Genomic DNA, 43,520 nt, shown 5'->3' with positions numbered 1-43,520 from the left:
ACCAGTGCGATGAACTCGACGTGGTCGTCGTCGCGGGCCCCCGCGGGCACGACGACCAGGCCGTCGCGGTCGATGAGACCGCCGAGGTGGGCGGTGCGGATCGCCGGATCGCCCACCCAGCCGCCGCCGGGCTGTGTCGCGTACCGGGCGGGCACGATCCGCGCCACCGGCCCGGAGATCTCGCCCGCGTTGCGCAGCGGTCCGCGGGCCCGGCGGGGCGCGGGTGCGCCGGTACGGCCGCCGATGATCGCGGGTACCAGGGCGAGCAGGGTGGCGATGGCCGCGTAGGGGTTGCCGGGAAGTCCGAGAACTGTGGTGGTGGAGGAGAGTTCGGCGACCACAGTCGACCCGCCCGGACGCAGGGCGAGCCGGGACACCAGGAGGCGGGCCCCGCAGCGGTCGAGGGCGCCGCGCAGCTGATCGGCGGCGCCCCCACCGGTGGCACCGACCACGACCAGGAGATCGCAGTCGGCCGTGGTGGCCAGGACCTGGTCGAAACCGTGGGCGGTATCGCGCAGATGCACCCGGTCGAGCACCGCGACGCCGTGGGCGGCGAGCAGATCGGGCAGGATCGGGCCGATCGAATCGCGGGTCTGGCCTGCCTGCAGGGGCCCGCTGCTGCGGATCTCGTCGCCGGTCATCACGATACGAGCGCGCACCGGGCCACGGACCGTGGCGGTGGTGACCTCGACGGCCGCGGCGGCCGAGACGAGCGCGGGCGTCACCGCGGTGCCGGCCGGTGCGATCTCGTCGCCGGGAGTGCGGTCCTCGCCGCGCCGGCGGATATCGGAGCGCAGCGGGGTCTCCGGGAGCCGGTGCAAGGCGCGGTCGCCGCTGATCCGGGCGAATTCGTCGCGCAGTACCCGGGTGGTGCCCTCCGGGACCTGGGCGCCGGTGGCGATCCGCACCGCTTCGCCCGGACGCAGCCCGTCGGGTCGCTGCCCGCCGGCGAAACCGATATCGGCGCGCAGCTCCCACGGGCCGTCCCCGGCGACGGCGTACCCGTCCATGGCCGAGACATCGAAGCGGGGCAGGGCCTCGGCGGCGGTGAGCGGTGCGGCCAGGGCGGCACCACGCACCGCGTGCAGATCCGCCTGTCGTTCCGGGAGCCGGGACAGGCCGGTACACAGCAGCTCCCGGGCCCGGTCGAGTGATACCGCCGCGGTGTCGGCCCGGGGCGTGGCGGGCGCGGACGCGCCGGTGCCCCGGTCGCCGAGCGCGGTCCGGGCCGCGGCGATCTCACCCGGCGTATCGCAGTCGTCGACCCCGGGCAGTGCCACGATATTCGTGCGGAGCGGGACCAGGGCTTTCATCGGCTGGTTGATCACGCTGTCGAGTTCACCGAGCCGGGCCGCGAGCTGTTCGGTCCGCCACACACCGATCAGGTACTGCGGGCGCCCGGCCGCGTCGGCGGCGAACACCGCATCGAAATCGTCGCTGCGCCGCACCAGTTCGTCGATCGCCGCGTCGGTGAGGAACGGCAGGTCCGCGGCGAGCACGACGACCCTGGGCGCGGGTTCGGCACCGAGCGCCGCCAGGCCGGCGGCGACGGCCGCGACCGGCCCCGAGCCCGGCTCCGGTTCCCGGGTCTGCACGATATGCGGGGCGAGTTCCGGGCGCGGCGGCCCCACCACGACCGTGCGCCCGAGGGAGGCCACCGCGGTCAGTGCCGTCTGCAGCATGGACCGCCCGCCGACCACGAGGCCCGGTTTGTCGACGCCGCCCATACGGCTGGCCCGCCCCCCGGCGAGCACGATCACGTCCGGGGCCAGCGGAGAATTCGGCATACGGTCATGCTATTCGCCGTCTGGGACGATGGTCGGCCCGGAGGTGCCGACCGCCGGTATTTCCGACCGGTGGGGCGGCTGCGGGCCGCCGGTCCGCGCGGCGCGGGGCCCCGGAGCGCACTACTCTCCCTCCGGAGGGCCGGATTCCGGGTCCGGCCGAAATGAGGGGGTCGCCGATGCGACAAATGCTCAGGGGAATGGTGCTGTCCCTGCTGCTGGTGCTCGCCGGGGCCACGCAGCCGGGCGTGGCGACGGCGCAGGAGCCCGACCGGCCGGTGGTCCGGGTCGGCACCGAGGGCACCTATCCGCCGTTCTCGTTCCACGATCCGCGCAGCCGGCAGCTGACCGGTTACGACATCGAGGTGATCGAGGCGATCGCCGACCGGGCCGGCTGGGATCTCGAATTCGTCGAGACCCAGTGGGACGCGATCTTTCCCGCGCTGGACTCCGGCCGGATCGACGTCATCGCCAACCAGGTCTCGGTCAACGACGAGCGCCGGGCGAAATACGGTCTGTCCGATACCTACACCTACTCCCACGGTGTGGTCGTCCGGCGCACGGGCGACGAGCGCATCCGGACCCTGGACGATCTGGCCGGCCGGACCACCGCGCAGTCGAGCACCAGCAACTGGGCTCGGGTGGCGCGCGACGCCGGTGCCGACGTCGAAGCGGTCGAAGGATTCGCGCAGGCGGCCGCGCTGCTCACCCAGGGCCGGGTCGATGCGATCGTCAACGACAACATCGCCGTGCTCGATTATCTGGCCGGCACCGGGTCCACGGATATCGAGATCGCCGGTGACGCCGGCTCGGAGACCAGCGAACAGGTCCTCGCCTTCCGCAAGGACGACCCGGCCCTGCTCGACCAGGCGAACCGGGCGATCGCCGCGCTGGCCGCCGACGGGACGCTCACCGCCATCTCACAGAAATACTTCCGGGCCGATGTGTCGGTACCCGACGGCGGCAGCGCCGACCTGTCCGAGGGGCGCGGTCACCGCGACACCTGGGAGGTGCTGCGCGGGGCGGCGTGGCCGATGTTCGTCGGGCTGGTGAAGGTGACGATCCCGCTGACCGCGCTGAGTTTCGCGATCGGGCTCGTGCTCGCGCTGCTGGTCGCGCTCGCGCGGATCTCCTCCTACCGGGTCCTGGCCGGACCGGCCCGTGCGTTCATCTCGATCATTCGCGGTACACCGCTACTGGTCCAGCTGTTCATCGTCTTCTACGGGCTACCCCAGATCGGGTTGAAGTTCGATCCGTTCCTCGCGGCCGTGATCGCGTTCAGCCTCAATGTGGCCGGCTATGCGGCCGAGGTGATCCGGTCGGCGATTCTGTCCGTGCCGAAGGGACAGTTCGAGGCGGCGGCCACCGTCGGCCTCGGCTACGCGCAGACACTGCGCCGCATCATCCTTCCGCAGGCGACCAGGACCGCGGTACCGCCGCTGTCCAACACCTTGCTCTCACTGCTCAAGGACACCTCCCTGGGCTCGGTGGTCCTGCTGACCGAACTGTTCCGGGAAGCTCAGCTCGCGGCGGCCGAGAGCAACGAATTCCTCGCGCTGTACACATTCGCCGCGCTGTACTACTGGGTGATCTGCGTGGCTCTCTCCGCCGGTCAGAAACGACTGGAGACCCGACTCGACAGGTATGTGGCGAAATGACCGACACCACCGACCAGAACACCGAGCCCGCCCGGATCCGGGTGCGCGGCCTGGAGAAGTCCTTCGGCGACCGGCAGGTGCTGCGCGGTATCGACTTCGAGTCCCGGCGGGGGACCGCGACCGTCCTGCTGGGCCCCTCGGGATCGGGCAAGACCACGGTGCTGCGCTCACTGAACGTGCTGGACACGCCGGAGCGGGGGGTGGTCGGCATCGGCGATGTGGAGATCGACTTCGCCCGGCTGCCCCGCGGCCGGGCAGGGCGCCGGGAGGCGAGCCGGTTGCGCGCCCAGAGCGGAATGGTTTTCCAGTCGCACAACCTCTTCCCGCACCGCACGGTGCTGGAGAACATCGTCGAAGGTCCGGTCGTCGCCCAGCGGCGGCCCCGGGAGGAAGCGGTCGCCGAGGCACGGACCCTGTTGGCGCAGGTAGGTCTGGCCGACCGTGCGGACGCCTACCCGTTCCAGCTCTCGGGAGGCCAGCAGCAGCGGGTCGGGATCGCTCGGGCCCTGGCGTTGAAACCGCGGGTGGTGCTGTTCGACGAGCCGACCTCGGCGCTGGACCCCGAACTGGTCGGTGAGGTGCTGGCGGTGATCAAGGACCTGGCCACCCAGGACTGGACGATGGTGATCGTCACCCACGAGATCCGGTTCGCGCGGCAGGTGGCCGATCAGGTCCTGTTCCTCGACGAGGGCGCCATCGTCGAGCGGGGCCCGGCGGACCAGGTGATCGGCGAGCCGCGGGAAGAGCGGACACGGCGCTTCCTGCAACGTGTGCTCGAACCCGGCTGACCGGACCGGCCGGGCGCAGTTCAGTCGAACCGGTGACGTGCGGTACGCAGCGTGACCCGGCCGTCGGTGACGGGCACGCCCTCGGCCGCGAGCAGCCGCAGCTGCCGGTCGGCGAGGTGAGCGGCCGGTCTGCCCGAGGCGCCCAGCACCCGGTGCCAGGGCAGGTCGGCGGCATCGGTGCGCATGATCCAGCCCACGGTCCGCGGGGTCGACAGTCCGGCCGCCGCGGCGATATCGCCGTAGGTCGCGACCCGGCCCGGCGGAATCGCCGCGACCAGTTCGCGGACGCGTTCGATCTGTGCGTCGCTGGTGACCATCAGAACGCCGCCCGGATCAGCGCCGCGGTCTCGCGCGGCAGGATTTGGGCGACCATATGCTCGCAATCCCATTCGTGCACGGTCAATGCCGCGCCGAGCCGGTCGGCCAGTGCGGCGCGGAGTCCGGGCGTGACGAACGGCGGATCGACCTTTGTGGCCCGGACCAGCGCGGTGCGCAGACCGGGCTCGGGAAGTACCAGGTCACGCGCGAGCTGACCCCAATACGCGATGAGTGCCGCCGTATCCACCCGCCAGCGCATCCGGCCGCCCGCGGCGGGCACCAGGTGCTCGTCGAGTTCGGCGCGCAGCAGCTCCGGTGCGACCGCGCCCCAGCCCGTCGCCAGTTTGTCCATCCGCGCTTCGTCCGTATCGGTGTAATCCGGCGAGCCGAGGGTGGCCTCGGCGATCTCGTGTAACCACGTCGGGTCCAATGCGACGGCCGGATCGAGCAGCACCAGACCGCGGACCAGCTCCGGGTGCCGCCGCGCCAGATGCAATGCGCACGCCCCGCCGAAGGAGTGGGCGGCCACCACCACCGGCTCCGCCGTTTCGGCGGTGATCAGCGCCACCAGATCGGTGACGATCGTTTCGAGGTCCCAGGGCGGCAGTGCGGTGGAACGGCCGTGTCCGCGCAGGTCGGGGGCGATCACCCGGAGATCGGGCAGGAACTCGGTGGCCAGCGCCTCCCAGCGTTTCCCGTGGCCGGTCAGGCCGTGCAGGGCCAGCAGCACCGGGCCGGTCGCCGGGCCGAAACGGTGAACATGCAGTGTGGACACAATGACATTCTTAGCCGAGCGCTCCGACACCATGGCGGGTGCGGTTCCGACGTGGTACCCGCGGTGTCGGCGCCGTCTGTTGCAATAGCCGTCGTGGTGCGTTCGGATAAGCCGGTGCGGCTGGTGCGCCGGAAAACGGCGGCTCCCCGGGCTCGGACCTGGGGAGCCGATATCGGCGCGCTGTTCGCCGCCCCGCCGTCCGCTACCGCCACGCAACCGGGCCCGAACCGGATCTGGCGAGTTCTCGGGGGGCCCGGGACCGGGAAGACCGCTCTGCTGATCGATGTGGCCGCGACGCGGCTCGCGGCGGGTGCGGATCCCGAGTCGGTGCTACTGCTCACCCATTCCAAACAGGCGGCGGCGACCGCCCGGGACGCGCTCACCGAACGGCTGGACAACTGGACAGTGTGCGCCCCCGTAGTCGCGGCCGCTGTGTCCGCCGAGCCGGCGGCCGACCCGCTGTTCGCGCTCGCCGAGCCGATCGGTCCGCCGTCCGCGGTGCCCGGCGTCGCCGGCGCGACCCGGGAGCCGCTGGCCCGCACGATCCACTCCTACGCCTTCGGGATCCTGCGCCGGCAGGCCGCCCGGCACGGGAATCCGCCGCCGCGGCTGCTCACCGGTGCCGAGCAGGATGCCGTGCTGCGCGAGATGTTGCGCGGCGATATGGCCGATATCGCCGCCGGAGCCGGTGACCTGTGGCCGCGGCGGTTACAGCCCGCCCTGGGGCTCACCGGGTTCGCCGACGAACTGCGCGATCTCATGCTGCGTGCCACCGAACGCGGTCTGGGCCCGGAGGATCTGATCGATCTCGGCCGGCGCCGGGACCGTCCCGACTGGATCGCGGCCGGAGATTTCGCGTCCCGCTATGAACAGGCGATGCTGCTGCGCTGGTCGGTCGGAGTGGCGGCGCCCGAGGCATCGGCGCCCGCCCTGAACGCGGCCGAACTCGTGGGCGCCGCGCTGGACGCATTGGCCGGCGATCCCGAACTGCTGGCGGCCGAACGGGCCCGGCTGCGCTGTCTGCTGGTCGACGACGCCCAGCATCTGGACCCGCAGGCGGCGCTGCTGGTGCGGGTGCTGGCGGCCGGGGCCGGGACCACGGTGATCGCCGGTGATCCCGACCAGGCCGTGTACACCTTCCGCGGCGCCGATTCGCGGTTCCTCACCGAGGACTCCCCGCCGGGGCGGCGCATCGTCCTCTACGACAACCACCGGTCCGGTCCGGCCATCACCACCGCCACCGCCCGGATCGCGTCGCGGCTGCCCGGGCTCGTCCCGCATCGCACCACCCGGGCCGACCTCGGTCCCGCGGAACGCGGTGAGCTGCCCTCGGATACCGGCGCCGAACCGCCGGTCCCGGCCGAGGTACGGGTGCGGGTACTCGGCAGCCCCGCCAAGGAAGCGTCACTGATCGCCGACCATCTGCGCCGCGCACATCTGACCGAGGGCGTGCCCTGGTCACAGATGGCGGTGATCGTGCGCTCGGTGCCACTGCTGCTGCCGCCGCTGCGCCGGGCCCTGCTGGCGGCCGGGGTCCCGATCGCGCAACCCGCGAACGATATCCCGCTGGCCCGCCGCCGCGGCGCCGCCTGGATGCTGCTGGCGCTGCGGGCCGTGCTCGCCGGGGAAGCCACGCGACGTGGCGCGGGGTCCACCGAATCCCTGTTCGGTCCCGACGAGGCGCTCGACCTCCTGGCCGGACCGCTCGGCGGGGCCGATGCGATCAGCCTGCGGCGCCTGCGTCGCGGTATCCGCCGCGCCGCGGTGGAACTCGCCCGCACCCCGAACCCCGCCGGTGCCCAGGGACCGGACGTCGCCGGTGCGCCGGATCCGGACCTCGACGCCGCGCCGAGCCCGAACCTTGCCGGTGCCCCTGGCCCGGGCCTTGCCCGTACCCCGGGCTCCGACCCTGCCCGCATCCCCGGCCCGGACTTCGCCGCGCCATCGGACTTCCCGCCCGAGCCGGTGCGCGAACCGCCCGCCTTCGACACCTACCGGGCCGAGGATTCCCTCGACGAGCTCCCACCCCGAGATCTGTTCGCCGATGTCAGCCGGCATCGCGCCGACGCGGACTGGTACGGGATCGACGAGGAGAGCGTCGGTGACGACCCGTGGGACGGCCTCCCACCGGAACCTCCGGTGGACGAAGAGGATTTTCCGCCGGAGCCGTACCCCGGTGAGGGCGAGGATTCCGAGGTGGCCATCGGGGCGGAAGCGGCTCGATTCGAGTCGCGGAGCCCCGTGGGCCGGCCGGGTACCGGCACCGACAGCGGAGAACCGGTCGACTCCGGCCGTATGTCCGACCAGCGACCGGGCCCTCGCGGCTCCGCCCCGGACCGGCCTTCGGTGGAGGTGCTGCGGGATCTGCTGCTCGGCTCGGGCGATGACCGGATCGTGGCCGGCCTCACCCAGGTCGAGATCGCCCCGCTCGAACGGGCGGCCCGCGCATTGGACCGCGCCCGCCGGGTCCGGCGCGAGGGCGGCGGCCTCGAGGACGTGCTGTGGGCGCTGTGGACCGGGTCGCGGCTGGAGCGGCGCTGGCTGGCGCAGTCCCGGCGTGGGGGAGCGGCGGGTATGCAGGCCGATCGTGATCTCGACGCCGCCGTCGCGCTGTTCGACGCCGCGGCCGCCTACACCGACCGTCTACCGGGTGCGACCATCGAGGGCTTCGTCGAATACCTGCTCCAGCAGCAGATCCCACAGGACCGGGCGGTGCGGACGCAGCGGGAGGAGGCGGTGGATCTGCTGAGCGCCCACGCGGCGGCCGGCCGGGAGTGGGAGGTCGTCGCGGTCGCGGGAGTGCAGGAGGGGATCTGGCCGGACCCGCGCCCGCGGGGGACGCTGCTGCACACCGAGGATCTGGTGGACGAGGTCGCCGGTATCACCGAACGGGTCAGCCGCGCCGCGCCGATCCTGGCCGAGGAGCGCCGGCTGCTATTCGTCGCGTGCAGCCGGGCCCGCAGGTCGCTGCTGGTGACGGCGGTGGAATCGGTGACCGGCGAACGTGATCTGGTGCCTTCCCGGTTCCTGACCGAATTGCTCGGCGGTGATACCGGCGGGGAGCCCGGTGCGATTCCGGTCGCCGAACCCGGCCGGGTACTCGCCCTGCACGCGTTGATCGCCGAACTACGCGCGGCGGTCTGCGATCCCGGCGCCGGGGACGAACGCCGCCGCCGTGCCGCCCGGCAACTGGCCCGGCTCGCGCTGGCCGGGATTCCCGGCACCGCGCCCGACGACTGGTACGGGGTCCCCGGACTCAGCTCGACGGAGACCCTGTGGGACGACGACGCACCGATCGCGCTGTCGCCCTCCACGGTGGAGCTGCTGCGGACCTGCCCGCTGCGGTGGGCGTTGGAACGTCACGGCGGATCCGACGGCGAAAACCCCCACGCGGTCAAGGGAACCCTGGTGCACACCCTGGTCCAGGCGCTGGCCGGCCGGGTACCGCTGGATCAGGTGCGCGCCGAACTCGCCCGGAGCTGGTCCAGTATCGACCCCGAGACCAGCTGGTACTCCCGGCAGGAACTGCGCCGCACCGAGGCCATGCTGGACGCGTTCGTCGCCTGGGTGCGTACCACCCGCGGTGAACTCACCCAGGCCGGGATCGAGGTGCCGGTCGACTGTGTGCTGCCCGCTCCCGGCGACGAGACGCCCGAGGTCCGCATCCGCGGCCGCATCGACCGGCTGGAACGGGACGCCGCCGGCCGGTTCGTCATCGTCGATGTGAAGACGGGGAAGAATCCGGTCAGCGAAGCCGACGCCGCCCAGCACGCCCAGTTGGCGACCTACCAGGTCGCCGCCGCCGCGGGCGCCCTGGAGGAGAGCGCCGGTGATCCCGAACCCGGCGGCGCACGACTGGTGTACGTCGGATTGCCGGCGGCCGGCGGGGTGGCGAAGGAGCGGGTCCAGCCCGCACTGGACGCCGAAGCACTGGAGACCTGGCGCGACACCATCCACGCCGCGGCCGCGAGCACCGCGGGCCCCGGTTTCCTGGCTATCCGCAACGAGGGCTGCCGGCACTGCGCCGTGAAGAACAGCTGCCCGGTGCAGGATGCCGGGCGCCAGGTGACCGACGAGTGAGCGCCCGGGTCTCGCCGGGACAGCTGGCCGACGCACTCGGGCTCCCGGCGCCGACCGCGGAACAGGCCGCGGTGATCGCCGCACCGCCCGGTCCGGCGCTGGTGGTGGCCGGAGCGGGTGCGGGCAAAACCGAAACCATGGCGGCCCGGGTGGTCTGGATGGTGGCCAACCGCCTGGTCACGCCGGAGGCGGTGCTCGGGCTGACCTTCACCCGCAAGGCCGCCCAGCAGCTCACCGCCCGGATTCGCACCCGGCTGGCCCGGCTGGCCGGGTCCCGGTTGCTGCGCGATCTCGACCCCTCCGGCGAACTGCGCGCCACCCTGGCCGGTGCCGAACCCGAGATCAGTACCTACCACTCCTATGCCGGCCGGCTGCTGAGCGAACACGGCCTGCTGCTGCCGGTGGAGCCGTCGGCGGCGCTGCTCACCGAAACCCAGCTGTGGCAGCTCGCCCATCAGGTGGTGCGCGGCTGGGACGGCGACCTCGACACCGACCGTTCGCCGCTGACGGTCACCGAGGCGGTACTCGCGCTGTCCGGGCAGCTGGCCGAACATCTGGTGGAACCGGAGGAACTCGCCGAGGCGCACACCGAACTCGAGAAACTCGTACACACGCTGCCGCCCGGTCCGCGGCAGCGCGGCGGGCCGAACAAGGACCTGCTGTCGATCCTGCGCGCACAGCGCGAGCGGGTGGCGCTGCTGCCGCTGGTCCAGCAGTTGCGGGAGACCCTGCACCAGCGCGGCGCCCTGGATTTCGGGGCCCAGATGTCGCTGGCGGCGCGCTTGGCCGCCGAGCACCCCGATGTCGCCACCGCCGAACGTGCCCGTTTCCGGCTGGTGCTGCTGGACGAATACCAGGACACCGGCCATGCCCAGCGCATCCTCCTTTCCGCGCTGTTCGGCGCCGGTTACCCGGAACAGCGCGGCCCGCGGTCCGGCGGTGCGCGGCGGCGCGAGCTCGCGGTGACGGCGGTCGGTGACCCCATGCAGTCCATCTACGGCTGGCGCGGCGCCTCGGCTGCCAATCTCCCGCGCTTCACCACCGACTTCCCGGTCGCCCCCGGTGTCCCGGCGCCGGTGTTGCCGCTGCTGACCAGCTGGCGCAACCCGCCCGAGGCGCTCGATCTGGCGAATATGGTTGTGGAACCACTGCGTGCGGCGGCCCGGGACAGCGGCGGCGTCACCGTCGACCCATTGCGCCCGAAACCCGGTGCGGAACCGGGTGTCGTCGCGCTCGCGCTCACCGATACCGTCGCGAGCGAACGCCGGTGGATCGCCGAACGGATCGCCGCGCACTGGGCCGAGGCCCGGGCGGCCGACCGGCCACCGCCCACCTCCGCGGTCCTGATCCGCCGCAACGCCGACGCCGCCGAACTCGCCGAAGAGTTGCGGGCGCAGGGGTTACCGGTCGAGATCGTCGGTCTGGGCGGCTTGCTGTCGACCCCGGAGGTCGCCGATATCGTCGCCACCCTGCGTCTCGTCGCCGACCCCGCCGCCGGCAGCGCCGCGGTCCGGATCCTCACCGGTGCCCGCTGGCGGATCGGGAGCGCCGATCTGGCCGCGCTGGCCCGGCGGGCCCGGGAACTGTCCATCACCCGCGACCCCGGCGGCGATATCACCGACTCCACCACCCTGGCGGCGGCCCTGCACGACGTGGCCCCCGAACCCGCCGAACGGGCCGGCCTGGCCGACGCCATCGCCGATCCCGGTCCGCCGGACCGCTATTCGGCGGCCGGATACCGGCGGGTGACCGCGCTGGGGCGGGAACTGGCGATGCTGCGCGAACGGGCGGCACAGCCGCTCACCGAACTGGTCGCCGATGTGGAACGCACCATCGGTGTCGGCGTCGAGAGCCAGGCCCGGCGCGCGCTCGCGGGTTCCGGCGCCGGCCGCGAACATCTGGACGCCTTCGCCGAAGTGGTCGCCGGTTTCGCGAACGACACCGGAGCCACCCTCGGGGGTCTGCTCGCTTTCCTCACCGCCGCCGAATCGGTCGAGAACGGTCTGGAACCCGGCGAGGTGGAGGTCGCCCCGGACCGGGTCCAGGTGCTCACCGTGCACGCCGCGAAAGGACTGGAATGGGAGGTGGTCGCGGTACCGCACGTCACCCGGGATGTGTTCCCGTCCACCCGCGGCGTGAACACCTGGCTCGGTGCCCTGGCCGAACTACCCACCTCGCTGCGCGGTGACCGGGCCACCGCGGAATCCCCGGACGGTGTCCCGGTTCTCGATCTGTCCGAGGTCACCGACCGCGCGGAGTTGCAGCGCGGCCTCACCGCGCACAAAGAAGCGCTCGCGCGGCGGCGGCTCGACGAGGATCGCCGACTGTTCTATGTCGCGCTCACCCGGACCGAGCGCGTCCTGCTGGTCTCCGCGCACCACTGGCCCGAAACCGGCGACAAGCCGAAGGGCCCGTCGGAATTCCTGCTCGAGGTGAAAACCGCCGCCGAGCAGCCCGGCAGCGGGGTCGAGATCGCCTGCTGGGCCGCCGATCCCGAACCCGGCGAACCGAATCCGCTGGCGGCCACCCCGGTGACCGCGTCCTGGCCCGGCGATCCGCTCGGCGCCCGTCGCGACGATATCGAAGCGGGCGCCGCGCTGGTCCACGCGGCGCTGGCGGAATTCGCCGCCGGCGCGGAGGTGCCCGACTCCGGCGACGATCCCGACGGCTGGATCGCCGATGTGGATGCGCTGCTCGCCGAATACCGGGCCGGTGCCGACGCCGCGGCCGAGGTCGAACTGCCCACCCAGCTCCCGGCGACGGCGCTGGTCGAGATGCGGGCCGATCCAAGCCGGCTCGCCGCCCGGCTGCGCCGCCCGCTGCCCTATCCGCCCAATCCGCTGGCCCGCCGCGGCACCGCCTTCCACGCCTGGGTGCAGCGCTGGTTCGCCACCGACCAGTTGCCCGGCCTCGACGATCTGCCCGGTGCGGCCGACGCGGGGGCGGCCGCCGACGCCGAACTGGCCCGGATGCAGGACGCGTTCCTGTCCTCGCCCTGGTCGGCGCGCCGCCCGGTGGAGATCGAAGTGCCGTTCGAGACCACCATCGCCGGGGTGGTGATCCGCGGCCGGATGGACGCGGTGTTCGCCGAACCCGGCGGCGGCTGGACCGTCGTCGACTGGAAAACCGGCGCCGAACCCGGCCCGGCCGACGAAGCCGCGGTGGCGGTGCAGTTGGCGGTCTACCGGCTGGCGTGGGCGCGGCTGGTGGCGGCGCGTACCGGCGAAACGGAACAGCGGATGCTGGACCGGATCGGCGCCGCCTTCCACTATGTGCGCAGCGGTCGCACGGTGGCGCCCGAGCGTTTACCCGGTCCGGCGGAGCTGGCGGCGCTGCTCACCGATTCGACCCGCCGGGACGGGGACGAGAGCTAGGTTCCGGCAGCCCGCCGCCCGCGGCGTTACGCCCCTCGCCGGTCCCGCGGGGCCCGGCGGCTCACCGCCAACGCGCTGGTGATCATCGGCCACTGCAACGGCAGCCGCAGCACGGAGATCGCTTTCAGAATCGACGGTGCCTTCGGATTACGCACCGCATCAGCGGCGAACTGGATATTCGCCGGGAATACCGCGAGGAACAGCAGTGCGGCCAGCCGGCCACCGAGGCGCCGGGTGCGGGGGACAAGCAGCGCGGTTCCCACGCCGATTTCGGCCACCCCGGACCAATAGGTGTAGGAACGCGCCTTTCCGGGCAACTGCGGAGGGACGATCGAATCGAACGGTGTGGGGGCCACGAAATGCAGGACGCCGGTGCCGAGGAGCAGCGCGGCCAGCCGAAGCGCCGGGGTGCGACCGGAATCCGGTGCGCCCGCCGGGGTGATATCTGCCATGGCACCACCATAGATACCCGCCACGACCGCGTGCCCGACGTGACGGCGGGTGAGCGGGTAGGCTCCCGAGCTGTGTCGGAGGGACTGACAGTGACCGGTGTGCGTGACGACCGGACCGGTGAAAGGTGTCGCCGGTGAGTTTGCGGTTCGCCGATCTCGGGAGCCGGGCCCGAGGCGCGGCCGGACCACCGGATTTCGCGCTGGTCGGGCTGCTCCGTATCCCGGAGGTCCAGAACAGCCCGTGGATCTCGCTGTTCCGACGGGTACTGTTCGCGATCGGGCTGCTGTGCGCCGCCTCGATCGTGGTGTATCTCGGCCGTGACGGCTACCGGGACGGCGCCGACGATTCGGTGACCCTGCTGGACGCGTTCTATTACGCGACCGTTTCGCTGTCCACCACCGGGTACGGCGATATCACCCCGGTCACGCCGTCGGCCCGGCTGGTGAACATCTTCGTCATCACCCCGCTGCGTGTGCTGTTCCTCATCGTCCTGGTCGGCACCACGCTGGCGGTACTCACCGAACGTTCCCGCCAGGCTCTGAAGATCCAGCGTTGGAGGCGCACCGTGCGTAATCACACCGTCGTCGTCGGTTACGGCACCAAGGGCCGCACCGCTATCGACGCCATGCTCGGTGACGGCGTGCAGCCCGCCGATATCGTCGTCGTCGACATGGACGCGGTGAGTCTGGAAGCGGCCTCGACCGCCGGGCTGGTCACCGTGCACGGGTCGGCCACCCAGTCCGATGTGCTGCGGCTGGCGGGTGTCCAGAACGCGTCCTCGGTCATCGTGGCGACCAACCGCGATGACACCGCGGTCCTGGTGACGCTCACCGCACGGGAACTCACGAAAAAGGCCAAGATCGTCGCCTCCATCCGGGAATCGGAGAACACCCATCTGCTGCGGCAGTCGGGCGCCGATTCGGTGGTGGTCTCCTCGGAGACCACCGGCCGGCTCCTCGGGATCGCCACTACCACGCCCAGCGTGGTGGAGATGATGGAGGATCTGCTCACCCCGGAGCACGGTTTCGCGGTCGCCGAACGTGACGTCGAACCCGGTGAGGTCGGCGGGTCGCCGCGGCACCTCAGCGATATCGTGCTCGGGGTGGTGCGGGCCGGCGAGCTGGTGCGCGTCGGTGAGCCGGAGGTCGACGCCCTGGAATCCGGGGACAAACTCCTCTACATCCGTCGCGCCCGCTGACTCCGCCGCGGCCGTTATCGAGCCGCGATAGTCTCGGTATGTGGCCGTTTTCCGACTCAACCAGATTCCCCTGCTGTCCCGTTCGGCGCTGGACCGCGCCGACCATCTGCGTGCCGACGAGCAGTCGCTGAAGGAAGGCTGGCCCACGGCCCGGCTGCTCCGGGTGGGCCCGCGCGGCGCGGTGCGCTACGAGTCGGAGGCGCTGGTCTGGGAAGCGGCGCTCGAGCTGTCCCCCGAGCCGAGCCCCGACGCGGTGTTCCTCGGAGTACAGGACGGTGTGCACCTGTGGGCGGTGCGCGACGAGGCGCTCACCGGCGCCCTGTGGGACCTGCGCCGGCTCGCCGACGCCTCGATCGACGATTTCACGGCCGGGGTCCTGTCCACGGCGCTCGCGCTGATCAACTGGCATGCCGGCGCCGCCTATCACGGCGCGGACGGCACACCGACCATGCCGGCCAAGGGTGGCTGGTCCCGGGTGGCCGAGGACGGCCGCGAGGACTTCCCGCGCACCGACCCCGCCGTGATCTGTCTCATCCACGACGGTGGCGACCGGGTGCTGCTGGCCCGTCAGCACAGCTGGCCCGAGACGATGTTCTCGCTGCTGGCCGGGTTCGTGGAGGCGGGGGAGTCGCTGGAACGGTGTGTCGAGCGGGAGATGCGCGAGGAGGTCGGGCTCGAGGTGCGCGATATCGAATACCTCGGCAGCCAGCCCTGGCCGTTCCCGCGTTCGCTGATGCTGGGGTTCGCCGCCCGGGCCGACCCCGGCCGGCCGCTGGTCTTCACCGACGGTGAGATCGCCGAGGCGCACTGGTTCACCCGCGACGAGGTGCGCGACGCGCTGGCGGCGGGCGGCTGGCGGACTCGGCCGGAGGCGGGCGAGGCCGCTCCGGCCGGCGGAGCGCGGCTGCTGCTGCCCGGCTCGATCTCGATCGCCCGGACGATCGTGGAATCCTGGGTCGCCGCCGGGTAGGGGTTCGGCAGGTAGTGGTCGAACCGATACCCGGCCGCTCCCGGCGCGGCGATGTTCACCCAGCGCGAAGACGGTCCGGGGAGGCGGACCGGGCGGTTCGCCGCGCCTACTATGGACGACATGCAGCTTCACGAAGCGCCCGACAACGGTGCGCGCGCGCTCCCCGGACACCACCCGGACGCTATGCCGGCGGGTGAGGCGGAATGAGTGACCTCCCGTTCGGCTTCTCGCACGGCGACGACGACGATCGCGGCCGCGGCGACAAACCGGGCGGCGGCGGTAACGACCCCTTCGGTTTCGGTGCCGGTGGCGCCGGGTTCGATCCGGCGGCACTGGGCCAGATGCTGTCCTCGCTGGGCCAGATGCTGAGCGGTATGGGCCAGGGTATGTCCGGCGGGGGCGGCGGCCCGGTCAACTACGACGTGGCCAAGCGGCTGGCCCGCCAGCAGCTCGGGAAAACCGTTCCGCCCGTGTCCAGCGGTACCGCCGCCGCGGTCGCCGATGCCGCGCACCTGGCCGAACTGTGGCTCGACGACGCGACCACCTTCCCGGCCGGTGCGACGAGCACCGTCGCCTGGACCGCCAACGACTGGATCGAGAAAACCCTGCCCACCTGGCAGCGGCTGTGTGACCCGGTGGCCCAGCAGATCTCCGGTATGTGGACCGCCGGGTTGCCCGAGGAGGCCCGCGAGATGGCCGGCCCCATGATGGGGATGCTCGGGCAGATGGGCGGGCTGGCCTTCGGCTCACAGCTCGGCCAAGCGCTGGGCCAGCTGGCCAAGGAGGTGCTGACCGGCACCGATATCGGCCTGCCGCTGGGCCCGGCCGGTACCGCCGCCCTGCTGCCCACCGCCATTTCGGAGTTCAGCGAGGGACTCGAGCAGCCGGAGAGCGAGATCATGGTGTTCCTCGCCGCCCGCGAGGTCGCCCACCAGCGGCTGTTCGTTCATGTGCCCTGGTTGCGCCAGCAGGTTCTCGGCGCCGTCGAGGATTACGCGCGCGGAATCACCATGGACTTCTCCGCCCTCGAGGACGCCGCCCGCAATCTCGATCCGTCCGCGCTCACCGATCCGTCCAAACTCGAGGAGATCCTCGCCCAGGGCAGTTTCGAGCCGCAGACCACGCCCGAGCAGAAACAGGCGCTGGACCGGCTGGAAACCCTGCTCGCTCTGATCGAGGGCTGGGTACAGGTGGTGGTGGCCGCGGCCGTGGGCGATCGGCTGCCGGGCGCGGGCGCGCTCGCCGAAACACTGCGCCGTCGCCGGGCCACGGGTGGCCCCGCCGAGCAGACCTTCGCCACGCTGGTCGGGCTGGAATTGCGTCCGCGCAAACTGCGCGAGGCGGCCACTCTCTGGAAGCGCCTCACCGACGACGCCGGTATCGACGCGCGTGACGGGGTGTGGGCGCATCCCGATCTGCTCCCCGACGCCGCCGATCTCGACGCGCCCGCCGGGTTCATCGATTCGGTGATCGGCGGTGGCGCGGGCGCGTTCGACGACCCGCTCGCGCAGTTGGCCGCCACCGAGGCCGCCGAACGCGAGGCGGCGCGGACCGAGGACGAGGGCGACAAGGGCGGCGAGCAGCGTCCCGAATCCGATCCGGAAGATCCGGAATCCGGTAAGAAGTAGCGGATCGACAGGCCCCGGCGGTAAGTGCCGGGGCCTGTTCCGTACGACTTTTCGCGGGCGCCCGCGCAGCTGTCACGGACACCTGCTCACCTCGGGAAACGGAGTTGTCCACAGGGCAAAAGCCTGTGGACAACTCGGCGCGCGGACCCGCTGCGCCGCAACGGCACTCGCATAATTCCGGCATGACGATGCTCCGGCCACGCGGCCCCCTTCTGCATCCCCGGGTGCCGATCCTGGTCCGATCCACCGGGCAGGTCCAATTGGGCTGGGATCCCGATACCGCGGTGCTCTGTGTGGCGCCGGGGCTGGAAACCCAACAGGTGCTGGGTTTCCTCCGGCTGGTCGACGGACTGAACAGCAAACCCGCGATCATTTGGCGCGCCCGCTCGCTCGGATTGGAACCGGCGCAGGCCACGGCCCTGTTCGAGATGATCGATACCGCCGGTCTACTGGTCCACCCACCCCGCCCGGCCGGTCGCGTGCGGTCGATCCGGGTGCACGGCATCGGTCCGCTCACCGACGCGATCACCGCGGGTCTGCGTGTTCTGGGAATCCGCCCACAGCGCTCGCGCGACTACCGCGGTGAGATCGACGGCCGGGTCCGGCCCGCCGATCTCGTGGTGCTCGCCGACGCCCTGATCCCGGATCCCCGGCTGGTGCGCGATCTGTCCCATGCGCGGACCGCCCATCTGGTCGTGCGGCTTCGCGACGGGAAGGGGATCGTCGGGCCGTTGGTCCAGCCCGGCCGGACCAGCTGCCTGCGCTGCGCGGACCTGACCAGGGTCGATCACGACGCGGAATGGCCGCGACTGGCCGCGCAACTGCTCGGACGGACCGGTCACGCCAGCCCCGCCGGGATCGCCGCGGTGGCCGCGCTCGCGCTCGGCGAACTCGAGACGATCATCGCCTGCGAGCCGCGTTTCCCACCGGAAACGCTGAACAGAACCCTCGAGCTCGATCTCGATACCCGGTCTCTCGATCGCCGGTTATGGGCGCCGCACCCCCGCTGCGGTTGTCTCGGAAGCACAGTCGGCGAGAGCGTGTGATGACATTCACATTCGGTGCGGAGGGTAATTCTCTCCGGTTTTCCGTGGCAGTGAAGCGGGGTTGTCGGCCATTATGGGGGAGTGTCTGAGATCGTGCGCCGGCCTATGTCCCGCAATGCGAAGTTGGCAAAGATCCCGCTGGGAGTAGCGGGGCGCGCCGCGGTCGGTTTCGGCAAGAAGCTCGCAGGTGGCGATCGCAAAGAGATCAACACGGAGCTGAACCAGAAGGCGGCCGAACAGCTGTTTGCCGTACTCGGGGAACTCAAGGGCGGCGCGATGAAATTCGGCCAGGCCCTCAGTGTGATGGAGGCCGCGGTACCGGAGGAGTTCGGCGAGCACTATCGCGAGGCGCTCACCAAACTGCAGGCCGCCGCGCCCCCGATGCCCGCCGCCACCGTGCACCGCGTCCTCGACCAGCAACTCGGTACCGATTGGCGTAAGCGGTTCCGGTCGTTCGAGGACACTCCGGCCGCGTCGGCGAGTATCGGCCAGGTGCATCGGGCGGTGTGGTCGGACGGTCGGCCGGTCGCGGTGAAGGTGCAGTACCCGGGGGCCGACGAGGCGCTGCGCGCCGATCTGCGCACCCTGAACCGGATGACCGGCCTGTTCGCGAAGGTCATTCCCGGCGCCGATGTGAAACCGCTGCTCGCCGAGATCACCGAGCGCACCGAAGAAGAACTGGACTATCGCAACGAGGCCGCGAATCAGCGGGCGTTCAGCAAGGCCTATGACGGACATCCCGAATTCGTGGTGCCCAAAGTGGTCGCCAGTGCGCCGAAGGTGATCGTGAGCGAATGGCTCGACGGCACACCGGTTTCCACGATCATCAGCGCCGGCCAGGCCGATCCGGAGGGGACCCGGGCCCTGCGCAACCGGGTGGCCGGGCTGATGGGCCGGTTCCATTTCTCCGCCCCGGAAACGGTGGGTCTGCTGCACGCCGACCCGCATCCGGGCAATTTCATGATCACCCCGGAGGGCAAGCTCGCGGTGATCGACTACGGCGCCTGTGCACCCCTGCCGGGCGGATTCCCGGAGCTGCTGGGCCGGATCCTCGCGCTGGCGGTCGCCGAGGAGTACGGCGAACTCACCGAGCTCCTGCATGCCAACGGCTGGGTGCAGCCGGGTAGGACGCTCACCGAAACCGAGATCGAGGAGTACCTACGCCCGTTCACCGACCCGATCCGCGCCGAATCGTTCCACTTCACCAGGCGCTGGATGCAGCGGGTGGCGGGTAAGGCGACCGATTACTCCTCGCCGGAGATGAAGACCGCGCGGGCGATGATGTTGCCGGCCGAATACGTGATGATTTTCCGGGTGCTGGGCGGGTCCATCGGTATCTGTGCCCAGCTCGATGCCGAGGTGCCGTTCATGCAGTTGGCCGCCACCTGGCTGCCCGGTTTCCGGGAGCAGCGGGACAGCGCCTGAAAAGTATTACAGCGCTGGAGTTCTCCGGAACCCGGTGATCACCGCGCGCGAATCGATACCGGTACGGAAGCGAACGAGCCGCTCATCGGCGAAGCGATGAGCGGCTCGTTTCCGGTGTGGGTGGATGTCCGCGAGGGACAGGCAGTGCCGATCAGACACAGCTGGCGACCTTGCGCGGCCGGCCCCGCGGGCGCTTACGGGCGATGACGACACCCTGGTCGAAGATCTCGCCGCCCCAGACGCCCCACGGCTCCCGCCGATCGATGGCCGCGGTCAGGCAGCCCTTACGGATCGGGCAGGACGCGCACAGCGCCTTGGCCTCTTCCAGCTGGACCGGGCTCTCGGCGAACCACAGGTCGGGATCGCCCGCTCGGCAGGGCAGGACGCGCTGCCGCTGGCCCCCCGGATCGGTTGCCACGGTGCTACACGCCACATCAGTGGTGGCCGACGGCCAGCTCTGGGTGGTGGTGACCACGTCGTTCTCCTTCAGCTTGTTGTGCAGCGGTTCGGTGTTCGTTCTGCGAAACCGGTGCCTTGTGGGCTGAAGGCCAAAAAAATTCTGGCCACGGTTTCGCATCTGCGTCCCGTGGCCAGGAGGTGTGGGGTTGATCCCTACCTTGGTCGGCTGTGGGGCCGCCTGTTCACGGTCGCTCGGTGTCCTTTGCGAAGGCTTTCCGGTCGCTTATCTGCCACTGCGGGTGCTGCGGCGGGATCGATAGCGAAGGAGCCGACGGCTGCCAGAGCAGCCCCCGGGTGCCAGTTCACGATGGACTGGTCCTGCGATTCGACGATGTTCGGCTGATGCGAATAGCGGATACGTGCCTGCTCACCGGCAATATCGAGGCAGGACAGGCCGGTCCCCTGCAAAGCGAGGAACCCCCGGGAAGCAGCGGACGACCGCATATTCGGCGCTACGGTGACGAAGCCGTAGTTCGTTGTGCCGTTCATCTGACTGCCTCCCTCCTGTACTCGTGGTCGTGATCTCAACTATGTGTCAACTGTGCGCGTGGATGTACCCTCCCGAGCGCGATTTCCACCTTAAGCAATCTCGCCGGAGTCGACAACCTATTTTCTACCTGCAGTTTTGCCGGATTCGGTAGCAAGTGTCGCTACCGGCCGGCGATCGAACGGCGCCGGGACCGGATGATGGCCAGCACCTCGGCCCCGTACTTGCGCATCTTGCTCTCGCCGATACCCAGTGCGGCCAGCGCGGCCTCGTTCTCGGGCAGCTGCTCGGCGATCGCGGTGAGCGTGTTCACACCGAGGATCCCGCGCGGATCCACGGCGAGTTCGGCCGCCTTCTCCCGGCGCCAATCCTGGAGTGCGCCGAGCAGTTCCGTATCCGGTTGTCCCACACAGTTCTTGCACCGGCGCAGCAGCAGCGTCTCCGAATCGAGCAGCGCACGACCGCATATCCGGCACACCGGCCGGTTGGCGTCCGCGGCGGGTCGCGCCGGGGCGGCGGCCCGGGACGCGGGAGAGCCGTCGGGCACCAGGCCGGCGAGGAACCGGGAGCGCCGGCGTGGCCGGCGGTCACCGTCGCCTCGGCTCAGCGCCCACGACAACCGCAGGTGAACCCGGGCCCGGGTCACTCCCACATAGAGCAGCCGGCGCTCCTCCTCCAGCGCCGCCGCATCGGCGACCGATCCGTCACCGTTGAGTGTGTAGGAGATCGGCAGGGTGCCGTCGGTGAGCCCGGCCAGGAACACCGCGTCCCACTCCAGGCCCTTGGCCGCGTGCAACGAGGCCAGGGTCACGCCCTGCACGGTCGGTGGGTGCCGGGCCTCGGCCCGCGCGGCGAGTTCACGCAGCAGTCCGGTCTGTTCCAGACCCGGTTCGTGCTCGACGAGTTCCTCGGTCAGCCGGACCAGCGCCGTCAGGGACTCCCAGCGCTGGCGGGCCTGCGCGCCCGCCGGTGCCGACGCGGTGAGACCGATCGGCGCCAGCGCGGCCCGTACGAGGCTCACCAGGTTCTTTCCGGATCGTGACGTTTCGGGCAGGTCCTCGCGGGACGCCGTCTTGCGCAACTCCTGCACCGCCTGGCGTACCTCCGGCCGCTGGAAGAAACCCTCGCCGCCGCGAACCTGGTAGGCGATCCCGCGCTCGGTCAGTGCCTGCTCGTAGGCCTCCGATTGGGCGTTGATCCGGTACAGCACCGCGATCTCGGCCGCCGGGGTGCCACCGGCCAGGAGTTCCTCGATCCGGCGGGCGATATCGGCCGCCTCCGCGGCGAGCTCGTCGTATTCGGCGAACTCCGGCTCCGGTCCGTCCGGCCGCTGCCCGATCAACTGCAGCCGGGTCCCGGCGATCCGGCCCTGCGCCATCCCGATCACCCGATTGGCGAGATCGACCACCTGCGGAGTCGACCGGTAGTCGCGCTCGAGCCGCACCACGGTCGCCTCTGGGAACCGGCGGGAGAAATCCAGCAACTGGCCGGGTCCGGCTCCGGTGAACGAATAGATGGTCTGGTTGGCGTCCCCGACGACGGTGAGATCGTCGCGGTCCCCCAGCCAGGCGTCCAGGACCCGCTGCTGCAGCGGGGTGATGTCCTGGTATTCGTCGACGACGAAGCATCGGTAGCGTTCCCGGAACTCGTCGGCGACCGAAGGATAGTCCTCGAGCGCGGCGGCGGTGTGCAGCAGTAGATCGTCGAAATCCAGCAGCAGACCTTCCGGCGTGGTCTTCACCGACTCGTAGGCGGCGTAGACCTCCGCGACCCGGGCCGCCGCGAATGGCGTGTCCCGTCGGTGGGCATCGGCTGCCGCGGCGTAATCCTCCGGCGCCACCAGTGAGGATTTGGCCCATTCGATCTCACCGAGCAGATCCTTCACACTCTCGGTCCCGGAAGCCAGGCCCACCCGGTTCGCGGCCTGCGCGACCACGGGGAACTTACTGTCCAGCATCCGCCACGGCACTTCCCCGACCACCTGCGGCCAGAAATACCGCAGCTGCCGCAGCGCCGCGGCATGGAAGGTCCGGGCCTGCACGGTCGAGGCGGCCGCCCCCAGTCCGAGCGCCCGCAGCCGCGCTCGCAACTCCCCGGCCGCTCGGGCGGTGAACGTGACGGCCAGCACCTGATCCGCCCGCACCTGCCCCGCCGCCACCAGATGCGCGATGCGATAGGTGATGGTGCGGGTCTTCCCGGTACCCGCGCCGGCCAGCACACAGACGGGCCCGCGCGGCGCGCGGACGGCGGCGGCCTGCTCCGGGTCCAACTCGGATAGATCGACTGCGCCCATCCGGGGAAGTCTATGCGTGGGCGCCGATGGCCGGTCCGCGGCGCCGAGAAGAACGGAAATGACGCGGCAATAAACGTGGCCCGACGGGTGTTGCTCTGTTCGTGACTGACGTGACCCCTGACCTGACCATGTACTCGACCACCTGGTGCGGTTACTGCCGGCGGTTGAAGACCCAGCTGAAAGAGGCCGGGATCAGCTATGTGGAGATCGATATCGAGGAGGATCCGGCTTCGGCGGAGTTCGTCGGCAGCGTGAACAACGGCAACCATGTGGTGCCGACCGTGAAGTTCGCCGACGGTTCGACCGCCACCAATCCGTCCCTGGCCGAGGTGAAGCAGGCGCTCGCGCGTCTGGCGTGATCTCGTCCGGTCCGCAGGGCCGGGTCGTGGGCGATCTCGTGGATCGCGAGCGTGCCTGTCCCGCATTGTGCGGGACCGGATGGCTAGTGTTGGCCGGGTGAATCGTCGGATCATCACGCTTCTGGTCGCCCTTGTCCCGGTTGTGTTGTTCGGTGTGGTGGGCAGTGTGTTCACCGTGCCGTTCGTCGCGCTGGGGCCCGGACCCACCGTCGATACGCTCGGCACAGTGGACGGTCTCGAGGTCGTGCAGGTGTCGGGAGCCGAGGTCGATCGGACCGCGGGGCACCTGAACATGACCACGGTCGCGGTGCGGGACGGTCTGACGATCTTCGAGGCGCTCGGTTTCTGGGTGAGCGGCCGGCACGGGATCGTGCCGCGCGCCGAGGTGTATCCGCCCGGGGTGTCCCGGGAGGAGGTCGACAAATCGAACGAGCAGGAGTTCATGACCTCGGAGAGCAATGCCGAGGTCGCGGCGATGCGTCAGCTGAACCTGCCCACCGCGGTGTTCGTGCACAAGGTCACCGAGGGCGCTCCGGCCCAGGACGTGCTGCGGGCCGGCGATCAGCTCGTCAGCGTGAACGGCAGGCCGGTGGCGACCACCCAGGACGTGCTCAATGAGGCGTCGGGCCGGGCGCCCGGAACCGTGGTCCCGGTGGTGTACCGCCGCGACGGCGCCGAGCAGACCGCGAACATCACCCTCGGTGCCCGGCCCGACGACGCGGCCAAGGGTTTCCTGGGGTTGACACCCACCGAGTCCGCGGCGCCGCCCATGCAGATCGATTTCAATCTGGCCGATATCGGTGGCCCGTCGGCCGGTTTGATGTTCAGCCTGGCGCTGGTGGAGAAGCTGAGCCCCGGCGACCTCGACGGCGGGTCCTTCGTGGCGGGGACCGGCAGCATCGACGAGGACGGCAAGGTCGGCGCGATCGGCGGGATCCAGTACAAGATGATGGCGGCCCGGGAGGCGGGCGCGGAAACGTTCCTGGTCCCGGCCGGTAATTGCAACGAGGCGAGTCAGCGGGTCCCCGACGGTCTGCGGCTGGTGCGGGTGGAGACGCTGGCGGGTGCGGTGCAGGCGCTCGAGGATCTGTCGGCGGGGCAGGAAGCCGTCGGCTGCGGCTGAGGTATCCGCGGACGGCGGAGTACGTGCGCCCGGGCCCGCGGGCCCGGGCGTTCTCCGTTCAGTCGGTTTCCTCGAGTGTGTGACGCAGGGCTTCCACCAGGTTCGGCGCGAGGTTCGGGTAGGTGCGCAGGTCGAGGTCGGCGCCGTCGTCTTCGCCCTCTTCGGGCCGGAGCTGCAACAGGCACAGACTGTTTCCCGAACGCAGCACAGCCGCGAAGAGCCGGGCCTCGCGCCGTCCCGGGTGCGCATGGGCGGCGGCCCGGCCGGCCGCGTCGGCGGCGTCCGCATCGGCCAGCAGCGGAGTGAGAGCGTCGTCGAGATCCTCCTCGGCGTCCGGTGGGAGAACCACGATCTCCTGCACCAGGACACAGCCGGCCACCGCGGGCGGCCAACTGGTGGTGGCGAGGAATTCGTCGAGTGCCATCGATCCGCCGGCCACATGATCGGGCAGGGGGTCCTGGGCGATCGGTGTCAGTTCGTCCGCGGCGTCCACCTCGTCGATGAGCGCGGGTTCGGCGGCCACCAGATCCGCGGTTCGCACCAGCGCGAACATCTGCGGCGATCTCCCCCAGCCCTCGGCGTCCACGAACTCCGCGACTTCGTGGACGGAACGGGCAAGGACGATTTCGGCATGCAGATCGGCGCTCACCCGACCATCCTCGCATCCGCCGCCGCGACACCGCCCGAACCCTGCGGTCGCGAAGATGTCCGTTTTCCGTAGAGTGGGCCCAGAGGGTCCGTACGGGCCCGACCTCAACAATTCGGACTGCGGCGCAGCGGCCGGTGGCGCTACCGGCTCACTCGCCGCCGGACCCTGGAGAGTGGCATCGTGGGCATGCGCCCCCCCGCCGGTTTACCGTCGCTGTCCCGGCGCAGCCGTCTGCTGCTGGTGGCTGCGGTGGTGCTGGCCGCACTGCTGTTGGTAGGGCCCCGGCTCATCGATACCTATACGAACTGGCTGTGGTTCGGGGAGGTCGATTTCCGCGGCGTCTACCTGACCGTGCTGCTGACCAGGGTCGCGGTATTCGCTGTGGTCGCGCTCTTGGTCGGGGTGATCCTCTGGCTCGCCCTGTTACTGGCCTACCGATCACGCCCGGTGTTCGTGCCGACCTCGGGCGCCGGCGATCCGATCGCCCGGTACCGGACGACGGTGCTCGGCAAGCTGAAATTGTTCGGGCTCGGTATCCCGGCGTTGCTGGGTGTGCTGTCCGGGCTGGTCGCCCAGTCGAACTGGGTCACCGTGCAATTGTTCCTGCACGGCGGTTCGTTCGGCCGTACCGATCCGCAGTTCGGTCTCGATGTGGGCTTCTATGCCTTCGATCTGCCGTTCTACCGGATGGTGCTGAACTGGTTGTTCGTCGCCGTGGTGATCGCTTTCTTCGCGAATCTGGTGACCCACTACATCTTCGGCGGGTTGCGGCTGACCGGGCGCGAGGGCGTGCTCACCACTCCGGCGCGGATCCAGCTCGCGGTGCTGGCCGGGATCTTCGTGCTGCTGAAGGCCGTCGCCTACTGGTTCGACCGTTATCAGCTGCTGATGAGCAACCGGAAGGAACCCACCTTCAACGGTGGTTCGTTCACCGATATCAACGCGGTGCTGCCGGCCAAGCTGATCCTGATGTCCATCGCGATCATCTGCGCACTGGCCTTCTTCGCCGGAATCGTGCTGCGTGATCTGCGGGTGCCCGCGATGGCGGCGGCGCTGCTGGTGCTCTCCTCGGTGCTGGTGGGTGCGGTGTGGCCGCTCATGGTCGAGCAGTTCTCGGTGCGGCCGAACGCGGCGGAGAAGGAGAGCGAGTACATCGAGCGCAATATCGCCGCCACCCGGGAGGCCTACGGGATCACCGACGACAAGATCGAATACGTCGACTACAAGGGGGAGAGCAGCAAGAATCCGGTGACCGTGCCGGTGGACCATGCCACCATCGCCAACGCCCGGTTGCTGGATCCCAACATCCTGTCCCCGACGTTCACCCAGCTGCGGCAGCTGAAGAACTTCTACGGCTTTCCCGAGGCGCTCGATATCGACCGATATGAGCTCAACGGCCAGGTCCAGGACTACATCGTGGCCGCCCGCGAACTGTCTCCGGCCACCCTGAGCGGTAACCAGACCGACTGGATCAACAAGCACACGGTCTACACGCACGGCAACGGGTTCGTCGCCGCGCCCGCCAACCGGGTCAACCGGCCACAGTCCGAGGACCCCAACGCCGCGGGTGGCAGCAGCGATTCGGGCTACCCCATCTTCCTGGTCAGCGATCTGTTCACGCCGAAGGATCAGCAGCGGATCAAGGTCGATCAGCCGCGTATCTACTACGGCGAGCTGATCTCGCAGTCCGATCCCGACTACGCCATCGTCGGTACGAAGGACGGTCAGAACCCCCGCGAGTACGACACCGACCAGGCCCGCTTCACCTATGACGGCGCCGGCGGTGTGCCGATCGGGAACTGGTTCAACCGGCTCGCGTTCGCGGCCAAGTACGCCGAACGCAATATCCTGTTCTCCTCGGCGATCAGCGCTGATTCGAAGATCCTGTACAACCGTTCGCCGCGGGACCGGGTACAGAAGGTCGCGCCGTGGCTGACCCCGGACGGCAACGCCTATCCGGCGGTCGTGGACGGGCGCATCGTCTGGATCGTGGACGCCTACACGACGCTCGACAGCTACCCCTACGCCCAGACCACCTCGCTCGAGGGCGCGGTCGAGGACAGCGTCGATCAGCGGACCGGCCGGCTGCTGCCGCGTAAAGAGGTCAGCTATATCCGCAACTCGGTGAAGGCCACGGTCGACGCCTACGACGGCACGGTCAAGCTGTACGAGACCGACCCCGGCGACCCGGTCCTGCAGGCCTGGCGGGGAGTGTTCCCGGACGCGGTGATCCCGGAGAGCGAGATCGGTCCCGAGCTACGCGAGCACTTCCGGTATCCGGAGGATCTGTTCAAGGTGCAGCGCGAGATGCTGACCAAGTACCACGTGGACGATCCGCGCGAGTTCTTCACCAACAACGCCTTCTGGTCGGTGCCCGCCGATCCGACGGTGGAGGGGGTGTCGGCCAGCCAGCCGCCGTACTACGTGCTGCTCGGCGATGCGGAGACCGGTAAGCCGGTGTTCAATCTGACCAGCGCGATGGTCGGATACAACCGGCAGTTCCTGTCCTCCTATATATCGGTGCGCTCCGATCCGGACGGCTACGGCAAGTTCCGGATCCTGCAGCTGCCGACCGATACGCAGACCCAGGGTCCGCAGCAGACACAGAACACGATGACGACAGCGCCGCAGGTCTCCCAGGAGAAGACGCTGCTGTCGAACTCGAACAAGATCAGATACGGCAATCTGCTCACCCTGCCGGTGGCCGACGGCGGCATCCTCTATGTGGAGCCGTTCTACAACGAGCGCAATACCGGCCAGAACACCGCGACCTTCCCGCAGCTGCTGCGCGTGCTGGTCAGCTACCGCGACCAGGCCGGCAGCGTGAAGGTCGGTTACGGGTCGACGCTGGCCGACGCGTTGAACCAGGTGCTACCCGGTGCCGGTGCGCTGGCCACCCCGTCCGGTGGCGATCCGGCCACCCGGCCGAGTCCCGGCAGCGCACCGCCGCAGCCCCAGGTTGACGATTCCCAGGATCAGGGCGCCTCGACTCCCAACGGCTCGACGCCGCCGCCCGCGAGTACCGGTTCGTCCGCGCGGGATGCCGCGGCGGCGGAGCTGGGTCGCAAGATCGAAGAGGTGCGCGCCGCCATGCGTACCGGCAACTTCGAGGACTTCGGCCGGGCACTGGACGAGCTGGACGCCGCCGTGAAGGCATATCAGGACGCCGGCGGGGGTAGGTAACAGCCGGATCCCGGCGCGGAGCCGACACCTGTCGGCTCCGCGCGGTGAGCGGTGGCGGGGTCCGGTCGGATTCCGGGTCGGAAAACGAAGAAGAGGCGCTGCCATCCGGAGGGATGGCAGCGCCTCTTCGTACGCGCTGGATAGCGACGCGCTCAGAGCGCGCCGGGCGGGGTCACAGGTACTGACCGCACACCGGCCATGCGCCGGGGCCCTGAGTGGCGAGAACGTTCTCGGCCACGCGGATCTGCTCCTCACGGCTGGCGTTCGCGGCGCTGCCGCTACCGCCGTTGGCCTCCCAGGTGCTCTGGGTGAACTGCAGACCGCCGTAGAAGCCGTTGCCGGTGTTGGTGGACCAGTTGCCGCTGCTCTCGCACTCGGCGACGGCGTCCCAGTTGCCCGAGGCAGCCGTTGCGGTGGCGGTGGAAAGACCGAACGGTACGGCAACGAGGGCCCCGGCGATAGCGGTCATGCCGAGAACGCGGGTGCTGAACTTTCGGGTCTTGGACATATGCGAATCCCTGCCTGTGCCCACCGGCAGCGCGTTGGAAGCTTGCGTGCCCCTGTCCCCAGGTGATGTGTCGGGGTTTGATCCGAACCGTGGGACAGGGTTGCCGGTGTTCTCCGGTTCGGTCGGCCCGTCCCGGTCTGGTCGGGGCCTGCGAACGACGGTAACGAAGAAATCTCGTCAGATCACGTATCGATAACTATCAATACGTCGATTGGTGCAGGGCGGGAATATGTGGAAAAGTCCAGGTCGTAAACGGATTTCTCCCCTACCCACGGCGGTTCGCGGCAACACGGAAATGTGACCGGGATCACCGTAAATGAGTAATTCGTGTCACGCGTATAGCGATCGAGACAACGGGCAATCGCACCGTTAACATTCTGAGGCCTCTTGCCTGATTGCCGCCGCGGGGCCCGGGGCGCGAGAGGGTCGATGGTTGCCGACAGGGCTCGGTGCCTGCCCGGCGGTCGCCGGTCCGGCCTGGGGGTTCGCCGGCCGATAGGTGCTTTGAGCTGGCGATTTGGCAGTCTCCGGCAGCCGTGTGTAATGTTGTGTTCACCCAACGCGGGGTGGAGCAGCTCGGTAGCTCGCTGGGCTCATAACCCAGAGGTCGCAGGTTCAAATCCTGTCCCCGCTACTAACGGAGAAGGCCCCGGAACTACGGTTCCGGGGCCTTCTCCGTTTCTATGGTCCGGCCGGGTAGTGGCCGAAGCGGCCGGCCGTCGGAGGTCTGCTCCTCGGGGCCACCGCTGCGCGATCGGACGCCGCCTCGGGCGCTCGGGGTCCGCCTGCGATCGACGCAAGGCCAGCTCAGCGGCATGTTTTGGTGTTGCGAGAGGTAGTGCGTAGTGTTGATGACACCCAACGCGGGGTGGAGCAGCTCGGTAGCTCGCTGGGCTCATAACCCAGAGGTCGCAGGTTCAAATCCTGTCCCCGCTACTACAGGAAAGGTCCCGGAGAGATTCTCTCCGGGACCTTTTCTTTTCTGTGTCGCGGCGTCGCCGCCCGATGGCCGCCTTCTCTACCACCTGTAGGGCCGAGCTGTCCGAAGCCGCCGTGGCGCCTGGCGGTCGTGTGTGGTTCTCCGTCGTGCGGTCGGCCGGCGGGAACAGCGTCGCCGAGCCCGGGGCCGGTGACCGGCTCTCGCAACGCCCACGCGAGCTACCGTCCTGACCGAATTGTCCTGGTTCGGTGGGTGTTCGGCGTGCCGGCCGGGAGTGGTGGTCCCGCCGGTGGCCGGATGCGTTGCCGGAGCAAAAGAATGGGCAATCATGTGGCTATTACATCAAGGAAAGCTCCCGATCCGGTTCCGGCGGGGCGAATATCGTTCGAAAAAGGTGGTCGAAACGTATTTATGAGCGGGCGAATTAGTAATAGCTGGCGTGCATCACATAAATTACATCGGTGCAATTCAATGGCCTCTCGGGCTGCGGTCCGATGGTGCGCAACCGCTTGCCGACTGCCCGCGATGGGCATTGGGTGATCGGATTCGGGTACCGCCGGGCCGGTTTCAACGGCGGAACCGCGGTGGCATTCCGGGCACCGGCAGGTAGCGATGTCGCCGCGCCGCCCCCTGGCGGGGCTCCGGCGGAGGGCGGGGTGTGCGACGTTGCCGGATGCCGACCGAGCTGCTTTGCTGGATCAACTGCCGCGAACCGGAGGGGATGAGCTGTCGTGCCATCTGATTTCACGCTGAAGGCCGTCAACGCCGTGCACCGAGCTCTGCTGCGTATCAGCTTCGGCCGCCTGGGCACCGAATACTTCGGGATGCCGGCGCTGGAACTGACCACCGTCGGCCGTAAGAGCGGGCAACCGCGCTCGGTCATGCTGACCGCTCCGGTCGTCGAGGGCGAGGAGTACATCATTGTCGCGTCCCGGGCCGGTGACCCGACCCACCCGGCGTGGTACCGGAACCTTCGCGACAATCCCGCCGTCGAGGTCTCCTTCCGCAACGGTCCGCGCCGGCCGATGACCGCCCAGGTCCTCTCTGCGGAGCAGCGGGAGCCGTTGTGGTCCCGGATCACCGCCGCCTATCCCGTATACGGGGATTACCAGAAGCGCACCGACCGGGAGATCCCGCTGGTCCGGCTCACGCCGACGGCAGGAGACATTTAGCCGCGCGCGGCCGCGGCGAGTATCTCGGGTAGGCGGGCCGATTCGACGGGTATCCCTGTGCGGGCCTGGCGATGCCCGGACCGCCCGCCGCACGATCACGTCGGTGCCGGATCGCCGTGCCACGGTGCGTCCGGAGGCTGTGATACGTCGCCGTTGTCGTCCGGAGGGTGCGGCATGTTGCCGTCGAGGGACGCGCGAGTGACTCGAATTCCGGGTGGTCGATCGTCGCCGAGTATGAGCGGGCGATTCGGATTCCACGTGGTCGTTCCGCCGCGGTGAAGTGTGGGGCGCCAGAGGTTCCGGGCGGCTCTCGCCGAGGGCGACGCGGACCGGCCGATCACGCGGCGTGTCCCTGGATGATCCGAGAGTCCCATCGTCGCGGCCCCGCGAGAACTTGCACCCGCGCGGGACCGATCCGGGGACCCGGCCGCCGGCGGCGCCGCCCCGGGTCGCCTCCGTCGCCGTGATCTCCGTCTTGGAGCACGCCGTGATATTCGAGCGACTGATGGCCGTGGCGAGCGAATCGGCGCGCGGTATCGCTTGGTGTTCCGGCGCCGGATCGGCGACGGGTGCCGACGCCTTGCGGCGCCGGGTCCGGCGGATGGGCCGGTGGGCGGCTCAGCCGTTTCGGGTGAGGCTCGGGGGCGCCGGTTCGGATTCCGCGACCGGGGCCGCGGCGGTCGGATCGGTCATGATGTCGCGCCACCAGGAATCCAGCCGGCTGGGCTCCGGCCAGATCACGGGTGCGTGCTCGGCGGTCGATTCCACGTCGTTCTCCTCGGGGCCGGTGTTGTCGGGCATCCTTGCCTCCTGTACGCGTGGTGCGCCGGCGGGTCGCTGCGCGTATTCGTACGCTGCTTCGATTGCGCCCCCCGTAACCGGTGTCGCCGGGAATTCCCGCGACCGAGCAACGTAGTGACAGCAGATCGCCGGACCCGCCCGGTACCAATGTGCCGCAATTCTAGCGTTTTTCGCACCGGCTGCCCACGGATTGGAATCCGGGGGCAGGCCGGTGACTTATTCCTGGTGGAACCATCTGTCCGCGCGGTATTCTGGATGTGTCTGTGCGAGAACGTCTTCCGATGCTACGCGACGCGTCGTCGCTTCCCGAGTCGACAAAACGACCGGTTTGTAATATATCGCGAATGTATTGCGTGATGTATGCGCGCAATCCCGAATTAATGCCGGTGTAAATGTACTTTCATTTGATCGTGCAGAACGGGGTGACATATGAAATCCCGGTGAAGAAATCCCCGGTCGGGCGGTCGGCGGAGCGGAACGACGCGGGAACGGCCGGTCCCGGCGGCGGTGCTGAGTACACTGCCAGGCATGTCGGTGGCGTCGTCGCGATCGCGGATTCCGGGGGAGATCAACGGATACGAGGCGCGCTGGGAGCAGCACAATACCGAGCGCCAGTTGCGCATCCTGCGGGCCGCGGTCGAACTACTGGAGGAGAAGCCCCTGGGCGCCGATGTGCCCGTGCGGCAGATCGCCGAACGGGCCGGAGTCGCCAAATCCGTGGTGTACCGGCAGTTCAGCGGCCGGGAGGATCTGGACCGGCGCATCCGGTCGTACCTGATCGACGAGCTGGGGGCCGTGCTGGACGCGCAGCTGGATGTATCGTCCGGCTCGGTGCGCGAGATCATCACCCGAACGGTTCGCGCGGTCGCGGACTGGATGGGCGACCACCCCAACCTGGCCGCGTTCGCGCGGACCGGCCCGCCGGTCGGCGGGCCCGACAGCGTGGACGCCATCTCCAGCCTGAAGATCCGGATCACCGAGCGGTCACGTGAGCTGATCGATGCGATCGCCCGCATCATGGAGGTGGAGTCGGCCGCGCTGGAGCCGGTGCCGTTCGCCGTGGTGACCATGGTCGAAGGGGTGCTGGCCGCGTGGGTCGCCGATCCGGAGCCGAGCCGGACGCGAGCGGAAATGGTCGCGGACCTCTCCGGCTACGCCTGGTACATCCTCGACGGCGCGGCCCGGACGGTCGGTGTGACGGTGGATCCGGACCGGGAATTGGCGCAGGTGGTCGCCGGACCGCGTGGTTCGGCTCCGTAAGTGTGGGGTCGTCGACCGGACCGAACGTCGTCGGTCGGTCCGGCCGTCCCGGGTCAGGCCACCGAGGCCCGAACCCGGCGTTCCGGTTCGCTGCGGTAGCGCGAGCGGTCGCCGTCGATTCCGAGTGCCCGCCACAGCCGCGAGGTGACCGGGTTCATCAGGCCGAGCTCGTCGGCGAGGGCCCGCATATCGCCGAAGTAGCCGGACAGGATCCGCCGCGAGTGCGGGCTCCGCCAGAACGCCTCCTCGATGACCTCGCGCGGCACATCGAAACGGCGGGCGAACTCCGGCGGCGGCGCCATGATCTCCCCGGCCAGCCAGCGCAGCGCCAGCGGGAAGGACAGCCCGCACAGCGCGGTCGAGACCGGGCCGAGTTTTGCGATATGCGCGCGCAGGAATTCTCCCGCGAAGGAGATATGGCGGGCCTCCTCGGCGATGTGGATCTCCATCGTCCGCACCACCAGCGGAGGTAGGTTCGCGCCGTTGCGGATCATCGCCTTCTGGTAGTGGTCGATCGGCTCCTCGCCGCCGAGGATGCCCAGGAACAGCACCACATGCGCGTAGCCGCCGGCCACCCCGATGAACGGGGAGAGCGCCCGGAAGATCGGCCGCATACCGGGGACATCGTCGCCGATCCGGTTCACCAGCTCCTGGAACATCTGGATGTGGTTGCACTCCTCGGTCATCTCGTGCAGGCAGTAGCGGAACTCCGGCGACCCGTTGGGCAGTTTCGCGATGTACTGCATCATTCCGCGGATGAGCACGGTTTCGAAGGCCGCGCCGACCTTGATGGCGTTGGCGATCCGCCAGCGGCCGATCTCGATCTGTTTCGCCGGCGGCAGATCCCGGTACCAGCGGGTGGCGCCGAGCGGATCGTAGTCGGGGGAGAGGATCCATCGGGGATCGTCGCGGTCGAGGGCGAGTTCGGGCGCATCCCAATCGATGTCCAGATACGGATCGAACCGGCGGTGCACCGAGCCCTCCGACAGTGTTTCCAGCGTCTCGCGGTACCGGGCGTCCAGCTTGGGAGCCCGCGGCAGAGTCGACGGCGTCATCGGTGCCTCCTCGTGCGTATGGCGTACATCTCTCTACGGACGAATTTACCGGGACTCGGCGTCTCAGTAAATAGAGCGCGCGGAGCGGGTGCGCATTCGTGCCCTGTGGGGCGGTGTGGATGTGTGCCGGGGGTGCGTGCGTGGGCCGCGCGCCGGGTCACGCACGCGGTGTGCCGACCGGGCCGCTATCGCGCGACGGTGTGCGTGTGTACCCGCAGGGTCTCGATCCGGTCCAGGGTGGGGTGGAAGTCCAGGATCAGCAGCGCCGGACCCGTCGGCAGATCGGCGCTGATCGTGACCGAACGACCCGCCGCCAGGGTTTTGCCCTGTCGTAGGCCGCGCGCTCGTACGGCCAGCTCCGCGGTGCCGATCGACTCACCCGACCACAACCGCACCGTGTCGCGGTCGCCGGTCAGTGCGGTGACCGTCGCGGTATCGCCGGCGGCCGCCGCCGCGCACAAACGGTGCGCGATTCGTTTCCCCGCGGCACCGACACCGGTGCACGCCCGGGCCATACCCGTCAGGCCGCGCAAGCCCTGATTGCGCAGCAGCAGGCCGCCGAGCCGGGCGCCGGCCCGCCATCCTTTCGGTCCGGTGCCCATGAGCTGCCCGACCATGGGCACAAGTTCCCAGTACGCGGCCAGATATCCGATTCGCAGGGCGCCATCCTGCTCGACCACCTCGTAGCGCAGATGCATCGGCACCCGGACCCGCGCGCCGGTCGACATCGTGATGGTGATGGTGAGATCGCGCAGCACGGTCGCCGGACCGGCGAAATCATGGGCCACGTCGAACACGATGTCGTTGGGCGCGATGAAAGTGTCGTAGAACCGCGCGATCGCGTCGTATCCGGTGTGCGGGTCCGAGCCGACCGGATCGTTGACCACCGCGCCGGTCGCGAACAGGCCCACCCACGCCGCCCGGTCGTGGGCCGCTACGGCGCGAGGGGATGCGAGCACGGCCTCGCGCAGATCCGCGGCGGTCGGGTCCAGCGGCACGGTGACTCCCTTCGGGTGGCCGGAATTCGCTCCCACAATAGAACACGTTCTATGGGTGGCCGAGTGACGTAACCCTGCCTGCTTGTGAAAATGTCGGTGCGGTGCGGCATCATCTGTGCACGCAGCTATTCGACGAACAAGTGAGATTGCCCGGAGTGCCCCATGCCGTCGCGAACACCAGCGAACGCGAAGCCGAAACCTCTGTCCGACAACGACCTCGAGCAGATCGCCGCGGAGATCGACGCGGGGCGCCCGCCGATGGTCTGGTTCACCGCCGCGGCGGTGGGGGTCACCGAGGGACGGTCGGGCAAGGTGGTCTCGCTCGGCGATCCCGCCGACGGCGACTTCCTGCAGATCCGGCCCACCGGGTCCAAGGATGTGCTGTCCTTCGGCCCCACCGAGGTCACGCTGGTAAAACCCCAGCGTGACAAGCCGGCCACCGCACCGCCCGCGCCCCCACCCGCCCCCGAGAAGAAGGAACCGCCCGTGACTCCCGCCGCGTCCCCGTCCACCTCCGCCCCCTCGGCCGCGGATCGGAAACCGGCGCCCGCCCCGGCGAAGAGTGCTGCCGCCGAGACGAAACCGGCCGCGGCGCCGCGAACTCCCGCCGCCCCCAAGGCGACCAAGGCGCCGGCCGCGCGCAAGGCCAAGACGCCGGAGGTCACCGTCACCATCAACGGCACCGCCGACGGTGAGTGGACCGTCGATGTCACTGCGGGTAAGAAGCGGACCGCGCGTGCGGTCCCGGTCACCGGTACGGCCGTGGCACAGGCGGCGAAACTCCTGCCGCCGGAGGTCTCCGAGGTGGTGGACGGTCTGCTGGAATCGGTGCGGGGCGCCCAGGAAGCCAAGGTGCAGCAGCTGCAGGCCGAACTCGAGCAGGCACGCAAACTCCTCGAAGAACTCACGGACTGATACTCATTCGCCGGTAGACCCGTCCCCGGAGCCACCTCCGCGGGCGGGATCCGCCGCGGTTCTGGAGTGTGTGGAGGCGACCGTCCAGGGACCGGCGACAGTTGAGCACCGATGGTGGACCTACCCGGGTTACTGCACTGCTGCTCCGGATGAACTGCGTTCCGGGTCGGGCCGGGCCCGCCCCACGGCGTCGGAGGCGGAGCGGATCACACAGCTGTTTCCCGCGGTCGCCAGCCGTGGCGGCTCGGTTCGGCCGAGGTGTACCGGATCGAGTCGTGGAACATGTAGCCGAAGCCGCGCCGTTTCGCCTGGTACATGGCCACATCCGCGTCGCGGATGAGGTCGTAGATGCTGGCGTAGATATCGCGGGGGCCGCCGCAGGCCAGCCCGATACTGGCTGTCAGCGGTACTTCGCCGGTGCTGAGCCGGAACGGCTTCATGAACACCCCGAGGAGGCGTTCGGCCATTTTGGTCGCTTCCATCCGCTCCAGCGGAGCCAGGACGACGAATTCGTCTCCGCCGTAGCGGGCCACCACATCGTCGCGGCGCACGGTGGAGCGGATCCGGGTGGCGGCCTCGGCGATCAGTTCGTCGCCGACGGTGTGCCCGTAGCTGTCGTTGATCGCTTTGAACTCGTCGAGATCGATGAACAGTAGACAGAGCGGGCGTTCGGCCCAGTCCCGGTGCTCACGATGCAGTACTCGCAGCAGCGCGGAGCGGTTGAGCAATCCGGTGAGCGGATCGTGGTCGGCCTGGTATTGGGCGCGCCGTTCGCTGCGGGCGCTGTGGCCGATCGCGCGTTCGCTGCGGATCAGCAATCCGATGAGCAGCAGGGCGAGCACCGAGGACACGATGATCTGGTCGAGCGGGCTCAGCGGGGCGCGGGCCACCGGCACCAAGGAGGAGAGCACCAGGGCGACGGCGATGACACTGGCGCGCTGGCGGGAATGGTGGATCCGGATCGTGCGCGGCGCACCCAGTGTCACCATGGTCGGGTGCAGGGCCGCCGCCCCGGCGGCCAGGTACGCGCCGATCAGCGGAAGGACCAGCAGTTCCGGCGCCGGGTCCAGAGTGCCGGCCGCGACCAGCCGGTACCCGAGATCGGTCGCCAGCACGCCCGCCAGGGCTGTGTGCAGCAGGCGCAGCGAGGTTTCCGAGCGGCTCGAGGTGGCCAGCGAATGCGCCAGCAAGGTGAGCAGCAGCGCATCGCAGACCGGCAGGGTCACCGCCGTAACCGTGTTCACGTCCGGGGTCTCGGAGTGCAGCACGGGTGCGATGAGAAAGATCCAGGACGCCAGCAGCGCGCCGAGCCCGATCAGTCCCGAGTCCAGGACGACATCGGGATGGGCACGGGCCTGCCGCGGCCGCAGCCACATCAGGGCCGCCAGACCGGAGCCGAGGTAACCGGCGAGCGTGCAGATCTCGTCGAGAGGGGTGGACGCGTAGCCGGTCAGTTCGCGCAGCACGGTTCCGGTCGCGAAGGGAAGCGCCGCACCGGCCAGCAGATACCACGGCAGCGGATGTGACGGACGGTGCCGGCGCAGGCCGAAGCCGATCATGACGACGGTGCCGGCGGCCGCGAACAAGGTGGCCGCCACCGACAGCGGACGGGACCCGAGTACCAGATGCACCAGGAGCGGCGCACCCACCATCACGGAAAACGCTGCACCATACCGTATCCGGTGGATACCGTGCCGCCCTGCTCCCTGCGGTTCGCTGATAATCATCAGCCCCCCTTTGCTCGCTCCATTCCCGGTGAAATCGAGCCGCGTCGCAGGCCTGGGTCCTTATCTGTCTGTCGTGTCTACCTGTCCATCGAGCGGCGGCTGACGCAAACCGAGTATTCCTGTACGAGGGGATGTCCGAGCCGTCCGCGGTGCGTCCGGCCCACCAAACCTGGACTATGGATCCGATGATGACACGCAGTGTCGAATTTGTCGCTCTCTTGGCGCAACAACGTCGTAACGGGTGTCTCGATGGTGGCGGCGCGGCGGATCTCGGGCACCGGCGGGCGGCTCGTACGGTGGTCCGGTGACCGAACGCGAGGAGTACATCACCCCCGGTGGGCGTCGTCGATGGTCGGCGCCGGGCCGGGTCAACCTGATCGGCGAGCACACCGACTACAACGACGGCTTGGTGCTGCCGATAGCGATACCCTTGGTGGTCACCTGCGAAGGTGTCCGGCACGCCGACGATCTCGTCCGGGTGGTCTCGCGCCAGCGGCCGGGCGAACCGGTGCGGCTTCCGGCCGCGGCGCTGGCCACCGAGCGGGACCTGCTGCCGGGCTGGGCACGGTACCCGCTGGGCGTCGTCGCGGAGTTCGGGCGGCGGGGACACGGGATCGAGGGCCTGGAGCTGGAATTCGACGGCGCGGTCCCGGCCGGGGCCGGGCTCTCCTCGTCGGCGGCGCTGTGCTGCGCCGCCGCGGTGGCGGTCCGTGATCTGTGTGCGCCGGAGGTCGGCGACCGGGAGCTGATCGATATCGCCCGGGCCGCCGAAAACGACTATGTGGGCGCTCCTACCGGAATCCTGGATCAGGCGGCGTCCATCCTGTGCACCGCGGGACACGCCCTCTACCTGGACGTGCGTGCCTTCGGTGCGGCCGATTCGGGCGGTTTCGACCAGATTCCGTTCGATCTCGCGGCCACCGGACTGCGGCTGCTGGTCATCGATACGGGGCAGACCCATGAGCACGCGGCCGGGGGGTATGGTGCCCGGCGCGCCGAATGCGCCGCCGCCGCGGCGGCGCTCGGGGTCGCCTCGCTACGCGATATCGACGACGCGGGGCGGCTGTCCGGGCTCACCGATCCGGTGCTGTACCGGCGGGCGCGACATGTACTGAGCGAGAACGACCGGGTGCGCACAGTGGCGGAACTGCTGCGCTCGGGTGCCGACCCGCGCGAGATCGGTCCGTTGCTCGATGCGGGACACGATTCGCTGCGTGCCGATTTCGAAGTGTCCACCGAGGTGCTGGACGCGGCGGTGGATGCGGCTCGCACGGCCGGCGCCTACGGGTCGCGGATGGTCGGTGGCGGTTTCGGGGGCAGCATCATCGCGCTGGTCGATACCGCTGCCGCGGGCCGGGTCGAGCGAGAGGTTCGGGAACGTCTCGCGAGCAAGGGTTTTCCCGACGCGCGGACCATCGAGGCCGTAGCCGGTCCGGGCGCCGGACCGGTCGATCGAGGAGGTCGGGTACCGGGGTAACCGCGGCACCCGACCTCTCGATCAGGCCGCCGGCCGCACGCGGTGCAGCGCGCCCACGAGGACGTCGACCACGAGGAAGGCCAGCAGGCTCAGACCGAACACCGGAGCGAACCAGCCGATCAGGACGGCCGCGCCCAGCGCCGGCACCGCCAGGACCGCCGACCGGCGCAGTGCGCCGCGGCGCGGCGGCCTGCCCACCGCGAAGGTGCGGGCCGTGGCGGTCGGCCGGCGCTGCCACCACATGAGATATCCACGCACGATCACCGTGATCAGCCCGATCGCCGCCGCCAGCAGCAACAACTGGTTGAGCACGCCGAACATCAGGCCCATATGGAGCTGGATGCCCCAGTTGGCCATCTTGGCCATGAACGGCCACTCGGAGTAGGGGAGCCGATCGGTGACGGTGCCGGTGGCCCCGTCGACGGCCGCGGCGTCGACGGTCAGTGTGCCCGACAGCCGCCGTTCCTTCACCGCGAACGCCGTCCCGTCGGTCGCCGGGAGCGTGATCTCCGCGGGGCGGGTGACACCGGCCGCGCGTGCCGCTGCGAGGACCCCATCCAGTTGCTGGATCCGGTCCGCCGGAACGGAGTGTCCGGCCGGATGGCCGCCGTGATGGTCGCCGTGTCCGGTCTCGGCGGGCGCCGCCGCCCCCGGCAGCGCGGTCGTGACAGCGGGGGTGGTCCAGGCCAGGTTCTCCCGGAGTGTCTCGATATTGGCGCCCGCGTAGGTCGACCAGGTCAGGCCGGTGGCCGAGAGCAGCAGCGCCGCCGGGAGAATCCACACCCCGATCACCGCGTGCCAGTTCAACCGGCGTTCCCGCGCGTTCGTGAGGTTCGGGACGAACAGCCATCGCGCCGCATCGCGCTGCCGCCGGTTACGCACCCGCCGGATCCACAGGGCGAGCCCGGCGAGAGCGATCAGCCACAGCCAGGAGGCCGCCAGTTCGGAGTACAACCGGCCGGGTTCACCGAGATGCAGATGGCGGTGAACCTGGGACACCCACGCCCGGAACGGCAGCGCACCGGAACTGCCGTACACCACCGATTCGCCCACCGGCTGCGCGGTCACCGGGTCGACGAAGACGGCACGCCGCTCGGATTCGCCGAGGGTCGGGTCGCTGAACAGCACCCGGGTGGTCTCACCCGGCGCCGGCGCGGGTGCGACCGCCACCAGGGTGAGGTCCGGCCGGACCGCGGTCCCGGCGGTCACCTGTTCGGCCAGGGGCCGCTCGGGTCCACGGGAATCCACGGTCAGCAGATCCCGGTCGACGAAGGATTCGATAGTCGGCGCGACGGCGTAGAGCCCGCCGGTCACCGCCGCGATCAGGAGGAACGGCCCCACGAAGAGACCGGCGTAGAAATGCAGCCGCAGCGCGAGCGCGCGGAACGCGCCCCTGTTCGGCCGGGGTGAACTGGTCGCCGGGGTAGCGCTGTCGGGCGCCGCGGGGACCTCGGTGGTACTCATCGGTGTTACCTGCGTCCTGTGCCGGCCCGGCACCCGGAGACGGGCGGGTGCGCGGGGACGCGGCGCGCACCGAGAGCTCGGGTCGCCGCGCTGAGGGAACCGGCCGGGGTCACGGGCGTGGCGCGTGCGGAGATCACCGCAGCGGCGGCCGGCGCCCGGCCGTGACGGCCGGGGGGGGAGATCAGATCAGCACGGCCCGGGGCGGTGCCCGGGTGCGGCCCGTATCGGCCGCGAGGATCCACGCGACGACCCGGTCGCGGTGCAGGAGGCGCAGCGGCGGCGGGTCCGGGAGGAGCGGCGGCCGGGGCGCTACCGGGATCAGTCGTGCCAGGGCGGATCCGGCGACGCGGTAGGCGAACTCGCTGCCGCGCACGACCACCGCGGCGGCAACGGCGACGAGGGTATGCGCCGCGAGCATGGTGGGTGTGAGTTGGAGGTCACCGTGGTGCAGATGCCCGGAACCCCATCCGAGGCAGATATGGCCGAGCAACTGTCCGGCCAGCAGCGCCGTGGTGAGCCCGGCGGCGCCGGTGCGCAGCGGGCGCACCGCGGTGATCAGCGCACCGATCGCCGCCGACGCGAGAGCCAGCAGTACGACAGCCGTACCGCCGGGTGAGCCGGTGCCCGCCGCCCAGCCGTGGGCGGCCACCGAGACGGCCCCGGAGATCAGGCCGGCCGCCGCACCGCGAATGCGAGCGGCGCCCCGATGGTCCACCGGATGGGTGGAACCGAACCTGATACGCACCCCGGGATGATATCCGACCACCGGGCCCGTCGGCGGTGGAGCCGGTGCCCCGGCCAGGGCGTTCAGCTACCGGGTTCCAGTTCCATCAGCGGTTTCCGCAGCAGTTTCCCGGTGGCGTTGCGCGGCAGTTCGTCGAGGAACACCACTTCGCGCGGGACCTTGTAGCGTGCCAGATTCGCCCGGACGTAGTCCTTGATCTCCTGGGCGTCGCGTGCCGAATCCGGACCCGGGACCACTACGGCCCGCAGCCGTTTGCCGAACTCCCGATCGTCCACGCCGACCACCGCGGCCTCGAGCACATCGGGCCGTTCGGCGATGAGGTGTTCGACCTCCTGCGGGAACACGTTCTCGCCACCGGAGACGATCATGTCGTCGTCGCGGCCGTCGATGAACAGCAGGCCGTCGGAATCCAGATGCCCGACGTCGCCGCTGGACATCATGCCGTCGACGGTCTCCTTGGTACGTCCGTCGGTGTAGGCCTTGAAGGCGTGTGGGTTGTCGATGAAGATCGTGCCGGTGACATTCGGCGCGGTGATCCGCTTGCGGTTCTCGTCGTAGAGGGCGATCCGCACCCCGACCGGCGCCCGGCCCGCGGTGGTCGGCGACTTCTTCAGCTCCTGCGGCGTCGCCACGGTGATCACCGCGCATTCGGTGGAGCCGTACAGGTTGTACAGCACATCTCCGAAGTGCTCGCCCGTGCGCACCACCACATCGGGCTGGATGGCCGAGCCCGCCGCGAAGATCACCCGGATCGAGGAGACGTCGTAGCGGTCGAGCACCTCTTTCGGCTGGTCCAGGATGCGTTGCAGCATGGTGGGCACCACGACCAGTGAATCCGCCCGGTGGCGGGCGATATTGGCCAGGGTGAGCTCGGGGTCGAACCGGCGCTGCTGGAACACGACGCGGTTGCCCAGCGCCAGGCCCAGGGAGAACTGGGACAGTCCGGTGCCGTGGAAGATGGGCGCGGCCATCACCATGGTGCCGTCGGTCGGCAGCGGTACCCGGTCGATGAACTGGGCGGTGATGAACGGGCTGACCTTGTCGCGCGGGGCGCCCTTGGGCGTGCCGGTGGTACCGCTGGTGAGGATGACCATCCCACCCGGTTTGCCGGGTGCCGCCAGCGGTGCGGTGGACTGCCCCGCCGACACGGATTCGACCGTCGGGATCGCGGGGTCGGCATCATCGGCTTCGTCGACCCAGGTGAGGATTCGCGGGATCTCGGCGGGGATGGCGCTCATCAGGTCGAAGAACTCGCTGTCGTGCAGCACCGCTTTGATCTTCTCGCGTTCGGCCACGTCGGCGAACTGCGGCTTGGCGAAGCCGGTGTTCATCAGGACCGCGCGCATGCCGAGTTTGCCGGCCGTCAGCATGCTCAGCACCATGCCGCGGTGGTCGCGGGCCAGGACCGCGACCACATCGCCGGGCCGCAGTCCGCGTTCGGTGAGGCCGCGGGCGAAGGCGTTCGAGCGGTCGTCGAGTTCGCGGAAGGTGAGTTCCCCCGCCTCGTCGACGATGGCGGGGGAGTCGGGGCGGGTCTGCACGGCGTGCATGACCACACCGGCGAACGGGCCGTACTTGGTCGCGTTACTCATCGACCGGACGGCGTGGTCGAGCCGCAGCGGATCGAAGAGGCCGCGTTTGCGCATCACGTTCACGGCCAAGGCGATATCGCCGGCTCTGCGAACGGGGCCGGGCAGCGACAATGTCATCGGCGACAACCTTCCGCGGTGTACCGCCGGGAACGGCGGCTACCTCCTCGAACTCCTGTGCACCGCCCACCCTAGCAACCGCCGCGGGGACTGCCGGCCCATTGTCTCGGACAGTAGGGAAACCGGGACACTACTGTGAGAATTCCCGGTTTCCCGACGAGAAAGGTTGTCAGACCTCGTATTCCACCAGCACCCGGCGCAGCAGTTTGCCGGTCGGGTTGCGCGGCAGATCGTCGAGGAAGACGACCTCGCGCGGCACCTTGTACCGGGCCAGGTTCTCCTTGACGTAGGTCTTGATCTCGGCCTCGTCCGGAGTGTGCCCGGATTCGGGGACGACGAACGCGCGCAGCCGTTTGCCGAACTCCGCATCGTCCACGCCGACGACGGCGGCGTCGAAGATATCGTCGCGTTCGAGCAGTAGGTTCTCGACCTCCTGCGGGAAGACGTTCTCCCCGCCGGAGACGATCATGTCGTCATCGCGGCCGTCCACCATGAGCAGGCCGTCCTCGGTGAAATGACCGACGTCGCCGCTGGACATGTACCCGTCGATGATCTGCTTGTGCCGGCCGTCGGTGTAACCCTCGAAGGGGGCGCCGCTGCGGATGAAGATCCGGGCGGTGACGTTCTTCGCGGTCACCAGCTCATCGTTGTCGTCGTAGAGGCGGACATGGCAGGTGAGCGGCGGACGGCCGACGGTGC

At 69.8% G+C, this 43,520-nt stretch carries 33 protein-coding genes and 2 tRNA genes (1 of these 35 cut by a window edge); 18 read left to right on the top strand and 17 right to left on the bottom strand.

Features of this window, described 5'->3' with window-relative positions:
* Positions 1 to 1,787: NTP transferase domain-containing protein (locus NF4_RS24110; protein WP_063129639.1), on the bottom strand; the 1,787-nt coding region annotated here is incomplete at its 3' end.
* 176 nt (positions 1,788 to 1,963) lie between these two features.
* Here NF4_RS24110 and NF4_RS36800 point away from each other — a divergent pair.
* A complete protein-coding gene (locus NF4_RS36800; RefSeq protein ID WP_232330626.1) occupies positions 1,964 to 3,442 on the top strand; it encodes an ABC transporter substrate-binding protein/permease in 1,479 nt (492 codons plus the stop codon).
* On the top strand, positions 3,439 to 4,230 hold the full coding sequence (locus NF4_RS24100) for an amino acid ABC transporter ATP-binding protein (protein ID WP_063129638.1): 792 nt from the start codon (positions 3,439 to 3,441) through the stop codon (positions 4,228 to 4,230). Before NF4_RS36800 ends, NF4_RS24100 begins: the two co-directional genes overlap by 4 nt.
* A 20-nt stretch (positions 4,231 to 4,250) precedes the next feature.
* On the opposite strand, the gene NF4_RS24095 is transcribed toward NF4_RS24100, so the two are convergent.
* Positions 4,251 to 4,547 (bottom strand): MGMT family protein, encoded by a 297-nt coding sequence (locus tag NF4_RS24095; RefSeq protein WP_063129637.1) that lies wholly within the window; start codon positions 4,545 to 4,547, stop codon positions 4,251 to 4,253.
* Positions 4,547 to 5,323, bottom strand: a complete 777-nt coding sequence (locus NF4_RS24090) for an alpha/beta hydrolase (protein WP_063129660.1) — start codon at positions 5,321 to 5,323, stop codon at positions 4,547 to 4,549. The genes NF4_RS24095 and NF4_RS24090 overlap by 1 nt, the downstream gene beginning before the upstream one ends.
* A 96-nt stretch (positions 5,324 to 5,419) precedes the next feature.
* On the opposite strand from NF4_RS24090, the gene NF4_RS24085 reads away from it, so the two are divergent.
* Positions 5,420 to 9,403 (top strand): ATP-dependent DNA helicase, encoded by a 3,984-nt coding sequence (locus tag NF4_RS24085; protein WP_063129659.1) that lies wholly within the window; start codon positions 5,420 to 5,422, stop codon positions 9,401 to 9,403.
* Positions 9,400 to 12,777 (top strand): ATP-dependent helicase, encoded by a 3,378-nt coding sequence (locus NF4_RS24080; RefSeq protein ID WP_063129636.1) that lies wholly within the window; start codon positions 9,400 to 9,402, stop codon positions 12,775 to 12,777. Before NF4_RS24085 ends, NF4_RS24080 begins: the two co-directional genes overlap by 4 nt.
* Before the next feature lie 26 nt (positions 12,778 to 12,803).
* On the opposite strand, the gene NF4_RS24075 is transcribed toward NF4_RS24080, so the two are convergent.
* Positions 12,804 to 13,229: a DoxX family protein gene (locus NF4_RS24075; protein ID WP_063129658.1), complete on the bottom strand. Its 426-nt coding sequence runs from the start codon at positions 13,227 to 13,229 to the stop codon at positions 12,804 to 12,806.
* Between the two features lie 134 nt (positions 13,230 to 13,363).
* On the opposite strand from NF4_RS24075, the gene NF4_RS24070 reads away from it, so the two are divergent.
* From NF4_RS24070 to NF4_RS24050, 5 genes are all read left to right on the top strand, one after another.
* Positions 13,364 to 14,428: a potassium channel family protein gene (locus NF4_RS24070; protein WP_232330625.1), complete on the top strand. Its 1,065-nt coding sequence runs from the start codon at positions 13,364 to 13,366 to the stop codon at positions 14,426 to 14,428.
* 40 nt (positions 14,429 to 14,468) lie between these two features.
* Positions 14,469 to 15,398, top strand: coding sequence for an NAD(+) diphosphatase (nudC, locus tag NF4_RS24065; RefSeq protein WP_063129635.1), 930 nt, complete (start codon positions 14,469 to 14,471; stop codon positions 15,396 to 15,398).
* 203 nt (positions 15,399 to 15,601) lie between these two features.
* A complete protein-coding gene (locus NF4_RS24060; RefSeq protein ID WP_063129634.1) occupies positions 15,602 to 17,026 on the top strand; it encodes a zinc-dependent metalloprotease in 1,425 nt (474 codons plus the stop codon).
* A 182-nt stretch (positions 17,027 to 17,208) separates the two neighbouring features.
* Entirely contained in the window at positions 17,209 to 18,072 is an 864-nt protein-coding gene (locus tag NF4_RS24055) for a TOMM precursor leader peptide-binding protein (protein WP_063129633.1), read from the top strand.
* Between the two features lie 105 nt (positions 18,073 to 18,177).
* Positions 18,178 to 19,497 (top strand): ABC1 kinase family protein, encoded by a 1,320-nt coding sequence (locus NF4_RS24050; RefSeq protein WP_084533397.1) that lies wholly within the window; start codon positions 18,178 to 18,180, stop codon positions 19,495 to 19,497.
* Positions 19,498 to 19,648: 151 nt separating this feature from the next.
* Here the strand turns inward: NF4_RS24050 and NF4_RS24045 are convergent, their stop codons facing one another.
* From NF4_RS24045 to NF4_RS24040, 3 genes are all read right to left on the bottom strand, one after another.
* Positions 19,649 to 19,930, bottom strand: coding sequence for a WhiB family transcriptional regulator (locus tag NF4_RS24045; protein WP_051714877.1), 282 nt, complete (start codon positions 19,928 to 19,930; stop codon positions 19,649 to 19,651).
* Positions 19,931 to 20,109: 179 nt separating this feature from the next.
* On the bottom strand, positions 20,110 to 20,445 hold the full coding sequence (locus NF4_RS38005) for a hypothetical protein (RefSeq protein WP_156059084.1): 336 nt from the start codon (positions 20,443 to 20,445) through the stop codon (positions 20,110 to 20,112).
* Positions 20,446 to 20,606: 161 nt separating this feature from the next.
* Positions 20,607 to 22,736, bottom strand: a complete 2,130-nt coding sequence (locus tag NF4_RS24040; protein ID WP_063129631.1) for an ATP-dependent DNA helicase UvrD2 — start codon at positions 22,734 to 22,736, stop codon at positions 20,607 to 20,609.
* A 128-nt stretch (positions 22,737 to 22,864) separates the two neighbouring features.
* Between NF4_RS24040 and NF4_RS24035 the strand changes: the two genes are divergently transcribed.
* The gene (locus NF4_RS24035) at positions 22,865 to 23,095 is read left to right on the top strand and encodes a mycoredoxin (protein WP_063129630.1); all 231 of its coding nucleotides are present in this window, start codon (positions 22,865 to 22,867) and stop codon (positions 23,093 to 23,095) included.
* 97 nt (positions 23,096 to 23,192) lie between these two features.
* Entirely contained in the window at positions 23,193 to 24,218 is a 1,026-nt protein-coding gene (locus NF4_RS24030) for a YlbL family protein (protein ID WP_198165446.1), read from the top strand.
* A 58-nt stretch (positions 24,219 to 24,276) separates the two neighbouring features.
* Here the strand turns inward: NF4_RS24030 and NF4_RS24025 are convergent, their stop codons facing one another.
* On the bottom strand, positions 24,277 to 24,867 hold the full coding sequence (locus NF4_RS24025; RefSeq protein ID WP_063129629.1) for a PPA1309 family protein: 591 nt from the start codon (positions 24,865 to 24,867) through the stop codon (positions 24,277 to 24,279).
* A gap of 180 nt (positions 24,868 to 25,047) precedes the next feature.
* Here NF4_RS24025 and NF4_RS24020 point away from each other — a divergent pair, with 180 nt between their 5' ends.
* The gene (locus NF4_RS24020; RefSeq protein WP_063129628.1) at positions 25,048 to 28,050 is read left to right on the top strand and encodes a UPF0182 family protein; all 3,003 of its coding nucleotides are present in this window, start codon (positions 25,048 to 25,050) and stop codon (positions 28,048 to 28,050) included.
* Positions 28,051 to 28,222: 172 nt separating this feature from the next.
* Here the strand turns inward: NF4_RS24020 and NF4_RS24015 are convergent, their stop codons facing one another.
* Positions 28,223 to 28,558, bottom strand: coding sequence for a transglycosylase family protein (locus NF4_RS24015; protein ID WP_063129627.1), 336 nt, complete (start codon positions 28,556 to 28,558; stop codon positions 28,223 to 28,225).
* A gap of 560 nt (positions 28,559 to 29,118) precedes the next feature.
* Between NF4_RS24015 and NF4_RS24010 the strand changes: the two genes are divergently transcribed.
* The 3 genes from NF4_RS24010 (at position 29,119) to NF4_RS24000 (ending at position 30,670) form a co-directional block, all read left to right on the top strand.
* Positions 29,119 to 29,192, top strand: a tRNA-Met gene (locus NF4_RS24010).
* A 228-nt stretch (positions 29,193 to 29,420) separates the two neighbouring features.
* Positions 29,421 to 29,494 (top strand) — tRNA-Met (locus tag NF4_RS24005).
* A gap of 735 nt (positions 29,495 to 30,229) precedes the next feature.
* On the top strand, positions 30,230 to 30,670 hold the full coding sequence (locus tag NF4_RS24000; protein WP_063129626.1) for a nitroreductase/quinone reductase family protein: 441 nt from the start codon (positions 30,230 to 30,232) through the stop codon (positions 30,668 to 30,670).
* Positions 30,671 to 31,288: 618 nt separating this feature from the next.
* Here NF4_RS24000 and NF4_RS23995 read toward each other — a convergent pair.
* Positions 31,289 to 31,471, bottom strand: coding sequence for a hypothetical protein (locus tag NF4_RS23995; protein ID WP_030523439.1), 183 nt, complete (start codon positions 31,469 to 31,471; stop codon positions 31,289 to 31,291).
* A gap of 528 nt (positions 31,472 to 31,999) precedes the next feature.
* Here NF4_RS23995 and NF4_RS23990 point away from each other — a divergent pair.
* Positions 32,000 to 32,731 carry a TetR/AcrR family transcriptional regulator gene (locus tag NF4_RS23990; protein ID WP_063129625.1) on the top strand — a complete coding sequence of 244 codons (732 nt, stop codon included), beginning with the start codon at positions 32,000 to 32,002 and terminating at the stop codon, positions 32,729 to 32,731.
* A 53-nt stretch (positions 32,732 to 32,784) separates the two neighbouring features.
* Here the strand turns inward: NF4_RS23990 and NF4_RS23985 are convergent, their stop codons facing one another.
* Positions 32,785 to 33,786 carry an AurF N-oxygenase family protein gene (locus tag NF4_RS23985; protein ID WP_063129624.1) on the bottom strand — a complete coding sequence of 334 codons (1,002 nt, stop codon included), beginning with the start codon at positions 33,784 to 33,786 and terminating at the stop codon, positions 32,785 to 32,787.
* A gap of 185 nt (positions 33,787 to 33,971) precedes the next feature.
* Entirely contained in the window at positions 33,972 to 34,784 is an 813-nt protein-coding gene (locus NF4_RS23980; RefSeq protein ID WP_063129655.1) for a nuclear transport factor 2 family protein, read from the bottom strand.
* Between the two features lie 162 nt (positions 34,785 to 34,946).
* On the opposite strand from NF4_RS23980, the gene NF4_RS23975 reads away from it, so the two are divergent.
* Positions 34,947 to 35,699, top strand: coding sequence for a DUF6319 family protein (locus NF4_RS23975; protein ID WP_063129623.1), 753 nt, complete (start codon positions 34,947 to 34,949; stop codon positions 35,697 to 35,699).
* A gap of 206 nt (positions 35,700 to 35,905) precedes the next feature.
* Here the strand turns inward: NF4_RS23975 and NF4_RS23970 are convergent, their stop codons facing one another.
* A complete protein-coding gene (locus tag NF4_RS23970; protein ID WP_157120546.1) occupies positions 35,906 to 37,351 on the bottom strand; it encodes a GGDEF domain-containing protein in 1,446 nt (481 codons plus the stop codon).
* 379 nt (positions 37,352 to 37,730) lie between these two features.
* Between NF4_RS23970 and galK the strand changes: the two genes are divergently transcribed.
* Positions 37,731 to 38,903 (top strand): galactokinase, encoded by a 1,173-nt coding sequence (galK, locus tag NF4_RS23965; protein WP_232330624.1) that lies wholly within the window; start codon positions 37,731 to 37,733, stop codon positions 38,901 to 38,903.
* 21 nt (positions 38,904 to 38,924) lie between these two features.
* On the opposite strand, the gene NF4_RS23960 is transcribed toward galK, so the two are convergent.
* The 4 genes from NF4_RS23960 to NF4_RS23945 form a co-directional block, all read right to left on the bottom strand.
* Entirely contained in the window at positions 38,925 to 40,367 is a 1,443-nt protein-coding gene (locus NF4_RS23960) for a PepSY-associated TM helix domain-containing protein (RefSeq protein WP_063129621.1), read from the bottom strand.
* A gap of 181 nt (positions 40,368 to 40,548) precedes the next feature.
* Positions 40,549 to 41,112, bottom strand: coding sequence for a hypothetical protein (locus NF4_RS23955; protein ID WP_232330623.1), 564 nt, complete (start codon positions 41,110 to 41,112; stop codon positions 40,549 to 40,551).
* A gap of 62 nt (positions 41,113 to 41,174) precedes the next feature.
* The gene (locus NF4_RS23950) at positions 41,175 to 42,821 is read right to left on the bottom strand and encodes an acyl-CoA synthetase (protein WP_063129620.1); all 1,647 of its coding nucleotides are present in this window, start codon (positions 42,819 to 42,821) and stop codon (positions 41,175 to 41,177) included.
* A gap of 169 nt (positions 42,822 to 42,990) precedes the next feature.
* Positions 42,991 to 43,520 carry the final stretch of an acyl-CoA synthetase gene (locus tag NF4_RS23945; protein ID WP_063129619.1) on the bottom strand. It continues 1,090 nt past the right edge of the window, so the window shows 530 of its 1,620 coding nt (coding positions 1,091-1,620); its start codon lies beyond the right edge, outside the window; its stop codon occupies positions 42,991 to 42,993.

The sequence above is a fragment of the Nocardia fusca NBRC 14340 genome (assembly GCF_001618425.1).
GTDB lineage: Bacteria > Actinomycetota > Actinomycetes > Mycobacteriales > Mycobacteriaceae > Nocardia > Nocardia fusca.
The sequence above is the reverse complement of the archived record's forward strand: the minus strand, read 5'-3'. Positions and strand labels throughout refer to the sequence as shown.

Coding starts and splice junctions, on each gene's coding strand:
- NF4_RS36800 (WP_232330626.1), top strand. CDS start 1,964: ATGCGACAAATGCTCAGGGGAATGGTGCTGTCCCTGCTGCTGGTGCTC.
- NF4_RS24100 (WP_063129638.1), top strand. CDS start 3,439: ATGACCGACACCACCGACCAGAACACCGAGCCCGCCCGGATCCGGGTG.
- NF4_RS24095 (WP_063129637.1), bottom strand. CDS start 4,547: ATGGTCACCAGCGACGCACAGATCGAACGCGTCCGCGAACTGGTCGCG.
- NF4_RS24075 (WP_063129658.1), bottom strand. CDS start 13,229: ATGGCAGATATCACCCCGGCGGGCGCACCGGATTCCGGTCGCACCCCG.
- NF4_RS24060 (WP_063129634.1), top strand. CDS start 15,602: ATGAGTGACCTCCCGTTCGGCTTCTCGCACGGCGACGACGACGATCGC.
- NF4_RS24055 (WP_063129633.1), top strand. CDS start 17,209: ATGACGATGCTCCGGCCACGCGGCCCCCTTCTGCATCCCCGGGTGCCG.
- NF4_RS24050 (WP_084533397.1), top strand. CDS start 18,178: ATGTCCCGCAATGCGAAGTTGGCAAAGATCCCGCTGGGAGTAGCGGGG.
- NF4_RS38005 (WP_156059084.1), bottom strand. CDS start 20,445: ATGAACGGCACAACGAACTACGGCTTCGTCACCGTAGCGCCGAATATG.
- NF4_RS24040 (WP_063129631.1), bottom strand. CDS start 22,736: ATGGGCGCAGTCGATCTATCCGAGTTGGACCCGGAGCAGGCCGCCGCC.
- NF4_RS24035 (WP_063129630.1), top strand. CDS start 22,865: ATGTACTCGACCACCTGGTGCGGTTACTGCCGGCGGTTGAAGACCCAG.
- NF4_RS24015 (WP_063129627.1), bottom strand. CDS start 28,558: ATGTCCAAGACCCGAAAGTTCAGCACCCGCGTTCTCGGCATGACCGCT.
- NF4_RS23995 (WP_030523439.1), bottom strand. CDS start 31,471: ATGCCCGACAACACCGGCCCCGAGGAGAACGACGTGGAATCGACCGCC.
- NF4_RS23990 (WP_063129625.1), top strand. CDS start 32,000: ATGTCGGTGGCGTCGTCGCGATCGCGGATTCCGGGGGAGATCAACGGA.
- NF4_RS23985 (WP_063129624.1), bottom strand. CDS start 33,786: ATGACGCCGTCGACTCTGCCGCGGGCTCCCAAGCTGGACGCCCGGTAC.
- NF4_RS23975 (WP_063129623.1), top strand. CDS start 34,947: ATGCCGTCGCGAACACCAGCGAACGCGAAGCCGAAACCTCTGTCCGAC.
- NF4_RS23970 (WP_157120546.1), bottom strand. CDS start 37,351: ATGGTGGGTGCGCCGCTCCTGGTGCATCTGGTACTCGGGTCCCGTCCG.
- NF4_RS23960 (WP_063129621.1), bottom strand. CDS start 40,367: ATGAGTACCACCGAGGTCCCCGCGGCGCCCGACAGCGCTACCCCGGCG.
- NF4_RS23950 (WP_063129620.1), bottom strand. CDS start 42,821: ATGACATTGTCGCTGCCCGGCCCCGTTCGCAGAGCCGGCGATATCGCC.